The organism is Paludisphaera mucosa (genome assembly GCF_029589435.1).
Taxonomy (GTDB): domain Bacteria; phylum Planctomycetota; class Planctomycetia; order Isosphaerales; family Isosphaeraceae; genus Paludisphaera; species Paludisphaera mucosa.
Genome location: NZ_JARRAG010000002.1, coordinates 5,114,989 through 5,171,253, shown reverse-complemented (window position 1 = coordinate 5,171,253; position 56,265 = coordinate 5,114,989). Strand labels below are relative to the sequence as shown.

Below are 56,265 nucleotides of genomic sequence, written 5' to 3'. Positions count from 1 at the left end.
AACGAGGCCGGGTCCTCGATCTCGACCGTGTCGACGAGCGGCTCGGGCCCGACCGGGACCCGGCCCCGGACCTGCAGCCGGCGCGGGCCGACGAACGAGGCGCGGATGCGGGGCTCGCCGTCGGCCGCGGTCTCGACCTGGGCGTCGACCGCGACGTACTGGGTCGCCGGCGAGATCGCCACCGTCGCCGGGTCGCCGGCCGCCTTGCCGGGCGTCGCCACGACGTCGATCAGGTTGTCGTTGATCATGATCGGCGAGATCTTCTCGGGCCCGCTCCCCGAGCTGGGCGCCCGCTCGAACAGGCGGGCGTCGACGATCACCTCGCCGGCGATCTTCTTGATCCCGGCCGCCTGGATCTCGCGCGCCAGGTGCTCCAGGCCGGCCAGCGGGTCGCACTTCACCAGGACCTCGGCCGCCTTGCCCCCCGACGTGTAGATGTGGTCCTCGTCCGCGAACAGGAGCTTGCCGTCGGGGCCCGTCCGCCCGCCCATCGCGGGGTCGCCCTGGGCGATCAGGATCAGGTCGCCGCCCAGCGTCCCCTGGTCGTCGACGTTCCCCCGCCGCACCACGGGCGTCTGGAACCGGTAGTCGGCCCCCAGCTCGACCATCGCCGCCGCCGTGGAGAAGAGCTTCGCCACCGACGCCGTCCCGAACAGCTCGTCCGGGTTCTTGTCGTAGACCGTCTCGCCCGTCTTGGCGTCGACGACCAGGATCCCCCAGTGGGCGTTCCGGTAGCCGGGCGTCTCCAGCACCGCCTTGACCCGGTCGTGCAGCGTGGTCGCCGCGGCCGCGGGCCCCGGCGCGGGCGGGCCCGACGCGGCCGGCGGCTTGGGGGCCGGCTCCCGCAGCGGCTTGGGAGCCTCCTGCGCCCGCGACGGGGCGGCGATCAGCCCGACCGTCGCAACCCCCAGCGCGACGAGGGCCCCGAACCGCCCCGAACCCGCCCGCGAAACCCGCCCCTGCGGAGTGATCCCGGCCTGCTGCATCGCTGGTCCCCCGTCCGTAACCTCGAAGTCGCCCCCCTCGACGGCCGGACCAGTATAGCGAAACCGACTCCTCTCGGCATCCGCCCCGCCTAGGATCCGGCGCGCGCGAGGTGCATCGAGGCCAAACGGCGGGATCGATCAGGGCTCCAGCCCGTGACGACTCAGCCTTCGTACGTCGGGAGAAGGAGCGCGAAAGCTACGGGCGGGACAGCCGAATTCGCGGATGATCCGACGAGGTCGACGTCGCAAGGTCGTCGAGCGAGATGGGGGGATTCCGCGGGCCGATCGAGATCGGACGCGCACGGTGCGAGTCGAGATGGAGAGAGGCCGTTCTCAGCGGACGAGCTGGAGCTGCGTGGCCGAGATGAAGCCGTTGAGCATGCGACGGCCGAAGGCCCGGACCGGGCTGCCGTGGCAGGAGTTCTCGCTCAGGTCTTCGAGCCAGCCGTCGTCGGGGACGAGGGAAGACTGGGCCTCGACGAACACCAGCTCGCGGGGACGGCCCTTGGGGGCCACCTGGAGGACCACGCGCGTCGAATCGTCGTCGACGCCGCAGGGCTCCACCCAGGAGTCGATGATCGCGCCACTGACTTCGAAGTCGGATTCCATTCGAAGCTCCTCATCCCGGGTCGGCCCGACCGATCCCTCGCCGGCGGCGGGACGCTCGATGCGTTTCCGCCCTCGCTTGACTACATCCATCATAGCAGCCTCGCGTCGCTGGTCAACAGAGACTTGGGGTGATCTTCGAAGATTCTCCCGTGCGGACATCGGCCGCCTCCCGTCGCTCGCGACCTCGCGTGATGCGTATATCACCACGCCGCGCTGATTCGGACTCACGCTGACCGGCGGCGTCCGGAGAAATCCGGACCTATTCCTGTACTTGATTTGCTTGGACGAAGGAATACGTCGGCGAAACCCGCAAGCATGGCGCCAAGGACGTTCAATGAGGTGTATTTTCTGATTTTTCCCCGATTTGCGTCGGAGTGCCAGCCCACCTCGCCTATCGGCGCGACCGCCTCCGCAACGGAACTCCGTCCCATCGGATTGCGACCTTGCTATCCAATATGTGTAACATCGCAGGAGGCTCAGAGCAATTCTCTTCTCTGGCGTCTTCTAGAATACTCGTCGAGAAAGTCGCTTGGCGGCGACTTTGCGTCATCCCGAGACGACGGCCGAGAGGGCTACCTGGCTTTCTTGAGCTAAATATCCCCAGGCTTCGACGTACTCGGGCCCGATCGCGAACCGCGCCGGGGGCGGGGAATATTTCGCTTGGCGGGCGACGCCGGGCGCGTCAGGATCGCGGGAAGGTCGTGGCCGACGGATGTGCGAAAGGCTTCCCACTCGCGAGGCGGCCTGGGCAACTTTTTCAACGCCGGCGGCGAATTTTGAATTCGACGGCCGATTCGCAGACGACGACGGTCGAAGACCGAGGAGGGTCGCGTGGGGTTTCGCGTCGATGTGGAAAAGCGGGACGGTCGGGACGTCTACACCATGCGGGACGACGTATCCGGGGCCTCGGCCTCGGTCTTGCCCTCGTACGGCTTCAACCTGTTCGACCTCCGGCTGCCGGTCGCGGGCGAGGTCCGGCCGGTGATCGTGTCGGATCCGACCTTCGCCGAGGCCCCCAGCCGCGCCGGGGGGAACGGCACGCCGATCCTCTTCCCGTTCCCGAACCGGATCCGCGGGGGCGCCTTCCAGTTCGAGGACAAGCGGTACGTCATCCCCACGAACAACGGGGGCAACGCCATCCACGGCTTCGCGATCGACGTCCCCTGGGACGTCGTCGAGCACAAGGCGACGCCCAACGGCGCGGTGGTGGAAGGCCGGTTCCAGCTCTCGGTCCACGCGCCCGGGCACATCGACCACTGGCCGACCGACGCCGTCCTCTACGTGCGTTACACGCTGGCGGGCCGCACGCTGACGATGACGTCGACCGTCTCCAACCCGACGGCCGTCGACCTGCCCTACGGCTTCGGCATCCACCCCTATTTCCGGCTGCCGTTCGCGCCCGGCGGCGACCTGGCGAAGACCAAGATCATCCTCCCGGCCTCGAAGTACTGGCCCTTGAAAGACTTCCTGCCGACGGGCGCGGTCTCCGAGATCTCCGACCGCCTCGACTTCCGCAAGGGGAAGGCGATCGAGGGGCTGATGCTCGACGACGTTTTGACGGCCCTCGAGCACGTCGACGGCGCGGGGACCTGCCGGCTGCTGGACCTGGAGAAGAACGGCGAGTTCCAGCTCGGCTTCGACGACGCCTTCCGCGAGCTGGTGGTCTACACGCCGCCGGGCAAGCACGACGTGATCGCGATCGAGCCCTACACCCAGGCGACCGACGCGATCAACCTCCAGCCCCGGGGTTTCGACGCCGGCCTGCGCGTGCTCGGCCACGGCGAGGAGCAGGTGCTCACGCTGACCATGCGCACCGTCGGCTGAGCCGTCGCCGACGCGGAGGGCAGATCGACTTGGCCGGGGGCCGGGCCGCCGGTTATCCTGGGACGACCCGGCCAGCGCACCAACCACCGACCGCCCCCGACCCATGAGGATCTGCACATGGAGGCGAACCCCGACTCCGGCCCCGCCGACGTCGACGCCATGCGGCTCGACGTCCTGCGGCGCGCCGTCGAGGTCTATTTGAAGGTCGCCTACCCCTCGGGAGACTACCCCGAAAGCGTCCGCCGGCGCACCACCTGGGCCGAGGGCCTCGCCCCCCACGAGTTGCTCGCCAAACCGCCCTTCGAACGCGCGGGCAAGACCCCCGGGGCGCAGTCGCCGATCTTCGCGCTGCGGCTGGGGAACCTCCGCTACCCTCACATGAAGCTGCAGTTCCAGCCCTGGAACAACGCCGAGGGCCTCATGCTCTCGGTCAACACCCACGACCAGGTCGCCGGCCTCGACCTCGCCGCCGCCGACGTCGACGCCTTCAAGCACCTGCAGGCGGAGAACCAGCACCTCAAGGAAGCCATCGAACAGGCCTGGGAAGCCGACGGCCTCCCCACCTTCCTCAACTTCCTCCGCACCTACATCGAGAGCCGAACCGAGGCCGAAGAGCCGGCGGAATAGTCCGAAGCCCGATCCTCGAGGTCGTCAGCGTCCCGCCCTGGCGGGTTCCAGCGTGACGTTCGGGCCGGCGACGCCGGTGCGGCTCACGGGGGTGACGACGATCTCGTCGGCGTCGTTCGGGGCGTCCAAAGGTCGGGAGGAGGTCTGGATCCGGGTCGTCCAGGCGTCGCCTTTGCGGGATTGCACGGCCCACCAGGCGGTCGGCTCGCCGGGGGTCGGACGGATCGGGAGGCCGGGGGCGGCGGGGGCCCTGTCGCCGAGCCAGGGGGACGCGGGGACCAGGGCTGGCTCGCGGAAGAGGCCCTCGGCGAGCGTCGCGGCGATCCCCCGGCGGTCCTGGAGCACGGGTTTCATGCTGAACAGGACGACGCCGTCGTCGCCGGGTGCCTCGCGGATGATCTTGATCTGGTTGAGGATCTCTTCGGGCTCGTAGCCCTGACCCGGCTGGCGGCCGACCCGGCTGACGCTCAGGCCGGGCCAGACGTGGCGGCCCTTGGCGTTGATCGCGATCCAGTAGTCCAGTAACGGCCGGAAGGGCTGGCCGGGGGCGTCGATCTTCCAGTAGAGCTGGGGCGTCCAGTAGTCGACCCAGCCCGAGGCCAGCCAGGTCTCGGTGTCGGCGTAGAGCTTGGCGTACTGGTCGAAGCCGACGACGCCGGCCGGCTTGCCCGGGCGGGGGATGCCGAACGGGCTGATCCCGAAGAGGACGTGGGGCTTGGCCCGCTTGATCTCCTCGTAGAGGCCGCGGATCAGCCGGCTCATGTTGTCGCGTCGCCAGTCGGCGCGGGCGGCGGGGTCGCCGCCGGGATGCTCGCGGCCCCAGCTCGCGTCGTCGGGGAAGTCGATCTCGGCCTTGGTCGCCGGGTCGGCGACGGGATAGGGGTAGAAGTAGTCGTCGAGGTGGATGCCGTCGACGTCGTAGCGACGGACGACGTCCAGCACCACTTCGAGCGTCTGCGCCCGCGCCGAGGGCTCGCCGGGGTCCATCCACAAGAGGTCGCCGTACGCCCGCACCCGCTCGGGATGGGCCTTCGAGACGTGCGACGCGGCGGCCTCGTACTTCGCGTTCGCCTGCTTCGCGCGGAAGGGGTTGAACCAGGCGTGGAGCTGGAGCCCGCGGGCGTGGGCCTCGTCGACCCAGAACGTCAGGGGGTCGTAGTAGGGCTCGGGGGCCTGTCCCTGCACGCCGCTCAGGTAGTACGACCAGGGCTCGAGCTTCGAGTCGTAGAGCGCGTCGGCCGCGGGGCGGACCTGGAAGATCACCGCGTTGAAGTGCGACGCCGCCAGGCGGTCGAGGATCGCCCGGGCCTCCTCCTGCTGCACGCCCGACGGCAGGCCCGGCTTGCTCGGCCAGTCGATGTTGGCCACCGTCGCCACCCACGCCGCGCGGAACTCGCGGGGGATGGGCGGCGGGGCCGGCCGGGCCGCGGCGGCCTGCGGGGGAGACGCGGAGAGGGCGCAACAGGCCAGCAAGGCGGCGATCGACACCGGACTACGCTCCTTTCCAGGCGGGGCGGACGGACGATCCGCCGATTGTAACGCCCCCCGCCCGTCGGCACGAGATCGCGACGGTCGCGACTTGACACGGATACACGATCTTGTGTAATAATGAATCGCGGAGGTGAAGCGATGGCGAAGCGATCGATCGAGGTCCTGAACGACGCGTGCTCGACCCGGCCGGCGCTGGAGGAACGGCCGCTGCTGTCGTTCGTCGAGGCCGTGAAGGTGATGGCGCTGTTCAAGATGCTGTCGAACGACACGCGCATCCGGATGCTGCACCACCTGGTGCGCAGCGGCGAGTCGACGGTGACGGACCTGGCCCGGACGCTGGCGATGAAGCCGCAGGCGGTCTCGAACCAGCTGCAGCGGCTCTCCGACACGGGGGTCGTGGCGTCGCGGCGGGACGGCAACAACGTGTTCTACCGCGTGGCGAACGGATGCGTCGCGCCCCTGCTGGATCGGGCCCTGTGCCTGATGGAGGACGAGCGATGAGCAAGTCGATCGAGGCGGTGGTGCGGGAGAAGTACGGGGCGATCGGCGCGGGCGGGCTGTCGAGCGACCACGACGGGGTCCGGGGCGTGGCCGAGGCCTTCGGCTACACGGCCGAGGAGCTGGCGTCGATCCCGGCCGAGGCGAACATGGGCCTGTCGTGCGGCAACCCGACGGCCACGGCCAACCTGCGGCCGGGCGAGGTCGTCGTCGACCTGGGCTCCGGCGGCGGGCTCGACGTCTTCCTCGCCGCCAAGAAGGTCGGGCCGACGGGCCGGGCGATCGGGATCGACATGACGCCCGAGATGCTGGAGCGGGCCCGCGCCGGGGCCGCGCGGATGGGCCTGGCGAACGTCGAGTTCCACCAGGCGACGATCGACGCGCTGCCGCTGCCGGACGCCTCGGTCGACTGCGTGATCTCCAACTGCGTCATCAACCTGGCGACCGACAAGCCGGCCGTCTTCCGCGAGATCTTCCGCGTGCTGAAGCCCGGCGGCCGGGTCGCGGTCTCGGACATCGCGCTCAAGCGGCCGCTGCCGCCCGAGATCGCCGACGACGTGATGGCGTACGTCGGCTGCATCGCCGGGGCCGTGTCGATCGAGGAGTACGTCGCCGGCCTGCGGGCGGCCGGCTTCCGCGACGTCGCGGTGATCGACGCCGGCAAGGACCTCAACGCCTACGCCCAGGTCGAAGGCCAGGCGGGCTGCTGCGCCCCGCCGACCCCGACGACGGGGCTCGACGTGGTCGAAGCCTCGTGCTGTACGCCTGCGGCCGCCGGCAACGACGTCCACGGCGGCTTCGTCGAGTTGGTGGGGAAGTACGACCTCAACGCGTTCGCGGCGAGCGTGAAGGTCTATGCCGTCAAGCCTTGAAGACTCCCAAGGAATCTCTCCGACCATGCACCTCATCCTCGCCTTGCTCGTCCTCTCGGCCCAGCCGGACGCCCCCGACGTCGGCTCGCTCGTGCGATCGCTCTGGCTCGTGCAGCGTCACGGCTCCCCCGAGGGGACGAGCCCCGCGAACGATCAGCGCGTGAAGGCGGCCCTCTCGAAGGCACTCGCCAAGGACGGAATCATCACCCTCTCGGAGCTTGGAAACTTCATGGACCGTGAAACGTTCGACCAGCTCGCGGGGGCCGACGCGAAGCTCGATCCGGCCGAGATCGCGCGGGCCGTGGACGCGGCGACGCCCGAGAGCCGGACGAGGCTCGCGGCGAAGCTCAGGGAGCACGCCGACTACCTCAGCACCACCCTCGACATGATGGCGGAGCCGCACCGCGAGGCCGGCGAGCGGCTCGCCCGCTGGATCGCGGCGAACTACGAGCCCGGCAAGCCGCTCCACGTCACGGTGATCTGCACCGGGAATTCCCGGCGGAGCATCCTGGGGTCGTCCATGGGCAACCTGGCGGCCGCCTACTACGGGCTGCCCGAGGTCCGCTTCCACAGCGGCGGCACGGCCCCCACGGCGTTCAACCCGCGGACCGTCGCGGCCTTGCGGGCGGTCGGCTTCTCGGTCGAGCCCACGGGCGCCGAGGCCGAGCGGGGCGAGCCGAAGACGGAGAATCCCATCTACCGCGTCTCGTGGGGCGAGGGCTTCGAGGCCGAGGAATTCTCGAAGCGCTACGACGTCGCGGGCAACCCGCAGGGCGGCTTCGCCGCGCTGATGGTGTGCAGCGAGGCCGACGCCGGCTGCCCGTTCGTCAAAGGCGCGGCCCTGAGGCTCTCGACGCCCTACCTGGACCCGAAGATCTACGACGACGGGGCGTACGAGGCGGCCAAGTACGCCGAGCGACGCGACGACGTCGCGCGGCTCATGCTGGCCGCGTTGATGCAGGCCCGCAGCGAACTGGCCGCGAAGCCATCGAGGGGCCGATGAACGCCGCCGTGGAAACGCGTCGGCCCGGGTCGGGAGGGCGCCTGTCGTTCCTCGACCGATACCTGACGCTCTGGATCTTCCTCGCGATGATCTCGGGCGTCGCGCTCGGGAACTTCGCCCCATCGGTCTCCGAGGGCGTTATGCGGCTCTCAGTGGGGACGACGTCGATCCCGATCGCGGTCGGGCTCATCCTCATGATGTACCCGCCGCTCGCCAAGGTCCGCTACGAGCGACTGCCCGAGGTCTTCCGCAATACGCGGGTGCTGGGGCTCTCGCTCCTGCAGAACTGGGTGATCGGGCCGTTGCTCATGTTCGGCCTGGCTTCGGCTTTCCTCTCGGACAAGCCCGAATACGCCATCGGCCTGATCATGATCGGCCTGGCCCGCTGCATCGCGATGGTCATCGTCTGGAACGACCTGGCCAGGGGCGACTCCGACTACGCGGCGGGCCTGGTGGCGTTCAATTCGGTCTTCCAGGTGCTCTTCTATCCGATCTACGCCTGGCTCTTCGTGAAGGTCCTGCCGCCGCTCGTGGGCGTCCAGTTCGGCGACGTGGACCTCTCACGGATCACCGTCGGGGCGATCGCCCAGAGCGTCTTGCTCTACCTGGGCGTGCCGTTCCTGGCCGGGATGCTCACCCGGCTCGTGCTCGTCAAGGCCAGGGGGCGGGACTGGTACGATACGAAGTTCATCCCGGCCGTCAGCCCCATGACGCTCGTCGCGCTGCTCTTCACCATCGTGGTCATGTTCTCCCTTCAAGGGGCGAACATCGTGAAGGCGCCGCTCGACGTCCTCCGCATCGCGATGCCGCTGCTCATCTACTTCGTCGCCATGTTCCTTCTTTCGTTCTGGATGGGACGGAAGCTCGGGGCGGATTACGCGAAGACGGCGACGCTAGCCTTCACGGCGGCTTCGAACAACTTCGAACTCGCCATCGCCGTGAGCGTCGCGGTCTTCGGCATCGACTCGGGGGCCGCGTTCGCCGCGGTGATCGGTCCGCTCGTCGAAGTGCCGGTGCTCATAGCCCTGGTCAACGTCGCGTCATCCTTCCAGCGGAACTTCTTCGCCTCGCCCGGGCTGCAGCCCCCGAGGGGCATCTGAAAGCGAGCCGACCGTGTCCTTTGCAGGTTCCCGGGCCTCCCTCACGGGGCCGCCGGCCCACGCGTTCGTCACACTGAATTTCGAATACGAGCCTTCCACTCGGGCGGCGGGCGGCGAGCCGCTCCATTCCATGGAGGTCCGAGCCCAGCTGCCGATCCCCTCGGTGGGCGAGGTGATCGTGGTCCCCGACGATCGGGGAGGCTCGTCGGGATACGAAGTCCTGGCGAAGCGCCTCTCCTATCGGAGCGACTCGCGGTGCGTCGTGACCCTCAGGGTCTCCGCCTCGGACGCGTGACGCGAGGTCAGGACGCCGGCCCGGGCGCGGGCCTCTCGACGTGCTCGCGCGAGAACCGCGCGGCGCGGGGGTCCAGCTCGTGGCCGAGGCGCTCGGTCAGCAGGCCGTAAAGCTCGGGGCGGCGGCCGCGGATCCAGCGGCGGCCGGTGCAGAGGGGGAGGAGGTCGAGGTCCAGGTCGGCGACGACCAGGCGGTCCTCGGCCTTCCAGGTCTCGGCGAGGATGCGGCCGTAGGGGTCGAGGATCATGGCGTTGCCGGTCCGCACCTCGCCGGCGTCCTCGCCCACGCCGTTGCTGAAGAGGATGAAGTAGCCGTTGTCGTGGGCCCGCGCCGGCAGCCAGCGGAGCAGCCATTCCCGCCCCTTGGGGCCGCGGAACTCGCGCTCGATCGCCTCCGGGTCGGCCTCGCGACGCTCCCACAGGGCGGGGTCGATCAGGCCCATCGCGTGCGGGCTGCGCGAGTCGCAGCCGCCGGTCTGGTGGGGGGCGAGCAGGACGTCGGCCCCCAGCAGCGCCGTGGCCCGGGCGTTCTCGACGATGTTGTTGTCGTAGCAGATGAGGACGCCCACCCGAACGCCCCAGGGGGTGTCGAACACGGTGTAGCGGTCGCCGGCGGCGATGTGCTCGCTCTCGAAGGCGTGGATCTTGCGGTGGCGGTGGACCGCGCCGTCGGGCAGGGCCACGACGTACGTGTTGAACAGCCGGCCGTCGTCGCCGCGCTCGATCAGGCCGGCCCCGATCGCCATCCCGGACGCCTCCGCCAGCGCGCGGATCCGGAGCGACGAGGGGCCGTCGGGGACCGGTTCCGCGAGCGCCTCCAGGCCCGGCCGGTCGAGCCGGGTGGCGTGCCAGTAGCCCGTCAGGCACATCTCCGGGAAGGCGAGGACCTTCACCCCCCGGCCGCGGGCCTCGGCGACGAAGCGCTCGACGACCGAGAGGTTGTACGCCTTGTCGCTCGGGCGGTGCCGGAACTGGACGACGCCGCAGGTCAGGACGGCCATGGACGGGCCCGCCGGGGTTGCAGGAAGTCGGTCGACGCGACGCCGTCGTCGGGGTCGCGGGGCGGGGTCACAGCTCGACGTCGATCGGCCGCTCGCCGCTCTCGATGAAGGTCCGCTTGACGTTGGGCCTGAGGCGCATCCCGTCCCCCGCCCTGACGGCGGCCTTGACGGCGGCCGACTTCGCGACGGCCTTGTCGAGGGACTTGCCCTCGGCGGCCGGCGCGTCGGTCGGGGCGGCGATCTCGCGGCTCCGGATCGAGATCTTATTCTCGCCGTAGAGGGTCGTCACCGTATAGGCCCCGTCGGGGCCGATGGCCGCCGAACGGATCGGGGCGAACTTGCGCTTGACGTTCGAGGGGTCGAACAGGATCTCGCCCCCGCCCGCCGGCCGGCCGTGGATCTTCACCGTCCCCCGGACCGTGACCTCCGCCGTCGAACCGGAGACCGCCGGCGCGCTCGTCTCGCAGCCGGCCGAGAGCAGGCAGGCGGCCAGCGAGGCCGTCGCCGCGAGGGCTTTGCAGGTTCTGCGTGACATCGACACGGACGTCTCCGAGGCTGAGGCGGGGTCGGGCGGGATCGGGCGACGGGCCGCTCGACTCAGAGCGCGTCGGCCGAGACGATCTCGCCGCCGGCCATCGAGGCCAGGCCCCACCAGACGGGGAGGCTGACCGAGTTCTTGACGCTGCGGACGGAGCCGTCGGCCATGCCGACGTTGACCAGGCCGGGGTGGCGGCTGCTGGCGGTCGCGGCGAAGCCGCTGTTGCCGAAGGCACAGCTCCAGGTGTTGGGCGGCATCACGTGGCAGTACGAGCCGACGTTGGGCGCGCCGGCGTACCACTGGTAGCCGTGGCTCCAGAGCTGGAGGTTCGAGGCCGCCGTCGGGGCGTGCTGGTAGCAGACGTTGTAGTCGGCCTGGGGGTTGGGCGGGAAGGCCGGCCTCGTCCCCGTGGCGTCGCCGTTGGCCGAGGTGGGCCGGGCGTTGTCCCACAGGGCGTAATCGTCGTCGCCGACGCCGAGGACTTGCTCGCCGAACGCGGCCGTGTTGCTGGCGCCGTCGGTGATCATGGTCAGCTTGACGTGGGGGACGCTGGGCGACATGTAGTAGCTGGCGTACGACCGCCCCACCCCCGTCAGCGCCTGGGGCGCGTTGGCGTTGTTGGTGTTGTAGTAGTAGAACTCGTCGGCGGTCGCCCCGGCGCACATCATGTAGTTGGAATGGCCGTCGGCGTTGGTCAGCCGGTCGGCGTCGGAGGGGCAGAGGAAGGCCGACACCTGGATGCGGAAGGCCGTCGTGTTGTCGGGGTTGCCGGCCCACATGGCCATGCCGTTGTTGGCGAAGTTGATCGCGTCGAAGAGCGGCTGCTGCTCCAGCTGCGGCAGCAGCATGACGTGCGACGACCAGCCGTTGTAGGGCCCGGGGCCCTGGGCCCAGGGGAAGGCCTCGGCCTGCGCCGTCGCGTAGTTGTGCAGCGCCAGGCCGACCTGCTTGAGGTTGTTGACGCACTGGGCCCGGCGGGCCGCCTCGCGCGCCGCCTGGACGGCCGGGAGCAGCAGCGAGATCAGGACGGCGATGATCGCGATCACCACCAGCAGCTCGATCAGCGTGAAGCCGCGACGGCGCGCGACGGGCCGGGGGAGGGACGACTCCGGATGCATGGGCGATTCCATCGGGATGAGGACGAAGAAGATCCTCTCGCCAGGCCGGGGGCCGCCGCACCCGCGAGCAGGCGCGGGCCGTCGCGACGGTCCGATGGGCTGCGAAAGGAGGCGGCTCGCCGCCGGGATGCCGGGGCGACGGCCGCGAAGCCCTTAGGAGTTCGGCGGCATTCTAGGGGCGGGGGGCCCGGATTTCAACCGCCGCCGGGGCCGATTTCCACCACGTCGGCACCTATGTGAATGGATCCGGGTCGTCCCCAAGTCGCGGGCGCGGGGACGCTGCTCAGGGCCGGCGGCGGGGGAGGCGGAAGGCGAAGACCGAGCCGCCGCGGCCGTCGGTGGGGCAGTAGGCCTCGACGCGGCCGCCGTGCAGCTCGACGAACGTCTTGACGAGGCAGAGGCCCAGGCCGATGCCGCGCTTGCCGAACTGGTAGTCGCCGGACGAGTGGTGGAGGGTGTCGAAGCCGGTGAAGAAGGGCTCGAACAGGAACTTGCGGTCGGCCGGGTCGACGCCGGCGCCCTGGTCGCGGACGGCCACGCGGACGAAGCGGGCGTCCTCGGCGTCGTCGCCGATCTCCACGGCGATGCTCATGCCGTCGGGCGTGAACTTGACGGCGTTCGCCAGCAGGTTGATCAGGACGTCGTGGATCTTGTCCGGGTCGCAGGACACCGGCGCGATCCCGGGCTGGACGGCGAACTCGACCCGCTGGCCGCGCTTCTCCAGGTAGGGGGCCAAAACGTCGACGGCGGCCCGGACCAGGGGCTCCAAATCGACCGTGGCGAGGGCGAGGGACTGGGCGAAGTTCTTGTTGTCGATCAGCTTGAGCATCCGCTCGACGGTGCGGGCGAGGCGGCCGGCGGCGGCGTGGATCCGGTCCACCCAGTCGACCTCGGCGGGGGTCGCGGTCGGCCCCTGCGACATCCTCCAGAGGTCGGCCAGACCCTTGACGACGGTCACGGGGGTGTTCAGCTCGTGGCTGGCGACCTCCAGGAAGGCCCCCTTGAGCCGATCGGCCTCGCGGAGCCGGGCGTTGGCCGCCTGCAGCTCGGCCACCAGCCGGGCCTTCTCGGCGATCAGCTCGTGGCGCTCGACGGCCTGGCGGATCAGGGCCTGCAGGTCGGCCGGCTCCCAGGGCTTGGCGATGTAGCGGAAGACGTGGCCCTGGTTGATGGCGTCGACCACCGTGCGGATGTCGGCGAAGGCGGTGAACAGGAGGCGGGTCGTCTCGGGCCGGACCGTGGCCGCCTCGCGCAGCAGCTCGACGCCGGTCATGCCCGGCATGCGCTGGTCGGTCAGGATCGACGCGACCTCGGGGGCGGTGCGGAGGTATTCGAGGGCCTCGACGCCGCCGCCGCGCGTGACGACCTGGTACTCGATCCGGAGCAGGTCGTGGACCGACCGCAGGACCTCGGGCTCGTCGTCGACGACGAGGACGACGGGGCGCCGCCGGGCGCGGGCGGCCTCGGCCGTCCCGGTCGCCGAAAGCAGGGCCGTCCTCGGTTCGTCGCGGCGTTCTTGGGTCGTGACCACGGACGCAGCTCTCCGATCATCCAGGCGACGCGGGCCGAGCCGGGCGGGGCCGGGCCGAGCCCGAGTCGTCAGGAGCCCGACGCGGGCTCGGGGCGGGGGTAACGCTTGAACAGCGTCACCTCGTTGCCTTCGCGATTGTACCGCATCTCGTCGACCATGCCCTGGCAGATCAGCATCCCGAACCCGCCGGCGCGCAGGCCCAGCTTGTCGCGCACGTCGAGGTGCGAGAACGGGTCGTCGGGGGCCGCGGCATGCGGCAGGGCCTCGCGGTCGAAGCCGGAGCCCTGGTCGCGGATGATGATCTCCAGCCGGTCGCGGTGGACCCGGTAGGTGATCTCCACCAGCCGGTCGCTGCGGTGCTGGTTGCCCCACTCGATCGCGTTCTGGGCCATCTCCATCACCGCCTGGCGGATCTGCATCACCTGGTCGTTCGACAGCGGCGTCGTCCGGCAGACGTTCATCAGGAAGTCGTTGAGGTCCTTCAGCAGCGTGATCTCGCTGTCGAGCTCGACGTGGATCTCGCCCTGCAGCGCCTGCCGCAGCATGCTCTCGCGCCAGCCGCGGGCGGCCTCGATCGCGTCGAACAGCTCGTCGACCCCGTAGGGCTTGGTGAGGTAGGCGTTGGCGCCGACGCGGAAGCCGTGCATCCGGTGCTGGCGGTCGTCCAGCGCGGTCAGCATCACCACCGGGATGAGCATCGTCGCGCGATCGCTGCGGAGCCGGCGGCAGACGTCGAAGCCGTTGACGTCGGGGAGCATCAGGTCGAGCAGGACGACGTCGGGCTGGCGGCGCTGGGCCATGATCAGGCCGGTCTCGCCGTCCTCGGCGATCAGCGCGTTGAAGCCGCGCAGGCCCAGGATCCGCTCCACCAGGCGAGCCTGTTCGGGATGGTCTTCCACGATCAACGCCGTCGCCATCTTCGAGGTTCCCGTGGGCCGGCTCGCGGCGAGGCCGTCCCGTTCGATCGTCCCGGATGCCGAAAAGTCGCCTGTCGGGCTCATGACGCATGCCGCTCCACGAGGCCGCAACCGTGCCGTCCCCAAACGTCCCGACCGTCGCCGAGGCCCGACCTGGAAGCCGAGGCCGATCCCAGTTCGCGAGGAATCTCGCGGTCGATCTCGATCGCGGCGCCGCCGATGGGAACCGCGTGGGTTCGCGCCCGATCCGCCGACCTGCCTGGAACTTTCGTGAAAATCTCGATCCGCCCGAAGGAATGGTATGCGGCTCGGGCCGGAGTTTCCAGTCTTTCCTGCATCGCAAGGAGCGACGAGAGGCCGCCTGGGGTGGATTTGCGGGCGATTCGAGGGGGCGGCGGGGATGGGCGGCGAGGGAGGGGGGGCGGGGGGGCGATCGCCGATCGTGCGGCGGGCTGGGCCTTCGGGTGTCGGGGCGGAAGCTTGGCCGGCATCGTCTGCGGGGTCTCCCCGGCTCGTCGGATCGCGATCCGCACACGACCGTAGCGAGTCCTCGGCCCCGACGCAAGACGTTGACCCCGCGCCGGCCCCCGCCCCAGGTCGCCGAAACGGCGTGCGGGGCGACGGTCGGCGCGATGCGTGCGCCGGGCTCACTGGGCGGACACGGCCGCTTTCTTCTTGGCGACGATCTCGATCTTCGACGCCTTGTCGCCCTTGTGGGTGATCTTGGCGTTGATCCCCTTGGAGTTGGCGTTCTTCTCCTTGGCCTTGGTCAGCCGGCCCTCGAGCTTCTCCAGGTCGACCTTCGAGCCGGCCTCGTCCTTGGGCGTGACGAGCAGCGCCTCGTCGTCGACCACCAGGACGCTCTCCTTGTCGGTCGCCTTCTCGACGACCGTGATCTTCTTGGCCGCGGGATCGACCTTGGTGATGAAGCCGAAGATCTCGTCGGCGTACGCCGAGCCCATCACCACCGCCAACGTCATCGCCAGGGCGGCCCCGACACGCACCAAACCGCGATAGCTCGCCATGCGCAATCCCCTCCCGTGAAAGTCCTCCCGGGGATCGCCGCGGACCGCGTGCGACGCGACGCGGGCCGACACCGAAGGAAACCCCGAGAACTTCCCCATGGTAGGCTCGGCCGAGCGCCTAAACAAGGACGTCGACAGATCTTTTCCTACTAAACCTATCAACTATCCGAGAGCAGCCCATGGCCGGTCGTCGCGCGGGGCAAAGGGCCCGCGCGACGGCCATTCCGGTCAGGAGTGGGCGTGGCCGGGCTTGCCGACGTTCGCCTTCGCGGCGGAGTCGGTGGTGTCGATCCCGAGCGAGTGGTACGCCTCGCAATGGCCGGTCACGCCGCGGTAGATGAGGCCGCCGCCGAGCACGGCCAGGCCGAGGCCCGCCAGGCCGCCGCGGGTGGCCCCGAACAGGGTCAGCAGGCCGCCGCCCATGACCGAGACGACCCGCTCCACGTCGCCCACGTTGGCCGCCGCATGGCCGCCCAGCAGGGCTTGCAGGCCTCCCTCATGGCTCTTCATGGCGCACGACTCCTGCAGCGGGGCCTGCTCCTGGCCCTGGGGGTGGCTGTTGCCCTGGGGCTGGTTCTTGTTCTGGCTGATGGTGTTCTGGGCCATGGTTCGGCTCCTTTATGGGGTTCGCGTCGGGATCGCGACGTCCCGCGTCCATGTCGATCGGCGGCGAGGCCCGGGCGTCGACCGCGGGCCTTCGAGGAGACTGTGGGAGATGCAAATCCCCGGCCGTTCCCGGCGCCGTCCGGGTTTGGAACGCCGCTTGCAAAAGTCCTAAGGCGACAGGAGTGAGTACGGCGGGTCGCGGGAGACTCTCCGCAGGGAAACAGGTCCGCACGCAGGGGAGATGGGTTATGGACAACACGAGGCCCGATCCGGAGATCCGCAAGGTGGGGATGATGATCCGGGGCATCAAGGTCGCGATGCTCACGAGCGTCGCCCCGGACGGCGGCCTCCACAGCCGGCCCATGGCCACCCAGGAGGCCGACTTCGACGGCACGCTCTGGTTCTTCACCAGGGCCTCGTCCGGGAAGGTCGAGGAGATCCGCCACGACTCCGACGTGAACGTCTCCTATGCGTCGCCCGACGACCATCGCTACATCTCCCTCTCGGGCCGCGCCTCGATCGTGCGCGACGCCGAGAAGATCCGCGAGCTGTGGAACCCGTCTTACCGGATCTGGTTCGCCCAGGGCCTCGAAGACCCCGACCTGGCCCTCCTCCGCGTCGACGTCCGCATCGCCCAGTACTGGGACATGCTCGTCGGCGGCATGGTCGTCATGCCTTCCTTCGACACCGACGCCGTCGAGATGGCCGTCGAAGCCTAAAGGCCGGCGCCCGGCCGTTTCGTCGGATCGAGATCAACGCGTGACGACGCCCTGCGGACTCCGCGCATCCACCAGCCGGAAAGCCCCCCCGAGGGCCCCGGGCTTCCACCTCCAGAGGCCGAACGCCCCGTAACTGATGTAGAGCGCCTGCTCCGACCAGGCCAGGCGCACCGAGAACGAGGGTTGCGCCACGACGGACGTCGGGTCGGCAGGGTGCAGCGGCTGGAGGGATCCTTGGGCCGAACGCGGCCCGCCCACTCTTATCCACTGCCAGAGCCCCGCCGGCCCGAGGTCCAGGTAGAGCGACCCGTTCGCGCCGACGGCCATGGACTCGGGATTCGACGCGTCGAGGAAGACGAAGCCGCCGCCCTCGCGCCAGTTCCACACGCCGTACGGACCGAAGTCGACGTCGAGCGAGCCGTCCGGCTCGATCGCCAGCTGTTCCGGATTCGCCGCGGTCAGGTTCCGGAAGCCCGTCGCCCCCTTCCAGGCCCAGGTGCCGTACGACCCGTAGTCGACGTAGATCGAGTCGTAGGGGCCGGCCTCCATCGACTCGGGATCGGCCCCGCTCAGCAGGTGAAACCCCGAATCGGCCGCGACGCGCCACAGGCCGTACGCGCCATAGTCGACGAAGAGCGAGCCGTCGGAGCCGGCCGCCATGGACTCGGGATCGGCGTCGTTCAGCTTCCGGACCCCCTGCAGGTCGCCCCAGCTCCAGAGGCCGAAAGCGCCGAAGTCGATGTAGAGCGTCCCGTCGCGGCTGGCGACGAAGGCGTCGGGGTCGGCCTCGGTGATCCTGCTTGATCCTTCGGCCTCGCTGAACCGCCAGAGGCCGTCGCTCCCGAAGTCCGCGTAGACGGGCTCCAGGCCTTCCGTCGAGAAGATCCTCGTCGTGTAATGGATCGACTGCGGGACGCCCCAAACCAGGACGTCGTCGATCGTCACGTCCACCGCGACGTCGGCGTTCATGGCCAGGCCGGGAAGCTGGATCCCCGAGAAGACGAGGTAGTTTCCGAAAACTCCCCTGCTGTATTCCACGACCACGGCCTGCGGCTCGCCGTTGCTCGTCACCCGGACGACCGCCGAGGTGTAGTCGTATTTGTAGTGGATCCCCGAGTCATCGAACCGCTGTTCGTCGGCGTAGTCGATGAAAGACCATCGGTCGGGGACCAGGGCCGAGGGGAAGGCGCCCTCGGGCGGCCACGCCACGACCGTGCTCTCGACCGCCGACGTCCCAAGCCCGAACGACAGGGCGTTCGCCGCGCGATCCTGCGACAGCGACCCGGGGACGTCCCCGACGCCGATCATCGCCACGCGAGGGTTGAGGGACCACCAACGATGGCCCGTCGGGCCGTTGGTCGGGCCGGGGTCCAGGATGTAGCCGTCGACCGCGTAGTCGCCGGATGCGAGGTGGAGGTTCGACCTCGCCGCGCCGATCGCGCCGTCGGCCGAGTAGAACTTCCAGCTCGGGTCGGGGGTGTGGCTCAACCGCCCATTCGCGCTCATCATGAGCGCCGCCTGCTGGGAGTAGTACGACATCGTCGGGTCGATCGCGCCGATGGCGGGGGCTCCCGCCATCGTCCGATAGGCGTTGACGCGGGCGAGGATCGCCTTGCGATAGTCGTCGCCCAGGGCGCCGGCCACGCCGGCGTCGACGTTCCCGTCCCACTGCGGGACGGCCGCGCCGGTCGGCTCGAAGACGTCCCGATAGAAGCGGACGGCTTCCGCTCGCGACCAGTTGGGGCCGAGGCTGAGAAGCCGCCGCGGCTCCAGCCACACGCCGGCCAGGGTCGGGACGAAGGCGCGGGCGCGTCGGCCCGTCCCGGGCGAGGCGGCGTGGAACATGGAAGCGAGCATATTCAGGGCTCCTCGGCCGACTGGACCCCGGCGCCGACGTCGACACCTTCCATGCCCGCCCCGGATGCGGGTCGGCGTGGGATCACGCGGGGTTCCATCCATCAATCTCGACCGACGGCCCACGACTTGTCAATAATGAAAACAAAATGTTTGAACTGACACGAAACCACGTCAGGGGGGAGCCCGACGGGCCGCCGCCAGGCCGTAGATCGGCCGGCGGCGAGCCGCTATACTCACCGCCCTTGCAAGGTGGAATCGAACGCGCATCCCGTCGAGGACCCACCGCCCATGGCGAGAGCCTGGATCATCGCCTGCCTCGCGATCGCGGGCCTCTCCGCAGCCGCCCGCGCCGGGGATTTCGAAGAGAAGGTCGCGGCGCTGACCGCGCCGTTCGGGCGCGGGGCGCTCGTCGAGGTCGCCCTGCACGACCTGGAGACCGGCGCGACGCACCTGATCCGGGCCGACGAGCCGATCCACCCGGCCAGTACGATGAAGGTGCCGGTCATGCTGGAGATCTACCGCCGCGTCGAGGCCGGGACCCTGGGCCTGGACGAGCCGATCGAGGTCAATAACACGTTCGTCAGCATCGCCGACGGCAGCCCCTTCTCGCTCGACGCCGCCGACGACTCGGAGACGAAGCTCTACGGCCGCGTCGGCGAGACCGCCACGGTCCGCGAGCTGACCTTCCTGATGATCACCGAGAGCAGCAATCTCGCCACCAACATCCTGATCGACAAGGTCTCGGCGAAGGCCGTCACCGCGTTCATGAAGGAGCTGGGCGCCGGCGATCTGCAAGTCCTCCGCGGCGTCGAGGACGACCGGGCGTTCGAGGCGGGCCTGAACAACTCCGGCACGGCGCGGGGGATGATGACGATCCTCGGGCGGCTGGCGGAGGGGACCGCCGTGTCGAAGGCCGCGTCCGCCGCCATGCTCGACGTGCTCCGCGCCCAGAAGTTCAACGACGGGATCCCCGCCGGCCTGCCCAAGGGGGTCTCCGTCGCCCACAAGACGGGCTCGATCACCAACGTCTACCACGACGCCGCGGTCGTCGAGCCGGCCGGCCGCAGGCCGTTCGTCCTGGTCGTCATGACCCGGGGGATCGAGGCCGACCGCGCCGCGCCGAAGCTCGCGGCCGAGATCGCCCGCGTCGCGTACGAAACCGTCGCCGCCCGCTGACCGCCCCGCCCCCTTCAGGACCAAGTACCCATGAAGCGACTCGCGTTCCTCTGCCTCTGCATGTCGATCCCGGCCCTCGCGACCGCCGAGGAGCCCCCGGCCGAGGCCGCCCGCCAGCCGGGCGAGCTGGTCGTGGGCGTCGGCCCCGGCTGGCGGCCGTTGAAGGAGGCGGACTTCGCGCACGTCAACGACGAGGCCGACACCTGGACGTTCGCCGACGACAAGGCCGAGATCCGCTGCAAGGGGACGCCCGTCGGCGTGATCCGGACCAAGGACGCGGTCAAGAACTTCGAGCTGGTCGTCGAGTGGCGGCACCTGCGTTCGGGGGGCAACTCGGGCGTCTTCGTCTGGGCCCCGCCGAAGGCCCTGGCGGACCTGAAGCCCGGCCACCTGCCGCCGGGCGGGATCGAGGTGCAGATCCTCGACCACGGCTACGCCGAGCAGTACAAGCTGAGCACCGGCAAGACGGCCGACTGGTTCACCACCCACGGCGACGTCTTCCCCGTCGGCTCGTCGACGATGAAGCCCTTTCCCCCCCTCTCCCCCGACGGCTCGCGGAGCTTCCCGACCAAGCACCGGTCGTGGGGCCTGAACCAGTGGAACCACTACTACGTCCGCGGGGTCAACGGCGAGATCCGCCTCTGGGTCAACGGCGAGGAGGTCTCGGGCGGCGCCCAGTGCCAGCCCGCCGAGGGCCACCTCTGCCTGGAGGCCGAGGGCTCCCCCCTGGAGTTCCGCAACCTCCGGATCCGCGAGCTGCCCTGACCGGCCCGCGATTCACTCGCCCTCGTCCTGGTCGCCGCCGCCGAACGGCCCCGTCTCGGGGAGCGGGTCGGCGACGGTGGCCTGGATGGCGCGGAGGCGGGCCAAGTCCAGGTCGGACAGGCCGTTCCGGCGGACGCCGCTGAGGACGCGGCCGAACGTCGCGTCGCGAGCGGCCTCGGCCGCGGCCCGGTCGAGCGCCCGCCCGCCGAACCGTTCGAGGAAGCCGACGAGCGGGCCGGCGGCGACGGCGAGGAGGACCGGGGGCTCGTCGGGCGCGGCGGCGATCAGGTCGAGCAGGAAGCTCCACTGCTCGTCGGCGTCGGCCTGGATCGTCAACGACCGGACGGCCCAGACGGCCCCCCGCGAGTCGTCCTCGCCCCCCTCCATGACGCCGACGATCGATTCGAGGTACGCCCGGATCAGCTCGTGCCGGCGCTCGTCGGCCCAAGGCCGGGTGAGCATGAAGAACTCGTCGGGCTCCTTGCGGCCGAGCCGGCGGCGGGGCCGGGGGGTCCCGCTCTCGGCCTCGGCGACCGCGCGGACCTCTTCGAGCCGCATCGCCGCCTCGAAGGCCTCCGGGTGGTCGGGTCCGAGGCGGGCTCGCAGGATCGCGCCGGCGCGCGTCGCGGCGTCGACGGCCGGCCCGACGCGGCCGACGTCGGCGTAGTACTCGGCGAGCGTCGCCAGCGCCCGGGCGTGCTCGATCGAGTCGGCGCCGTGGCGCTTCTCGGCGTCGTCGACGTCCTCCAGGCCGGTCTCGACCATGACGTCGTAGCCGCCCGCCCGCCGCTCCAGCTCCTGCAGGTCGGCCTCGCGGCCGGCCTCGCGCAGGTGGTCCCCGCAGCCGTCCAGGTACCAGGGGAACGCGTCCTCGACCAGGGTCGACCCCGGCGCGAGCAGGGCCTCGACGATGCGGTCGTACTGGCGGGCCGACTCCCCGCGGTCGACGTCTTCGAGCCACATGGCCACCCGGGCGCGGGCGTCGAGCACGTCGGGGTGGTCGTCGGCGAACGCCTCCTCGAATCCGGCCAGGGCGGTGCGGTACATGGGGACGAGGACCGTCTCGTCGTAGCCCTCGCGCTCGTGGTTGAGGGCGAGGCGGACGGCGACCTCGGCCGTCTCCGGGTCGCCCAGGCCGGCGCGGCGCAGGCGGAGGGCGAAGGCGCGCGACAGCAGGGGCCCGGCCTCTTCGTAGAGACCGACCCAGTAGCGCTGGTAGCCCGCCGCCCCCAGGAAGTCGGCGAACTCCACGTCGTCGCGGCCGCTCGCGGCGCAGGCCGCCAGGGCGCGGTCGGCCAGGGCGCGGGACTCCCGGTACGCAGCGTCGCGCCGGCCCGAGGCCTCGTCGAGCTCGGGGGCCAGCCGGAAGAGGACGCCGGCCAGGTCCATCAGGTTCCGGAGCGTGTCGGCGTGGTCCGGCCCCAGCCGCGCCTCGCAGATCGCCAGGGCCCGGCGCGAGGCGTCGGCCGCCTCGGCGTGGCGCAGGCGGACGTAGGCGTTCCAGCTCGCGGCGGCCAGGACGCGGGCCGTCCGCGGGTCGTCGCCGCCGAAGGCCGACTCGGCGAGGCCGACCGCCTCCTCCAGCCGCGCCGAGGCCTCGGCCCAGGCGCGTCGGCCTCGCAGCTCCGCGGCCTCGGCCGTCAGGCGTGCGATCTCCGACTCGGCCCCCGTCGCGTCGTCCATGGCCGTCCCCCGCAAGCCCGCAGCCCGGTCGCCCCCGCCAGCATACCCTGCCCCGCGAATTCCGTGAAAGGGTCCCGGCCGGCCTGTGTATAGTCTTGCGGGAGGACCGAGCATGGACGAGTCGCCCGAGACGCGGCGGTCGCTGATCGTCAAGCTGAGGGACCCGGAGGACTCGCGGGCCTGGCACGAGTTCGTGACCCTGTACGAGCCCCTGGTGCTCCGGCTCGCCCGCCGCAAGGGGCTGCAGGACGCCGACGCGCGGGACGTCTGCCAGGAGGTCTTCCGCGCCGTCGCCGGCGCGGTCGACCGCTGGGATCCCGAGCGCGGCCGCTTCCGCGGCTGGCTCTCGCGGATCGCCCGCAACCTGCTCATCAACTTCCTGACCCGCGGCGGCGGCCAGCCGCGGGGGACCGGCGCGACGAGCATGATCGCGCTGCTGGAGGCCCGGCCGTCGGACGACCCCTCGGCCACCGCGCTCTTCGAACGCGAGCACCGGCGGCGGCTCTTCCGATGGGCCTGCGACCAGGCCCGCCGCGAGGCGACCCCGTCGACCTGGCGGGCCTTCGAGCAGACGGCCGTCGAGGGCCGCAGCCCCGCCGACGTCGCCGCCGAGCTGGGGACCACCGTCGGGGCCGTCTACATCGCCCGCAGCCGGACCCTCGCCAGGATCCGCCGCATGATCGAGGAGATCCGAGATGAACAAGACCCCGAACGCCTGTGACTCGGACCGGCTCCGGACCCTCGAATGGGACCGGCTCCCCGCCGCCGAGTTGGCCGGCCTGGAACGGCACCTCGACGCCTGCGCCGCCTGCCGCGACGAGCTGGACCGGATCGTCCGCGGCGACGACTGCCTGGCCGGCGTCCGCCGCGAGGCCGGCCGCGACGACGACCTCGACGAGGCCGACGCCGGCCCCGTCGGCCCCGAGGCGCTCGACTTCCTCGCCCCGTCGGACTGGCCCGACTCGCTGGGCCGGCTGGGGACGTACGAGATCAAGGGCGTGCTCGGCCGGGGCGGGATGGGCGTGGTGCTCAAGGCGCACGACCCGGCCCTGGGGCGGAACGTGGCGATCAAGGTCCTCTCGGCCGCGCTGGCGACGTGCGGGGCCTCGCGCAAGCGGTTCCTCCGCGAGGCCCGCGCGGCGGCCGCGGTGGTGCACGAGCACGTGGTCTCGGTCTTCGCCGTCGTCGAGTCGGCCGGGCTCCCCTTCCTGGTGATGGAGTACGTCCCCGGGCGCTCGCTGCAGGAGCGGATCGACCGCTTCGGCCCGCTCGGCCTGGCCGAGATCCTCCGCATCGGCCGCCAGACGGCCGCCGGGCTGGCCGCGGCGCACGCCCAGGGGATCGTCCACCGCGACGTCAAGCCGGCCAACATCCTCCTGGAGGACGGCGTCGAGCGCGTCCGCCTGACCGACTTCGGCCTGGCCCGCGCCGTGGCCGACGCCGCGGTCACGCGCAGTGGGGTGATCGCCGGGACGCCCCACTACATGGCCCCCGAGCAGGCGTCGGGCGGGGCCGTGGACCACCGGGCCGACCTCTTCAGCCTGGGGAGCACTCTCTACGCCGCCGCCGCCGGCCGCCCGCCGTTCCGCGCCGAGACCCCGCTGGGCGTCCTGCGGCGCGTCTGCGACGACCGCCACCGCCCCCTCCGCGAGATCAACCCCGAGATCCCCGCCTGGCTGGAGGCGATCGTCGACCGCCTGCTCGCCAAGGACCCGGCCGACCGCTTCGCCTCGGCCGTCGCGGTCGCCGACCTGCTCGAACGCTGTTTGGCCCATGTCCAGCAGCCCCTCGCCGCCCCCCTCCCGCCCGAGCTGGCCGGTTTGTTGACGACCCCCGCGACCCGCGCCCGCCGCCGGCTCCGCCGCGAGCTGCTCGCCCTGGGCGCGCTCGCCGCCGCCGCGACCGGCGTCTACACGCTGCGGCCGAGGCCCGTCCCCGTCGTCCCGTCGATGTCGCCGCTCGCCCTCCCCGACGAGGAAGCGCGGACGGCCGTGCCGCCGCCCCCCTCGCCCGCATGGGCCGAGATCGCCGCCCTGCCCGCCCGCCTCCGCGAGGCCAACGAGGCCGCCGACCGCCTCGAAGCCGAACACCTCGCCCCGAGCGAGTCCGAAGACCCCGACCCGACGTCCATCCTGATCGACGACCTGAACCGCGACCTGGAGGCGTTCGAACGCTCGATCGCCGCGCCTCGCTGAACCTCCTTCCTTCCGACCCTTTCCGGAGCCCTCGCCATGAAACGAAGCCTGCCCACCGCGGTCGTCGCGGCCCTCGGAGCCCTGGCCTTGCTGGCCCTCTTCTACGTCCGGCAGGTGGAAGCCGCGCGCGAGGGAGCCCGGGCGCAGAGGCTCCAGGCCGACCTGCAGGACCTCTTGCAGCAACAATCGAAGCAGGCGGTCGCGGGACCGCAACGGGTCCTCGCCAGCCTCCACATGTCGCCCGACCAGGAGCCTCCCGCGCCGCAGCCGACCCCCACGCCCGGCCCGACGCCCACGCCCGGCCCGACGCTCTCCCCCGTGCCGCAGCCGGACGACGCCCGTCCTACGCCCGCCCCCAAGCCCGGCATCGACGCGCCGCCGGCCGCGGACCCGACCAGCGACAGGCTTTCCACGCCCGCCCTGGAGCCCGACGCCGCACCCCCGTCCGTACCGAGGTCGACGCCCAGCCTGCCGGCGCCGGACGACCGCCCCCCGGTCCTCGAAACGGACGTCCCCGACGAGGCCCTCGCGCCGTTGACTCGAGAAGTCCGCCTGTTCGACCAGGAGGAGCTTCCCCGCGCCCGTCAGCCGCGCAGGACTTCCCCCGACCGCCGAGAGCCGACGCCGGCGAGGGATTCGGCCAGGCTCGCCCCGCCGCTGCGGGCCTCCGACCTCTCGCTCCCGGCGTCCGACCCGTTCACGACCTCGCGACGAGCGAGGTTGAGCCCCGACGGCGGCCCTGCCGCCGCCTCGGCCCCCGCCGACCCCTCGTTCGCCACCACCGGCGACGCCTCGAACGAGGAGGCGGTGATCGGCGCCAGGGTCCAGGAGTGGAGCAAGCGGCTGGCCGGATTCCGGTTGGAGCCGGCCTCGGCCTCGAGTCGCGACGAGGTCGCCGCCACGGAGGCCGAATTCGCCCAGCTCGTCGGCCGGCAGTTCGACCTGAGGCAGCAGCGCTACGTCGACGAGATCCAGGCGCTCGAGGCCAAGGTCGCGAAGCTCCGGGCGCTCGTCCAGAAACGCCTGGAGAACCGCAGCGACATCGTCCAGAAGCGGATCCAGCAACTCATGACCGAGGCCGAGGGCCTGGGCTGGTGAACCCGCCTCGACGCACGACCGCGACGGCCGGGGGATCCTCGCCCCCGGCCGTCGTCGTTGTATCGACTCCCGACGGCGTTTCGCCGCCGAGGTCGCGCCGGGTCTTGAGGCCGACGGCCTCACCCGCGCGCCGTAGGCGCCTGTTCCGCTGACGCAGCCCGCGCACGGACCGCCGACAGGACGACGGCCGCGATGATCGGCGGCGCGAGAAAGACTGCCAGCCGGGCCGGTTCGAACATGGGATGCACCGGGCTGTCCTCATGAGTCAGGGGCGCCAGAAACATCCCGCCCAGGATCGTCCAGCCGAAGACGGCCGATGCGGCCAGGATGGCGAACGTCCCCGGGAAGCGGTGCAACCCCGGCGGCCCGAGCGTCGCCCAGCCCGCACACGCCAGGACCAGGGCGCAGCCGACCATCGGATAGACCAGGCTGCTCCGGAGTTTCTGGATGTCGAGCCGACGGTCGAATTCGGGCGCCCCTTCCGCCATCCATCGGCAGGCCGTGAACCCCACCATCAACGCCACCGGCGCAATCGCCCCGACCGCGGCGCCCGCCGCCGCGGCGGCGAGCCCTCGCGCGACGTGCCACGACGTTCTCGGCGAATCGGCCACGACGCACCTCCCCGTTCGACTGGTGAGACCGGCGGAACCCGTCCCGACTCCGCGTCGATGATACCCGGCGGCGATGACCTCCGTCGCGTGCGCCGTTAGACTGGATCGTCGGACGACGCAACGCCCCCCGCCGCCAACCCCGAGCGACTCATGCCCAGCGTGGCCATCGCGACGTGCGCGCAGTACCCCGACCTCTATGAAGACGACCGCCTGCTGGCCGATGCGCTCGCGCGTCGGGGCTGCGACGTGACGCCGGCCGTCTGGGACCAGCCGGGGATCGACTGGAACGGCTTCGATCGCGTCGTCATCCGCTCGACCTGGTGGTACTACGAGAAGCCCGACGCCTACCGGAGCTGGCTCGAGGGCTTCCTCGAAACGCCCGGCCGGCTCTGGAACCCCGCGGAAGCTGTGCTCGGCAACATCCACAAGGGCTATTTGCTCGGCCTGGAGAAGGCCGGGGTCCCCATCGTGCCGACCGAGCTGGCGCGCGCCGGCGACGTCGTCTCGCTCCCCGACCTTTTGGAGCGCCGGGGGTGGACCCGGGCGGTCATCAAGCCCGCGATCTCCGCGGGGGCCTCGGACACCTGGAAGGTCTCGGACGACCCCGCCGACGCCGGCCCCGCCTGCTACGACGTCGAGCGGTCCGGCGTCATGCTCCGCGACGCCCTGGCCCAGCGCGACATGCTGATCCAGCCCTACCTCGACGAGGTGAACGGCGCGGGCGAGTGGTCGCTGGTCTTCCTCGGCGGCGGGTTCAGCCACGCCCTGACGAAGACCCCCGCCGAGAGCGACTTCCGCGTCCAGTTCCGCTACGGCGGCACGATGCGCCCGGCGACGCCCCCCGCGCGGCTCGTCGATCAGGCCGAACGGGTGCTGGCGGCGATCCCCGCCCCCCTGCTCTTCGCCCGCGTCGACGGCGTCGAGCGCGAGGGCCGCTTCCTGCTCATGGAGCTCGAAATCAACGAGCCCTACCTCGGCCTCGCCCACGCCCCCGGCTCCGCCGACCACCTCGCCGAGGCCGTCCTCGCCACCCTGTAACGTCCTTTCCCCCTTCGCGGGGGGCCCGGCGAGCACGTCCTCAGGCCGCGTCCGGCGCGGGCTGCTCTCCCGTCTCGCCGCGCGCCTTGCGCCGCGCTTCCATCATCCGTCGGAGCTGCTCCTGAGCCTCGGTCGACGGATCGACCCCGGCCGTCCGAAAAGCGAGGACGGACCAGTCGCCGGCCACGGTCGAATGGAACGTCGCCGCGACCTCGATCGACCATTCCGCCGTCCCGATGCGGAACGTCCCCGAATCCGGCGCAGGAGGACGGCCGTCGAGCCGATCGGCCGCGGCGCGGAGCCGGCCCGCGAGCCGCCCACGCCAGGATTTCAAGCCCGCGAGGCGTTTCAACTCATCCGCGATCGCCGGGGCGAGATGCCGCGGCGGCGCCACCAGGTCGTGCAGCTCTCCGTTGATGACGTACCAGAGCCGGTAACGCAGCCCGCCGCTCGCGCCGTCCTCATAGGGGTCGTCGCACGGTTCGCCGTCCCCGCCCTCGTCGAGGTACGGCTGGAAATGGACCTCGCTCGCCCCGTCCTGCAGGCAGAGCAGGAGGACCATGAAGACGAGCTTGCCGGTCGGCGCCATGACGGACGCGCCTTCGACGCCCTCGTCCATGTCGACGAACCATCCACCGCCCACACGCCTGCCCAACCTCCTGCGATCTCTTCGCGTGAGAGCGTCGTCCGCCATGAGCCCTCCCCCACCCGGACGCTGCGAACGGGCACGCTCCGCTCGCGGGAGCGACCGCGCGAGGCCGGCCTCACCGCGACGACTCCTTTTCAGAGTTTTCCACAAGGGCCGGAGAATCAAGACCACGACTTGCAGGCCGACGACCAGACCCAGGAGCCACATCCGCTCGTGGAGGACGAAGCCCATCACGCCGGGAAAGATCGAGAGCGGCGTGACGGAGTGCATCCAAAGGTTGGCCACCTCCACCATAAGTCTCGCCCTATCCCGTGAGATGGATATCGATGCGAGCCGATCGCCGAATTCGACGTCGGGGATCGACCGACTACAGAGCCTTGCGGGCCGAGGGCGGATAAGGCCCGCTCCCCCGCCAGAAACCGCCGACGCGATAGCCCGAGGGCTGATCGCCCAGCATCATGAAGCGGTAGAAGAACGATTCGTCGCCGCGCGTCCCCTTGAGGAAGATCATCATGGCCGCCTGCCCGGGCATCGGCTCGTACTCGGTCGCGCGTACTTCCTTCGGCCGGCCCGCCGGGTGCATCTTGGCGACCGCGTCGCCCAGCCTCTCCTCCGAGATCGTCCTCTGGAACTCCGGCGCGATCCGGGCGTACGAGCCGGCGACGTCCGACCGGACGACCGCCAGGTCGGCGAACTGCTCCGCAGCCCTGGCGGCGTCCGCCGGCTGATGCCGATAGACTCGGACGCCCCATACGCTGACGCCCAGGAAGGCCGAAAGGCCCAGGGCCAGCCCGATCAGGAGCGCCTTGCGCCACAGTCGCATCACCACCTCCTCATCCAACCCGCCGCGGAATCGGCCGGCGAGGGACATCCTCGCGTCCGACAAACCGCCCGCTGGATGATAGTCGGAGGCCGCCGCCGAGGCGAGCGAAAGCGTCCGTGACGGCGTGGCATCCCCCAGGCCGCAAGGCCGCTGGGATGGGGCGAGGGGAACCAGCCCTCACAGCGACTTCAGAAACGCCAGCAGGTTCTTCCGCTCTTCGGGCGTCAGGTCGGCGCCGTATTCGTGGCCGGCGTTGGAGTTGCCGTCGGCGCGGGTGTCGAAGAGCGGCTGGGAGGGGTCGTCAAGGAAGCCGACGTCCTCGGGGTCGAATTCCCGGCCGCCGACGTGAAAGGTCTTGACGCGTTGGGCCGCGGGCTTCAGCAGTTCGGCGAGGCTGGGGACGGAGCCGTTGTGCAGGTAGGGGGCGGTCGCCCAGACGCCGTTGAGCGGCCGCGCCTTGTAGGCGATCCTGGCGGTCGCGTTCTTGATCACGACCTTGCCGGGCTGGTCGGCGGCCTGGGGCGAGTCGGCCGGCTCCGGCGCGAGGTCGCCTTGCAGCCGGGCGAGGGCCGCGTGGAGGCCGTCCTGGCTGCGGAGGTCCATCAGGTCGTCGCCGACTCCCAGGGCGTCGACGTCGCGATCCTTCGGCATCAGGTGGAAGCGGGCGCCGTCCACGATCAGGGCCTGCCCGTCCTTCACGAGCGAATCGAACCGGCCGAACAGCTTCCGGTCGCCCAGCTCGATCGTCGCCGTCATGCGGTAGCCAGGGTTGAGCGAATCGATCGCGTCCGACGGATTCCCGAGTTTCGCCGCCCTCGCCAGGGCGTCCGCAATCGAGCGCGGCTTGAGCGTGGGGTCGAGGATCACACGCTCCACGACGTGTTTCAGGATGACCCCGACGGACTCGGTCCGGCCGAAGCGGGCCAGCCCCAGCAGCGTCCGGCGGCGTCCCTCCAGGCGGCCGGTTTTGGCCATCCGGCCGAAATTCCGGATCATGTTGGGATCAGTCCCCTCGTCCGACATCCGGGCGACGACGCGGCGGGAGGGCGACTTGCGATCGATGCTCTCGTGGCACCCGGCGCAGTTCGCCGCATATACGGCCTCGCCCAGGCCGCGCGCGGTCGCGTCGATGTCGCCGAGGACGTCCCGTGGCCATTGCGGCGACCAGAGGCCCTTCAACGACTCCTCGATCTTGATGAGGTTCGCCCGGTCGACCGTGGACGCGTAGCGCCGGGGGATCAGGAGTTCGTGGGAGTTAATCTCCACGCCGCCGAAGACGCCGAGGACCTCGCCCGCGTTCCGTCCCTGCGCGCCGACGTCCGACGTCCCGAAGAGGACCGGCCCCAGGGGCGAGACCTTGTTCTCCGCCGCCCCGTTCCACTGGACCCGATCGTGCTGGGGGGCGTCCCACAGGCATGGATAGTTGACCGGCGCGTTCGCGGGCCGCACGTTCTCGGGGATGCCCAGGAACGTCGCGGAGACCTCGTTGAAGATGGCGCCGAAGGCGTCGACCCGGCCGGGGCCGAACCGGGCCCGGCCCGACGCGGACAGGTTGCGGTCGTTGTAGCCCTCGCGCTGCCCGGCGACCGACCGGACGCCGGCGCGCAGGGCGTCCTTCTCGTCGTGCGAGGCCCCCGGCGGCAGGAGCGTCGCCGCGAACCGCCCGAACTTCGCGTCGTCGTCGGCCGTCGCCCGGAGCGCCGCGGCCAGCTCTTTCAGGAAGATCTCGACGTCCGCCAGCGACGGCCCGCCGTCGATGAGATAGGGCGTCCCCTTGATCTTGATCTGATTCGTATGACACGCGGCGCAGGTCAGCCCCATCATCGGGGTGCCGTCCTCGTCGGGGCCGTCCTTGACGAACCCTATCGGCAGGCCGTCGGGATTCCCCGCGGCCGGCTTCCGCGGGATGTATCCCAGGGCCCGAATATGCTTCGGGTCGCGGAACGGCTCCGTCGACCCGGCCTGTTCCAGGTGCAGGAACCAATCGTAAGGGACCAGCCGCGACCCCTGCGGCACGTCGTAGAACCAGCTCGACTCCTCGTCCGTCCAGTTCTGTTCGAGGGACTTCACCACGGCGACGCCCGGCCCGAGGTCGACGTTCCGCGGGTTGTCCGCCGCGTCGAGGAGGCCCGGGAACGCCAGGGCGACGACCAACCCGACGACCCCGCCGCGACCCCAGACGCTCGCCATCCCGCAGACGTCCATGAGCTTGCTCCGATCGCTTGAAGCCCGGGGAAAGCGGTCGTCGAAACCTCGGGCGCGGAAGCCCCCGCCAGTCCCCCGCAACGCAAACCCGACGACCAGGCGCATCACGCCGACGCCGCCCGCGACCACGAAAATCGACCGACGGCCACCCTCGATTTGCACGACGACCAGAGATTCTACGGCTCACGGGCTCGTGATCATACAAATCAAAGTCATTGATTTTCATCCTGACGGGCGGGCAGGCCGAATTTCCCGGGAGCGTCGCGTCAGGCCGGGTCCTCAGGAGAGTCGCCGAACAACCTGGGCCGCGCCCCCATCATCAGGCGGAGTTGCTCCTGGGCCTCGGGCGCAGGATCGACCTCGGACGGGCCGAAGGCGAGGACGATCCCGTCGCCGGCTCTGGACGGATGGAAGGTCGCCGCGACTTCGAGCGACCAGGCGGCGGTCGCGATGTGGAACCTCCCCGAGGCCGGCCCGGGGGGACGGCCGTCGAGCCGATCGGCCGCGGCGCGGAGGCGGCCGGCGAGACGTGCGCGCCAGGCATGCAGGCCCGCAAGCCGCCTCAACTCGGCGGCGATCGCCGGCCCGACCTCGCGGGGCGGCGGCACGAGTTCGTGCGACGCGCCGTCGACGACGTACCACATCCGATACCCCGGTTCGTCGTCCCCGCTGATCGTCGGGTGGAAGTGGACCTCGGTCGCCCGATCCTTCAGGCAGAGCAATAGCACCATCATGACGAGCTTGGCGGGCGCGGGGAGCTTCAGGAATCCCGCCAGATCGGCCGCGTCCACGAACCACCCGCCGTCCGCCCGTCTCCCCAACCTTCCCCTTCCCGGGCGCAAGAACTCGTCGAGGAGCCGATCCATCTCGTCCTCGTCCGCCTCGTCGACGTCCGCCATGAGCCCTCCGGGTCGTCGATCGCGAGCCGTGCCGCATGGCCTACAAGAGCGGCCTCGCGACGGCCTCCGTCGAGGCCGCTCTCAGCGCGACAGCTCCTTCTCCAGCTTCCTCAGCACGAGCCAGAGGATCAGGACCCCGACTTCCAGGCCGACGACGAGGCCGACGATCCACAGCCGCTCGCGGAAGCCGTAGCTCAGCACGCCGGGCAGGTTGGGGAGTTGCGTGACGGAGTTGATCCAGAAGTTGGCCTTCTCCGCGTCGCCGGTCGGGTCGTGCTGGAAATAGTCGGCGGCCAGGAACCCCCAGCCGAAATACGCGACCAGCAAGGCCAGCATCGCCGCCACCCAGCCGACCGATTTGCTCTCCTCCGCCATGAATCCCGCCTCTTTCAGGGTGATGAAGCCGTCGGGTCTCGATCCGCAAAAATCGACGAGATTCCGCCCGACCCGCCGGATGATAATCGGAGCCCGACCCGGAGGCGATCGGGCACTCGAGAAAGATCGCTTCAGACGACGTGCCTCCACCGCAGGCCGCAAGGCGGCTCGGCAGGGCCGAAGAGGAAGTGGAGCACGCGGCGGCGGCCGGTCCCCGTGGCCTTGGAGGACGCGTGCAGGAGCAGGGGCCGCATGACCAGGACGCCGCCGCGATCGACGACGCAGGCGACCTCGGGCGTCGCTCGGCGGACGGCCGGGAGGGACTCGGCGTCGATCCGGCCCAGCCGGTGCGAGCCGGGCACGACGCGCAGGGGGCCGTCGTCGAGGCCGCAGGGATCAAGATGCACCCGCACGGCCAGCAGCTCGGCCAGCAACGAATCGGGCGGCTGCACGAACAGGCCCCCCTCCTTCTCGGACCAGCCGCGTAGGTCCGGATGTTCGACGCGTTCCGAGACGGCGATGCTCAGGTCCTGATGCATCGGAACGAGCCAGTTGCCTTTCCGCGACTTCTCGAAGTACGTGCACTGCACGCCCGCGAACGACGCCGGGATCAACCGCGCGAGGGCGGGCCGAAGCGCCTCGGCCAGCGACCGGCACCAGGGCTCCGCCAGCAGGTTCCGCGTCCCGGCCGACGACCGCCCGGCGGCGACGGCCGAGGCCGCGAGCGTCTCGCACGCGTCGGTGCCGAGCACCCGTTCGACGATTTCGAATCCCTGGGCTTCCAGCATCGATGGACCGTCTCCCCTCACCCGAATAGGAAGCCGGGAACTCGAAATCCGCGTCCGCCGACGTGGTTCCTCCCCGGGGGCGGTCCGCCATCACGCCGGTCGACCCCTGAGTCCCGCGGCTTCGTTGTTGGGCGGGAGAATATCCATTCGGGCATCGTGTCGTATGGTGGGAAGTAAGGGTTCCTGCGCCCGGATCTTTCTCAATACGATGCCATCATGATCGCCGGGCGACCACCACTCCGAAAACGCTCTTCTGGGCCAACGAAGCCAATCCTGGCAGGCTCGGGAAGTCATCGAGGCCGGGATCGAAGGCCCGTGCGAGGTCTTCAAGATCCGTCGGGACTCGGGATCGTCGGACGTGACGACCTCCGCCCCGCCGATCTCCGGAGCCGGACGACCGCGGCGATGAGGACGACGTGGGTCGCCACGAGGATGAATTCCATGACCAGGTTGGTCCCGAAGCCGAAACGGGCCGGGTCGGGGCCCCAGAGCAGGTCGTAGACGAGATGGATCGCCAGGGTGCAGGCGAGGGCGAGGAGGCCCATCACCATCAGCAGCGACGCGGCGTAGGCGAGGAACCGGCTGCGCCGCCAGTAGCGGGGGATCAGCACGAGGTGGTTGGCATACGCCGCGGCGGCGAAGGTCATGACGAGCAACGCCGAGGCGATGAGGTTGAGCTTCAGATTGGGATGATTGTGACGCGAGAGGCCGACCCAGAACCCCCACAGGGCGAGCCAGCCGAAAGCAGTCCCGGCAACGCGCCGGCCCCACGGGGTGGACGGTGAATGCGGCGCGATCGCGCGGGAGTTTTCGATCATCGTCCGACGAGCCCTCGACACATTCGCCGGTCACGTCCGCCGCCTGATCGACGGAATCAGCGTACCGGATCGCGAGACGGGGAGCATGACCGCCGCACCGCCCGGCGCCGAGTCGACGCAACTCCGGACGGGCGAGACATCGATTCGAAGATTTTTTTTCGCCAACGAAGCCAATGAAAAAACCGTGTTAACCTTATTAATCAAAGACTTTACGTCGATCGCTGCGATTTCGGCCCAGGACGGAGGAAGCCGATTCCAAGCCAATCCCCGAAGGCCTTGAGGACGAGGCCAGGGTTCAAAAACGTCGCGTCGCGGCGGGTTGCTTGCCCAGCACGGCGGAATTCGGACAGAATAGCGGGGCTGCGGTGGAGGATGCCGAGGGACGAGTGGCCCCTCGGGCGAGGGCGAACGCGGGAATCGGGGCGGGCTCGCATGAACGTGACGCGGATCATCGACTCGGCCGGCTACGTCATCTACGGTGCGCTGGCATTCCTGGCGGTGTGGGGGGTGTACAACGCCATCCTGCTGTACAGGACGCTCCGCAAGAAGACGATCAAGGATCCCACCGCGCTGATCTTGCAGGTGCAGGAGCTTTGCCAGGCGAAGAAGTTCGACGCCGCCATGAGCGTCTGCCAGAGCCCCACCTACTGGCACACCGCGCTGGCGCAGCTGATCGCGGTGGCGCTCAAGAACCGGGGCAAGGGGCTGGCGAAGACCAAGCAGCTCCTGGTGACCGAGTTCCACACCGAGGTCGTCGCGGACATGGAGAACCGGCTGGGGTCGATCTCGACGATCGTGCGGATGGGGCCGCTGCTGGGGCTGCTGGGGACGGTCGCGTCGATGATCGCGGCGTTCGGGCGCATCGGCAGCTCGGAGAAGGTCAACCCGAACGCGCTGGCGTCCGACATCAGCCTGGCGCTCTGGGCCACCGGGGCGGGGCTGCTGATCGCCAACCCGATGATGCTCATCGGCAACGATTTCCACGCCCGGCTCCGCCGCCTCCGCGACCGCACCGAGCGTCAGCTCCAGGAGGTCCTGGACGTCCTCGAGCCGATCGAGGCCACCAGGACGCCCGCCGAGCGGTCGCCGCGGCCGGCCTCGTCGCGCTGAGTCGTCGGATCGTCCGGGCGTCCGTCCGGTCGACGGACCAATCCCCACCTCAAGCCGAACGGGCCGGCCCATGCTGCTGCGACGGGATGCGACCGAGGAGCGCGACGAGCACATCGACATGACGCCGATGGTCGACGTGGTGTTCCAGCTCATGACGTTCATGCTCTTCTCGTCGCAGATGAGCGGCGGCGAGCTGGTCGACGTGCCCGCCGCGCGGCACGGGGTCGGCGTGGAGCAGTCGGCGGCGACGTTCCTCACCCTGCTGGAGCCGAAGTCGCCCGGGGCCGAGCCCCAGCTCCTTCTGGGCCACGGCAACGGCCCGCCCGCGACCCTCGACCAGGCCAAGCGGGCCGTCGACCAGGCCGCCCGGCAGGGGATCCGCAAGGTCATCCTGCAGGCCGACGGCGACGTCCCCCACGGCAAGGTCCTGGAGGTCGCCGCCGCGGTCTCCGAGGTCGAGGGGATCACCGTCCACGTCGGCGTCCAGGAGGCGGAGGGGATGCCGTGACGACGCCCGCGACGCATTCACATTCATCAATTCGATGCGCAAGCGCATTTTAATTCGTTCAGCCTGAACCCACGAAGGTCGCCGCGGCATGGCATCCTGGGACGTCTTCCATTCCGATCGCCTGGAGCTGGCCCGGGGCCTGTCCTCGGAGGAGGTCCGGGCCGGGGTCGCCTCGGGCGCGATCCGCGACGACGACCTGGCGCGGCCGTCGGGCACGACGGCCGCCTGGGTCCGCGTCGCCGAGGTCCCCGAGCTGATCGCCCCCCCGAACCCGTCGCCGGCCCCGGCCCCGGCCGCAGTCCCGAGCCCCCCGCCGCCGGCCGAGCCCGACGATTACGAAGTGCTGGCCGAGGATCCCGAGCCGCCCCCCGCCGCCGTCGAGGAGGACTTCGAGGAGGTCGATCTCTCGTTCCCCGTCCTCGACGACGAGCCCGCCCGGCCGGTCCCCGCCCCGCCCGCCTGGGCCTGGGACGACGACGACGAGGACGAGGACGAGGAGGCCGCCGAGGAGCTGGAGGTCGAGGAGGACGACGAGCCCGAGCCCGAAGACGAGCCGGACGAGCCCCCGGCCCCGGCCGTGCGGGAAGCGGCCGTCGCCTCGTGGGAGCCGACCGAGGACGACCTGGACTTCGACCGCGGGGGCTCCGGAGGCGCCTCCGGCAGCCGCGTGGCCCTGCCCACGGTCCGCTCGCGCGACTACGACGACCGGGGGGGCGGCGAGCTCGACGACGAGGACGACGAGGACGGCGGCGTCGTCTCGCTCACCCGCTCGGGCCCGCCCCGGGTCGAGGAGCTGGACCTGGCGGCGATGGTCGACGTGGCCTTCCAGCTCGTCCTCTTCTTCCTGGTCACGGCGACGACCATCCTCTACAAGACGCTGGAGATCCCCAAGCCGTCCGCCGAGGCCCCGCCCGAGGCCGTCGCGCAGGGCCGCAACCGGACGATCGAGGACCTGAAGGAGGACTACATCCTGGTCGAGATCGACCCCGAGGGGAACATCCAGATCGACCGCGAGCCCGTCGCCGCCCGGATGGCGGACCTGGCCGAACGCCTGCGGACGGCCCGCGAGAAGACGAGCCGCACGACCATGCTGCTCTCGGCCGACTTCGCCACCCCCCACCGCAGCGCCGTGCTCGCCTACGACGCCGCCAACGAGATCGGCCTGGGCATCGCCATCGCCAAGCCCCTCCCTCCCCAGGGCCCCCCCCCGGCCCTGCGGCCCGCGCCCGCCGCGGCGAAGAAGGCGGGGGCCTGAGAAGGAGGCGGCCCGCAGATGGGGCGGACGCCGCGCGTTTCGGTTAGACTCGATGGGGACGGGATCGAACTCGGACGGAGGGGAGTGGAAGACGATGAACGTGCTCGTTTCGGGGGGCGCCGGATACGTGGGGTCGCATGCGGCCCGGATGCTGTCGCGGGCCGGCCACGAGGTCTGGGCCTACGACAACCTGGTCTTCGGCCATCGCGGCGCGGTCGCGCCCGGGAGGCTGATCGAGGGCGACCTGCTGGACAAGGCCAAGGTCGTCGCGACGCTGCGCGAGCACCAGATCGACGCCGTGATGCATTTCGCCGCCTTCGCCTACGTCGGCGAGTCGGTCACGGACCCGGCGAAGTATTATCACAACAACATCGTCGGCACCCTCTCGCTCATGGATGCGATGCGCGAGGCCGGCGTCTGGCGGATCGTCTTCTCCAGCACCTGCGCCACCTACGGCGAGCCCGAGAGCGTCCCGATCCGCGAGACCCAGGCCCAGAATCCGATCAACCCGTATGGATACACCAAGCTGGTGATCGAGCGGGCGCTGTCGGACTTCGCCAAGGCCTACGGCTGGGGCTACGCGGCGCTTCGGTACTTCAACGCGGCCGGCGCCTCGACCGACGGCGACCTCGGCGAGGACCATGACCCGGAGACGCACCTGATCCCGCTGGTCCTCCAGGTGGCGCTCGGCCAACGCGAACACATCACCATCTTCGGCGACAAGCTCCCCACGCCCGACGGGACCTGCATCCGCGACTATATCCACGTCGACGACCTGGCCTCGGCCCACATCTCGGCGCTGGAGAAGCTCGGCCGCGGGACGGAGTTCCGCTGCAACCTGGGCACCGGCCAGGGGACGAGCGTCAAGGAGGTGATCGACGCCTGCCGCGCGATCACCGGCCGGCCGATCCCGGCCGTCGTCGCGCCTCCCCGCGCCGGCGACCCGCCGGCCCTCATCGCCGACGCCGGCCTCGCCCGCCGCGAGCTGGGTTGGGTGCCCCGCTACACGAGCATCACGCCGATCGTCGAGACCGCCTGGAAGTGGCACGAATCGCATCCCGACGGCTACGCCGACTGAACCCGAAGGCCCCGGCCGCGCGAACGCATCAACCCACGGGGATCCGCCCATGCCCACGCACCGCCGATCCCGAGGCCTGTCGCTGGCGGTCCTCGCCGCGCTCGCGACGACCGCGACGGCCGCCGGCCAGGACGCCGTCGCGAAGGCGCGCGAGCAGCGGACGCGGGGCGTCGCGCTCCATCGCGGGAAGGATTACGTGCAGGCCGTCGCGGCGTTCACCGAGGCGATCCGGCTCGACCCCCGAGACGCCCTGGCGTACTACGACCGCGCGATCGCCTGGGCCGAGATCCCCGACGTCGAAAAGGCCCTGGCCGACTATGGCCGGGCCCTGGAGATCGACCCCAACCTGGCCCCGGCCTACGTCGGCCGCGGCCGGATCCGCGCGGCGCGGGGCGAGACCGCCGCGGCGATCGCCGACTACACCCAGGCCGTCGCCGCCGACCCCAAGGACCCCCTGGCCTACTTCGCCCGCGCCCAGGCCGAGGCCTCCCGGCGGGGCTACGACCCGGCCCTCGCCGACTACGACCGGGCCATCCACCTCGACCCGTCGAAGGCGCTCTACCACCTCAGCCGCGGCGACGTCCGCCGCGCCCGGGGCGACCTGGCGGGGGCCCTCGACGACTTCACCCGCGCGCTCCGGCTCGACCCCAACCTGGTCGACGCCTACGACGCGCGAGGCGCTACCGCCTTCGAGCAGGGCCGGTTCCTCGACGCCGTCGAGGACTTCAGCCGCGCGGTCAAGATCGCCCCCGGCGACGCCCGGGCGCGCCTCGGCCGCGCCACCTGCCTGTTCGAGCTGCACGAGTACGACCTGGCCGCCGAGGACTACGGCCGGGCCCTGGACGTCGACCCCAGGCTCGCCGACGCCCGCTACGGCCGGGGCCGGGCCCTGGCCCAGCAAGGGAAGTACGACGAGGCCGCCGCCGACTACGACGAGGTGCTGAAGTTCGCCCCGGACCACCCCTCCGCACGCACCGGTCGGGGGATCGTCCGGCTCCTCCAGGGGCGGTTCGTGGCGGCCGCGGCCGACCTCGACGCCGCCCTCGCCAAGAATCCCGACGACGCCGTCGCGGCGACCCACCTCGCCCGGCTTCTCGCCGCCAGCCCCGACTCCAGGCTCCGCGACGGCGTCCGGGCCAAGGCCCTGGCCGAGCGAGCCCGCGCCTCGACCAGGGAGTCCGAGCCCCACGCCCTGGCCGCCCTCGCCGCCGCCGACGCCGAGCTCGGCCGCTTCGACGCCGCCGCCGCCTGGCAGGCCATGGCCCTGAACCTCTTCACCGACCCCGCGGACCGGAACAAGGCGCAGGCCCGGCTCGACCTATACAAGCAGGGCAAGCCCCTCCGCGACCCCGCCCCTTGATCCGATTCCTCCGGTCGCACCGGTTCGGCCGGGTCGAAATCCACGCCGATTGCCCTCCACGGACGGGGGACAAAAGTACAATATCGTGGAAGCGGCCGTCGGGCCGGCCCGGCTCCGCCACGCCCGGAATGAACGAAGGATCGTCGCGACATGAAGTTCGTCCACGCCGCCGACCTGCACGTCGACAGCCCCCTGCGCGGGCTGGAGCACTACGAGGGCGCCCCCGTCGAGCGCGTCCGGCTCGCCACCCGCGCCGCGCTGGCGAACCTGGTGCGGGTCTGCGTCGACGAGGAGGCGTCGTTCCTGATCGTCTCCGGCGACCTCTTCGACGGCGACTGGAACGACTTCAACACGGCCCTCTTCGCCGCCGCCCAGATGCGGATCCTGCGCAACCAGGGGATCCGCGTCTTCGTGATCCGGGGCAACCACGACTCGCGCGACGAGATGAGCTACCGGGTCCCCTGGCCCGACAACCTCCACATGCTCGACTGCCGCGCGCCCGAGACCATCGTCCTGGAAGACCTGGGCGTCGCGATCCACGGCATGAGCTTCCCCCGCCGCGAGCTGACCGAGAACCTCGTCCCGCGCTACCCGAAACCCATCAAAGGGCTGGTGAACGTCGGCCTGCTGCACACCAACGCCACCGGCTCGCTCGACCACGACTCGTACGCCCCCTGCTCGGTGAACGAGCTGGCCGCCAAGGGCTACGACTACTGGGGCCTGGGCCACATCCACAAGCGCGAGATCCTCCACGAGGGACCCTACGTCGTCTACCCGGGCAACACCCAGGGCCGGCACGTCCGCGAGACGGGCGACAAGGGCTGCATGGTCGCGACCGTCGCCGACGGCGAGGTCTCGGCGCTGCGGTTCCGCTCCACCGACGTCCTCCGATGGCGCCGCGAGACGCTGACGCTGCTCCCCGAGGACGGCGTCGACGAGCTGATCGACGCGGCCCGCGTGCGCCTCAAGGCCGTCGCCGACGAGGCCGACGGCCGCCTGGTCGCGGTCCGCCTGGAGGTCAAGGGCCGCTGCCGGGCGCATCGGATCCTGGGCGACGAGACCCGGCGGCTGGAGACCACGGCCCAGCTCCGCGCCCTCCCCGGCGAGTTCACCGACGACCTCTGGGTCGAGAAGATCAAGCTCGAGACCGACCACCCGCTCGACCGCGACCAGCTCCGCAAGGGCCGCGACGTCCTCGGCGACCTGCTCCGGTCCATCGACGCCGTCCGGGCCGACGAGAAGGCGCTGACGGAACTCGGCGGCCACGTCCGCAAGCTCGCCAACAAGGTGGCCCTGGAGCTGAAGGACGAGGGGGGCCTCGACTTCACCGCCCCCGACCAGCTCGCCCGCTGGCTCCGGCAGGCCGAGGACGAGTTGCTCAACCGCCTGACGACGGAGCCCCGCCCATGAGGATCCGATCGCTCCACGTCGGCGCGTACGGCCGCTTCCGGGACCTGGACCTGGCCCTCGACGGCGAGGGCGTCCAGATGATCCTGGGCCCCAACGAGGCCGGCAAGACGACCCTGCTGGAGTTCGTCCGCGAGCTGCTCTTCGGCTTCGCCGAGCGCACGCCCTACGCCTTCGGGCCCGCGGCCAACGGCAAGGTCGAGGGGGGCGCGACGCTCGCCCTCGACGACGGCTCGCTGGTCGCGATGCGTCGCCGCAAGGGCCGCAAGAACACGGTCTCGGGATCGATCGACGGCCGCGCCGGCGAGCTCGACGAGGAGGCGTTCGAGGCCCTGCTCGGCGGCGCCTCGCCCAACCTCTTCCGGTCCGTCTTCGCCTTCGGGCTGGAGGAGCTGGCGGCGGGCGAACGGTCGCTGGCCGACCAGAGCGTCAAGTCCGTCCTCTTCAGCGCGGGCGCCGCCGGGGCCGCCGACCCCAAGCGGGTGCTGGAGTCGCTCGACGCCGAGGCCCGCAAGCTCTACACCGACCAGTCCAAGACCCTGGTCGTGAACAGGCTGCTGACCGACCTGGCGGACCTGTCGAAGCAGGTCAAGGGCAAGAGCATCCGCTGCGAGTCGTACGAGCAGCGCCGCCAGGAGCTGGAGACCGCCGAGGCCGAGGCCGACGCCCTGGGCGCGACGCTCCTCGAGGCCGCCCGCGACCTCGCGCTGCGGGAGAAGCTGGCGAAGGCCCACCCCCCCTGGCGCGAGCTGGGGATGCTCCGCCGCGAGCGCGCCGGCCTGTCCGCCCCCGAGGGCTTCCCCGCCGACGGCCTCGCGCGGTTCGAGGCCGTCGAGGCCGAGGCCGCCCGCCTGGCCGAGGAGCGCGACAAGGACCTCGAAGGCGCCGCCCGGGCCGAGCGGGCGCTGGCCGACGTCCGCTTCGACCCCCGCCCCATCGAGCGGCGGGCGTTGATCGAGGAGCTGAACCGGGCCATCGAGGCCGTGAAGCAGGCCCGCCGCGACCTGCCCGAGGACCGCCGCCAGCGCGACGCCGCCCTCCGCGAGGCGGCCGACCGGGTCGCCGGCCTCGCCCCCGACTGGACGCTCGACGACCTCCGCGGCTTCCAGCTCACCGCCGAGCGGAAGGACCGCTTCGACCGCCTGGTCGACGAGCGCGACGCGCGGCTCAAGGCCCTCGACGACCTGGCCGCCCGCCGCGCCCGGATCGTCGAGGAGCGTGACGAGAAGGCCGCCGAGCTGGCCGAGCTGGGCGACCCGGTCGACGTCGCCCCCTGGTCCGCCCTGATGCAGGAGGCGGACGCCTACAAGAACGACGTCCAGGAATGCGACCGCCGTCGCGCCGAGCACCGCAAGCTCCAGCGCGAGGTCGACGACCTGCTCCCCCGACTGGCCCCGCCGCTGGCCTCGCCGACGATCCGCGCCGCCCAGCTCCCGGCCCCGCCGCGCGAGGCCGTCGCCCGCTTCAAGCAGGACCTCCAGAGGATCGACGGCCGGGTCGAGGCCGCGGAGGCGGCCCTGGCGCGGGACGAGGCCGGGCTCGACGCCCTGGGGCGCGAGGTCGCCGCGCTGGCCGGCCGCGACGCCGACCTCCCGAGCCGCGACGTCCTCGACGCGATGCGCGAGGGCCGCGACGCCGGCTGGGACCTGGTGCGCCGGCGGTTCGTCGACCGCGAGGACGTCGAGGCCGAAATCCGCGAGTGGCTTGCCGAGCACGCCGCGGACGCCCCGCCCGACCTGATCGCCGCCTTCCCCGAGACGATCCGTCGGGCCGACCTCTACGCCGACGACCTGTTCCGCCACTCGAGCGCCGTCGCCAAGCTGGAGCAGCTCCACGCCCTCCGCGACCGCGTCCGCCACGACCGCGAGGCGCTCGACGACCTGCGCGCCGACGCCGCCGCGGTGCTCAATTGCTGGCGCGGGCTCTGGGCCGATTGCGGCCTCGCCCCCCTCGCCCCCGAGGCGATGGAAGGCTGGCTCGACCGGCTCGAAGCCCTGCGGTCGCTCCAGGCCAGGCTCGCCGAGCATGAGCAGGAGGGCCGGCTCCTCCGCGGGCGGATCGACGATTTCGAGCGACGACTGGGCGAGCTGACCGGCCACATGGGCGTCCCGGCGGCCCGGCTGCTGGTCGTCGCCCGCGAGCGCGAGCGGGAGATCCGCGAGGCCGAGAAGGCCCGCGGCGACCTCCGCACGGCCGGCCGCCGCCTCCAGGAGAAGGCCGACCGGCTGGAGGCCGAAGCCCAGGCCCGCCGGGCCGACGAGCCCGCGTGGGACGCCCGCCGCGCCGCCCTGCTGCGGGAACTTCACCTGCCCGAGGCCTGGGACGTCGGCCTCCTGGGCCGCGTGCTCCAGGGGCTCGGCGAGACGGCCGCCGGCCTGAAGCTGGCCGACGCCTGCGACGTCCGCATCGCGGCCCACGAGACCCGGCTCGCCGCGTTCGAGCCCCGGGTGCGGGCGCTCGTCGAGGAGATCGCGCCCGAGCTGGCCGACGCGGCCCCCGAACAGGCCGCCGCCGAGCTGCACGCCCGGCTGACCGGGAGCGTCCAGGACCGAGAACGCCAGGCGAACCTGGAGAAGAACCGGGCCGACGCCCTCGCCGAGGCCGCCCGCCGCGAAGAGCGCCTGGGCCGGCTGCGGTGCGATCGCGAGGCCCTTCTGCTCGCCGCCGGCGCCGAGACCGCCGCCGCCTATCGCGCGGCCGCCGCGCAGGCCGCGCGGATCGCCGAGCTGGAACGGGCGATGCTCGACAAGTCCCGCGAGTTCGACCGCCTCCGCGAGGCCGAGCCGCTCGACGCCTTCGTCGCCCGGCTGGAGTCGGCCGACGCGCCCGGGTTGGAAGCCGAGCGGGCCGAGGCCGAGGCCCGTCGCGACCGCGTCCAGGCCGAGAAGTCGGCCGCCGACCGGAACGTCGGCTCGCGGCGTCAGGCCCTCTCGGAGTACGAGCGCGGCGGCGGCGACGCGGCCGAGATCCAGGAGAAGGTCTCCGCCCGCCGCGCCGAGCTGGCCGCGGTCGTCGATCGCTACGTCCCCCTGGTCCTCGCCCAGCACCTGCTCAGACAGGCGATCGCCCGGTTCGAGCAGGACGCCCGGCCCGAGATGCTGCGCGAGACCTCGCGGCTGTTCGAGACGATGACCGGCGGCCGGTACGTCCGCGTCGAGCGGCCGGACGACGACGAGTCGCCCTTGCAGGTCCGCCGGATCGACGACGAGGTTTTGGAGCCCCATCAGCTCTCCACCGGCACCCGCGAGCAGCTCTACCTGGCCGTCCGGCTGGCCTACGTCCTGCACTATTGCGGCCGCGCCGAGTCCCTGCCTATCGTGATGGACGACGTGCTCGCGAACTTCGACGACGACCGCTCCCGGCGAACCCTCCGGGCGCTGGGCGAGATCTCCAAGAAGGTGCAGGTCCTCTTCCTGACATGCCACCCGCACACGATCGAGCTCGGCCGCGAGGTCTTCCCCCTGCTTCGTCCCCTGGCGCTCGCCGCCGCCGGCAAGCCGGGCGAGCCCGATCCGCCCAAGCTGGAGGCCGAGCCCGAGGGATCGCCCCGGGGCGGCAAGGGTCGTCGTCAGCGCACGCTCCTGGACCTCTCCCCGTCCAACTGAACAGGAACGTCCCGCGATGACAACCCGCCGCGGCCTCGCCCGATCAGCCTCCTGGCTCGTCCTCTTCCTCGGCCTTTCCGTCCCGACGCTCGCGGCGGAATGGGAGCTTCGCGACAAGACGCTCGTCGTCTGGGCGGCCCCGGCGAACCTCGGGCAGCAGGGCGGCAGCGCCCTGACCGTCCAGCAGCCGGGCGGGGGCTTCGACGCCGTCGTCTTCGGCGAGCTGGCCCCCGGCCGCTGGATGGCCGGCAGCGAATTCTTCCGGCGCACCCAGACCGACCAGTCGGCCGCGGCCGCCGAGACGGGCGACGCGAAGACGCTCGTCCAGGTCGCCGTCGCGTACAAGGGCAGGCGCGTCTCGATCTATCGCGACGCCCGGCCCTACGCCGAGTACGACATGGCCTCGGAACCCGTCGCGTTCACGTCGTCGAGCGTGGCCCTGCTGGGCCTCCGGCACCTGGAGATGATGGGCGGGCCGACGTTCCGGGGCGAGATCGAGGACGCGCGGATCTACCCCCTCGCGCTCGACGCCGGGGCCCTGTCGAAGCTCAAGCCCGACCAGCCTTCAGACCCCGCCCCGCTCGCCTGGTGGACCTTCGACGACGGCAAGGTCGACGATCGCATGGGGGCGTTCCCCCCCGCCCGCCTGATGGGCGCGGCGACGGTCCGCGACGGCCGGCTGCACCTCGACGGCGGCTTCGCGATGATCGGCAAGGGCATCGGCGCGGCCAGGACTCGCGAGACCGAGGACTGGCCGACGTACCACGTCTCGGCCCTGCCCCGCGAGGGCCTGGCGCGGCCGTACGACGCCAACGGCTGCATCTACTGGAAGGGCAAGTATCACTTGATGTACATCTACCAGGACCCGAAGCTCCCGAAGGGGGGCCATTGCTGGGGCCACGCCGTCAGCACGGACCTGGTCGACTGGACGTTCCTCCCCCCGGCCCTCGTCCCCCAGCGCGAGGACAGGGACGTCGGCATCTTCAGCGGCAACGCCTTCCTCGACAAAAACGGCGTGCCGACGCTCTGCTGGTTCGGCGTCGAGGCCGGCGTCTGCGTCGCCACCGCCGCCGACGACGACCTGATCGTCTGGAAGAAGCACCCGAAGAACCCGATCATCCCCATGCCCAGGCCGGGCGAGCCGGGCCACGGCGTCTACACCGTCTGGGACCCGTACCTCTGGCTCGAAGGCGACGACTACATCTGCCTGCTGGGGGGGAACAAGCTCCCCAACGGCAAGGACACGCTCTACACGATGAAGTCGAAGGACCTCGTCTCGTGGGCCCCCGTCGGCCCGTTCTTCGATCACCCCGACCTCTCGTGGACGACCGAGGGCGAGGACTGCTCCTGCCCCGACTTCTTCAAGATCGGCGGCAAGCGGGCCCTGCTGTGCATCAGCCACAAGGTCGGCGGCCGGATCTACATCGGCCGGTATGAGAACGACCGCTTCTTCCCCGAGAAGCACGTCCGGATGAACTGGCCCGGCGGCCAGTTCTTCGCCCCGGAGAGCCTGCTCGACGACAAGGGGCGGCGGATCATCTGGGCCTGGGTCACCGATCCGCGGACGCTGCCGACGCAGCAGGCGACCGGCTCGGGCGTGCAGAGCCTGCCGCGCGTCATCGACCTGGACGTCGAGGGGAACCTGACCATCAAGCCCGTCCCGGAGCTGGAACGGCTGCGCCGGAACCCTCGACGCTCGGCCGACATGTCCGTCGGGAGCGAGGTCGCCGTCGCCACCTTCGACGGCGCCCCGATCCGGGGCGACGCGATGGAGCTGGCGCTGTCCGTCGAGCCGGGCTCCGCCGAGGAGGTCGCCGTCGCGGTCCGCTGCACGCCCGACGACTCCGAGAAGACCGTCATCCGCTACAGGCCCGGCGCGAAGACGCTGGCGATCGACTCGTCGAAGTCGACCCGCCGCGACGACGTGGTCTACACCAACGGCCCGCTCGACACCGGTGGCCTGCTGCGGGGCTCGGACTACAAGAATCCGCGGAACGTCTTCGAAGCCCCGCTGGAGCTGAAGCCCGGCGAGCCGCTCAGGCTGCGGATCTTCCTGGACGGCCCGATGCTGGAGGTCTTCGCCAACGACCGCCAGTGCCTGACGCAGCAGGTCTTCCCCGAGAGCAAAGAGGCCCGGATGGTGAAGGTCTCGGCCCAGGGCGGGCCCGTCATCTTCAACGGGATCGAGGCCTGGGACATGGCCCCGGCGAAGTTCGTCGACAAGAAGGGGGCGAACTGAGGTGACCCTGACGTATCAGCGCGAGACCTATCCCGACCTCGGGCCCGACGAGTTCGTCGACGTCCTGGTCCGCTCCACGCTCGCCGAACGACGGCCGATCAACCGGCCCGAGGCGATCCGGGGGATGCTGGAGAACGCCGACGTCATCCTGACCGCACGCGAGGACGGCCGGCTCGTCGGCGTCTCGCGGGCGCTGACGGATTTCCAGTTCTGCACGTACCTGTCGGACCTGGCGGTCGACGTCGCCTTCCAGGGCCGGGGGATCGGCCGCGAGCTGATCCGCCTGACCCACGAGGCGGCCGGCCGGCACACCACGCTGATCCTGCTCGCCGCCCCCAAGGCCCGGACCTACTATCCCCACGTCGGCCTGGACCCGCACGACTCCTGCTGGGTGATCCCGCCCGGCCCGCGACCCGAGGCCGCGGGATGAGCATCGGCCCCGAAACAGAACCCCTGCGCATCGTGCGGGCGGTCCCCGTGGCGCGGCAGTTCGTCGTCGTGGGGGGGATCCACAGCTTCGGGATCGCGGTCTTCGTCGGCTTCTTCGCGCTCGTCGCCCTGAAGCTCGGGGCCGACTTCGCGAACGGGGCGTCGGGCGACGTCAACCTGCCGTTCGCCCTGGCCTGGGCGGCCATGGCCTTCGGCGTCGCCTTCCTGACTCTCTGGACGCTGCACTACTGGAAGCTGGTCGTCCAGCGAGACCGGACGTCCTACGTCATCCTGCCCGACCGCGTCGAGGTCCGCCGCGTCGGCCGGGACCGGCCGACGAGCACGATCCCGCTCGACCGGACGGTCGCCGTGCAGTCGTGGACGGGCCCGTTCCTGCGCCCCCACGGCCTGGCGACCCTGACCCTCATCGTCGAGGAGCCGCCGGGCCCCTCCGGCCATTCCCGCCACGTCTTCCACCCCCTGACCAACGTCCCCGACCCCGAGGCCGTCGCCGACCTGATCCGGTCGCGGATCGCCGCCGGGGCGTCGGCCGGATCGAGCGCATAGGAGTCGCCGGGCCTCCCTCAGCCCGGCTCGCCCTCGGCGCGCTCCCACGGCTCGCCGACGTCGGTACGGCTGGCGTGCCAGCCGATGTCGAGGTCGGCCAGGTCCAGCAGGGTGGGGTCGAGCTGGACGATCTCGCCGAGGAGCACGACCTCGCCGTCGTCCTCGAAGACGTGCTCGCCGTCCAGGAACTGCCAGCCGTCCTCGTCGCGCGCGACCAGCAGGATCGGCGACGCGCCGCGGACGATCCGGTCGAGCGTGACGACCTCGGCGTACGGGGGGTCCTGGAACGGCCAGGGGGGGATGGCTTCGGGCGTGCTCATGGGGTTCTCCGGGACGGGGATGGGGCGTCGTCGACCGATCGCGGGCCGGACTTGAGGGAAACTCGCCTTGGCGGGATCCGCTCCGGCGGTATTCTAGGCAATCCGGGCCGCGAGAGGTCCGCTGGTTCCACTCAAGGAGGAGACCGGGATGAGGGCTCTGTACCGCACGGCGGCGTTGTTGACGGCGATCGTTCTGGCCTCGGGCTGCACGGGCCCCCGGCACTTCGACCGACGGGCGGGCGACGTCCGGATGCCGTCGGCGCCCGTCCTCGAGCCCAGCCCGCACGTCGCCGCCGACCCCGAGAAGGCCGGGACGGTGGGCTCGCCCGCGCCGGCCGCCAACGGCATCCCCAACACGCCGACGATGTCGCCGTTCTCGGAGTGACGGGGACGCCGCGACGCCCCCTCCGGGTCATTGCGGCTTGCGTTCGTCGATCCGCTTCCGAAGCTCCTGGATCTGCTTCTCCAACGCATCGAGCTGCTTGCGCAGGTCGGCCGTGGAGTCGTCGGCGGGGTGCGCCTCGGCCTCGGCGGCGGCCGCATCCTTAGGGGTTTCGGGGGCGGGGTCGGGCTCCTTCAGGGCCTTGAGGGCCGATTCCAGCACGGCGCGGGCTCCGGCGTTGAAGCCGAAGTCCTCGGTCTTGAGGCGGTTCTCCAAAACCGGCAAGGCCTTCTTGATCCGGTGCGTCTGGATCAGGCCCCAGGCCTGGTTGCGGACGTTGCGATCGACGTCCTCGGCCAGGGGGACGATCAGGTCTTGCAGCGCGGCGTCGTCCTTGGCGAGCTTCTCCAGGGCCTGGAGCGCCGCGTAGCGGAGCCGGGGGGGACGCCCCGGCGCGACGTAGGCGGCGGCCAGCTCGCGGGCCTTCGCCCCGGGCTTGTCGAGCACCAGGCCGAGCGCCGTCGCGGCCAGGACGTGCCGGCCGGTCGTCAGCCCCAGCGCCGCGTCGAGGATCTTCTCGGCGTCGGCGACCTTCCAGCCGACCAGCCCTCGGAGCGCCGCCCGCCGCGCGCCGTAGGGGGACTCGGGGTCGTTCCAGACCTTGCGGAGGAGCGCCTCGGAGGCGTCGTCGCGGGGGAGCTTGGCCAGGCCGCGGACGGCCGCCACGCGGACGCGGGCGTCGTCAGCCTCGGCGGCCGCCAGCAGCGCGGCGCGGTAGGCCTCGTCGCCCGAGCCGATCGCGTCGACCAGCTTCACCGCGGCCGAGGGGTTCTTCTCGCGCTTCCAGGCGTCGGCGAGCGTCGTCTTGACCTCGGGATGCGCCTTGGCCTGCCCGGCCAGCGCCTCGGCGGCGTCGAGCCGGGCCAGCACGCTCGGCCCGTGCTCCAGCAGGAACAGGTTCTCGGCCGTCGGCCGCTCGAACGTCAGCTCCTTGGGGATCCAGCCCTTGGGGTCGATCAGCACCGCCTTGGGCTCGGGTCCGGAGGGGAGGATGAACTCGTGCGAGGCCCCGTCGATGACGATAGGGACCATCCGCGAGCGGCCGGGGGCCTCGACGATCTCGGCCGTCGTCGGCAGCCGGAACATGGGCGTCTGCTCGTCGAGCTTCTGCACCTGCTCGACCTTGAGCCGGACCGTACCGTCCTCGGGCTCGAACCGCCACGACGCCTTCAGCTCGGGGTGGCCGGCCTTGTAGACCCACTGGTCGAAGAACCAGGCCAGGTCCTTGCCGCTGGCGACCTCGAACGCCTTGCGGAGGTCGTCGCTCTCGACGTTGCGGAACTTGTTGGTCGCCACGTACCGCTTGATCCCCTTCCACCACGCCTCGTCGCCCACGGTCCCCCGCAGCGCGTTCAGGACGCAGGCGCCCTTGGCGTAGCTCATCCCGTCGAACATCTGGATCGGGTTCTCATACCGGGGCTCGACGATCGGCCGACGGTAGCCGCGGTCCGACCCCAGGTAGCCCTGCAGCTCGTTGCGCATCTGGAGCCGGAACTCGTCCTCGCCCAGCTCGTGCTCGGCGTAGAGGGGGTCGAAGTACGAGGCGAAGCCCTCGTTGAGCCACAGGTGCGACCAGTCCTTGCAGGTCATCAGGTCGCCGAACCACTGGTGGGCCAGCTCGTGGGCGACCAGGCCGTCCTGGTTGCGCTCCAGGGCTTCGAGGCGGTCGAGCAGGGCCATGTCGGTCATCGAGGTGGCCGAGGTGTTCTCCATCCCGCCGTTGAACTCGGGGAGGCAGACCTGGGCGTACTTGGGGTACGGGTACGGCTGGCCCGTGACCTCGCCGAAGAATTCGATCATCCGGGGCGTCTTGCCCATGAACCGCCGGGCGGTCTCCTCGTCGACGTTCTTCAGGACGTAGTACTCGACGGGAAGGTCGCCGACCTTGTCGCGGAAGGCGTTGAACTCCGAGGCCGCGACGGTGATGAGGTAGCTGGCGTGGGGCTGCTCCATCTTCCAGTGGAACGTGCGGGCGCCGTCGCCGGCGTCCTTCGTCTCGACGAGCGCGCCGTTGGAGACGACCGAGTACGGCTTGGCGACGGTGATCACCATCTCGGTCGTCGCCGGGTCGTTGGGCGAGTCGTAGCAGGGGAGCCAGAAGCGCGTCTCCTCGGCCTCGCCCTGGGTCCACGCGGCGCGGGGGCGGTCGGGATGGGCGGCGTCGGGGGGGATGAAGTGCAGGCCCAGCTCGGGGGTCCCCGAGTAGGCGACGGTCACGACGAAGTCCTCGCCCGCGGGCTTCGCCGGGTCGAGCGTGATCGTCAGCTTCTCGTCCTTGTGCTCGAACGGCGTCTCGACGCCCGCCGCGCCCAGGGTCACGCGGGAGACCTTGAGCTTCGGCCCGCAGTCCAGCTCCAGCCGGGTCAGCGGCGCGTGCAGCGGCGCGACGGTGTGCGCGACCGTGCCGGCGACCGTCCCTTTCTCCAGGTCCAGGGTCAGGTCGGCCCGGATGTGCTTGACGTCGAACGACCGGATCCGCTCGGTCTTCCGCGGGGTCCCGGGCTTGGCGAACGGTTTGTGGGCCTCGCCGACCGGCGCCTGGCCGGACGCCGCGGCGCCGATCGCCGCCATGAGGAACGCGAAGAGGAATCGACGCGAAAGATTCAGCATAAGTCCATCCGAAGTAGAGTCGAAGACGGCCTCGCGGCCTCACCACCAGGCGGGCAGATACGGCTCGACGCGGCGCACCAGGAATCCCGAGATCCTCAGCACGCCCATCAAGACCCCGATGCGGTCGAACCACCCCGTCGGCCGCCGCCCCGCGCCGCTCAGGGCGAGGGCGGCCCACGCTCCGACCACGGCCGCGGCGGTCGCCCCGTTCCCCTCGACCACGACCTTCCACAGCTCGTGGCTGTACCACGTGCCGGGCCAGGGGAAGGCCAGCTTTCCCAGGACCTGCCAGGGCGCCCCCGGAGGGAAGGGAGCCCCCCGGACGTAAGGGATGGCCTTCGAGACGATCTCGTCGAGGAACAGCAGGAGCATGGCCGCGGCCGACGCGTAGGCGGCCGTGTACCCGTAACACCGCGCGGCCCGACGCAGGCCCCGGCGGCCGCCCGCCAGCGGGATCGCCGCCAGGATCAGGGTCCACACGGCGAGCGCCGAGAGGAGCATGTAGGCCCCCCGCTCCCACGGTCCCATCGGATGGAGGGGGGAATGCGGCTGCTTGAGCATCTCGTAGACGAGCGGCGGCACCGCGAGCGTCAGGGCCGCCATCGCCGCGAACAGGACGAGCTGGGACGGTCCGAAACGCCGCCGCGCGATCGAGCCGTCCGGGGGGCCGTCGTCTCCCAGGCCGATCGAGTCCCCGGGGGTCGCGGGCGGCTCGGGATGCATGGCCGGGGCTCCGAATCGTCGCGAAGGGATGGGACGGGCCTCGGCGGCGAAGTGACGTGGCGGACGCCCGCGCAGGGCCCGCGGCGCTCCACTTGCATTGCCGCCGGGGGCCATCCTGTTTTACTCTCGATGGAAAGGCCCGGTCAATCGGCTGTTCGCGGACGGGATGGGGATGACATGAACGTTTTCGGCTTGGTCCGCGTCGCCTGCGCGTCGATACGGACCTCGGTGGGCGACCCGGCGGCCAACGCCCGCGAGATCGTCGGCGTGCTCGGGCGGACGGCAGGGTGCGACGTCGTCCTCTTCCCCGAACTCTGCCTCACCGGCTACACCTGCGCCGACCTCTTCTATCAGCCGACCCTCCTGCACGCCGCGCTCGACGCGCTGGCGACGGTCGTCGAGGCCAACGCCGGCAAGGCCCGCGTGGTGGCGGTCGGGCTGCCGCTGGGGGTCGGGCCGCACCTCTACAATTGCGTCGCGGTCGTCGACGGCCGCGGCGTGCGGGGGGTGGTCCCCAAGCAGCACCTGCCCAACTACAAGGAGTTCTACGAGCGGCGGTGGTTCCGGCCGGCGCGGGGCGAGGAGCCGGCGGAGGTCGAGATCCTGGGCCGGCCGACGCCCTTCGGGGTCGACCTGCTCTTCCCCGCCGAAGGGGCCGGCGAGGCCGGTCGCGACGTCGTGCTGGGGGTCGAGATCTGCGAGGACCTCTGGCTGCCGATCCCCCCGAGCGCCTCGCAGGCGCTGGCGGGGGCGACGATCCTGCTCAACGCCTCGGCCAGCAACGAGACGATCGGCAAGAGCGCGTACCGGACCGACCTCGTCGTCGGCCAGTCGGCGCGGTGCATCGCGGCCTACGCCTACGCCGGCTCGGGCCCGACCGAATCGACGACCGACCTGGTCTTCGGCGGCCACTGCCTGATCGCCGAGAACGGCTGGCGGCTGGAGGAGTCGCGCCGCGTGGGCGACGGCCGTCCCGTCCTCCGCGAGTCGCACTGGATCGAGCAGGACGTGGACGTCGCCCGCCTCACCTTCGACCGCCGGTCGGCGGCCACCTTCGAATCGCCCGTCGGCCCGACCCGGTCGTTCCGCCGGATCCCGGTGGGCCTGGGCCTGACCGAGCCGAGCGACCTCAAGCGGTTCGTCGCCGCCGCCCCGTTCGTCCCGGTGGACGGCCCCGAGCTGAATCGCCGCTGCGCCGAGATCTTCGAGATCCAGGTCGCCGGCCTGGCCAAGCGGGTCGAGCGCCTGCCCGCCGGGTCGACGCTCCACCTGGGCGTCTCGGGGGGGCTCGACTCGACGCTCGCGCTGCTGGTCGCGGTCAAGACGCTCGACCTGCTCGGCCTCGACCGCAAGCTCCTGCGCGGGCTGACGATGCCCGGCTTCGGCACGACGAGCCGGACGAGGACCAACGCGATCGCCCTGATGGAGCACCTGGGGGTCTCGTCCGAGACCATCGACATCGCCGGCCTGGCCCTGCAGGCGTTCCAGGAACTGAAGCACAAACCGTTCGGCATCGACGTTCAAGGCATGGACGCGCCGACCTTCCGCGAAGCCCTGCTCGACGTCCCCGAGGAGGGTCGAAAGGACCTCGTCTTCGAGAACGTCCAGGCGCGGCTGCGGACGTTCCTGCTCATGTCGCGCGGGTTCGTGGTCGGCACCGGCGACCTGTCGGAGATGGCCCTCGGCTGGTCGACGTACAACGCCGACCACATGAGCATGTACAACCCGAACTGCTCGATCCCCAAGACGCTCGTCCGCTTCCTGGTGCTGTACGCGGCCAAGCACGAGTTCCCCGAGGGGCCGACGCGCGACACCCTGACCTCGATCGCCGAGACGACCATCTCGCCCGAGCTGCTGCCGGCCTCGAAGCGGGGCGAGATCCTGCAATCCACCGAGGACGCGCTCGGGCCTTACGAGCTGCACGACTTCTTCCTCTACCACGCGATCCGCCTCGGCTACCCGCCCGAGAAGATCCTCTTCCTGAGCCGGTTCGCCGCGTTCTCGAAGCCCTACCCGCCCGAGCTGGTCGCGAAGACGCTGCGGACGTTCCTGACCCGCTTCTTCGCCCAGCAGTACAAGCGCTCGTGCGTCCCCGACGGCCCCAAGGTCGGCACCGTCAGCCTCTCCCCCCGCGGCGACTGGCGGATGCCCAGCGACGCCGACCCCGCCGCCTGGCTCCGCTGGGCCGAGGGGGAGTGAGGTCGCGCCCCGGGTCGGCGTGCATTTCGGGCGATGCTCCGGCGGGGCGTCCCGAAAAATCGTCGCGAAGCCCCGTTCCGGCCCCTTCCCCCCGCCCCGCGGGGGTGGTCGCGACCGTACACGCATTGCATCCGCCCCACCCGCCCGTTTAACATTTGCGGAATGCAACTGATCGAAACCCGACATCGGGGAGCATGCGCTGATGGGTCGAACGACGCGCGGTGAGGGTCGGCCGTTCCTGGGCCGGATCGGGTTGGGGACGACGGCGGCCTTCGTCCTGCTGGCGGGCCCGGCGTTCGGCGAGGAGCCGAAAGCGGCGGCGCCGGCGAAGGTCAGCTACGACAAGCAGGTCCGGCCGATCTTCCAGGCCCGCTGCCAGGGCTGCCACCAGCCGGCGAAGGCCGGGGGCGGCTACGTGATGACGGCGTTCGACCGCCTGGTCAAGGGCGGCGACTCGGAAGGGGCCGCGATCGTCGCGGGCAAGCCCGCCGAGAGCGCGCTGCTGGGCCAGGTCACGCCCCACGACGGCAAGGCCGAGATGCCCCGGGGCGGTGCCCCGCTCGCCCCGGCCGAACTCGAGGTCATCCAGGCCTGGATCGCCCAGGGCGCGGCCGACGACACGCCGCCGGGCGCCCTCTCGAAGATCGACGCCGAGCACCCGCCCGAGTACACCCGCCCCCCCGTCGTCCCGGCCCTGGCCTTCTCGCCCGACGGCTCGCTGCTGGCCGTCGCCGGCTTCCACGAGATCGTCCTGTGGAAGGCCGACGGCTCGGAGCTGGTCGCGCGGCTGGTCGGCCTGTCGGACCGCGTCGATTCGCTGGCCTTCTCGCCCGACGGCGCGCGACTGGCCGCCACCGGCGGCGACCCCGGCCGCCGCGGCGAGGTGCAGGTCTGGGACGTCGCCAAGCGCAAGCTGACGCTGTCGGCCTCGGTCTCGTTCGACGTCGTCTTCGGCGCGAGCTGGTCGCCCGACGGGACCAAGATCGCCTTCGGCTGCACCGACAACTCGGCCCGCGCCATCGACGCCAAGACGGGCGAGCAGGTGCTGTTCATGGGCTCGCACAGCGACTGGGCGCTCGACACCGTCTTCTCGGCCGACGGCTCGCACCTGATCTCGGTCGGCCGCGACATGACGGCCAAGCTCACCGAGGTCGCCGAGCAGCGGTTCGTCGACAACGTGACGTCGATCACGCCGGGCGCGCTCAAGGGGGGCCTGGCCGCCGTGGCGCGGCACCCCAAGCGGGACGAGATCGTGGTCGGCGGGTCCGACGGCCAGCCCAAGGTCTACCGCATCTTCCGCCAGACGACGCGGGTCATCGGCGACGACTCGAACCTGATGCGCAAGCAGCCCGCCCTGCCCGGCCGCGTCATGGGCGTGGCCGTGAGCCCCGACGGCCTGCGGATCGCCGCCGCGAGCAGCCTCGACGGCTCGACGGGCGAGGTCGCGGTCTACTCCTACGAGTTCAGCGACGCCTACCCCGACGCGATCAAGGCCGTCCAGGCGAAGGTCGCGACCTCCCGCTCGGCCGCCGAGAACGCCGCGGTCGACGCCTACCATAAGGAAGGCGTCCGCGAGGTCTCGCGGTTCAAGGTCGGGACCGGCGGCGTCTACGCGGTCGACTTCCGGCCCGACCGCCGGGTGCTGGCGGCGGCCGGCGGCGACGGCCTCGTCCGGCTGATCGACCCCGAGACCGGCTCGCTCGTCAAGGAATTCGTCCCCGTCCCCATCGCCGGCTCGGCCGAGGGCAACCTCGCCGCGGCCGCCGCCCCGACCGCCCTCGCCCTGCCCGAGGAGCCGGCGACGACCGAGACGCTCCCCGCCGGCGCCGTCGTGGCGAGCCTGGAGGTCGAGCCCGCGACGATCACGCTGACGTCGCCCGCCGCCTACGCCCAGCTCGTCGCCACCGCGAAGCTGGCCTCGGGCGAGACCGTCGACGCGACCCGGATGATCGAGGTGAAGATCGAGGGCGACGCCGTCGAAGTGTCGCGCGGGGGCCTCGTGAAGCCCCGGGCCGACGGGGCCGCGAAGGTCGTCCTGAGCCTGGCCGGCAAGGCCGTCGAGGTCGCCGCCAAGGTCGAGGGCTTCGCCACGCCGATGCGTCCCGACTTCATCCGCGACGTCGACCCGGTCCTGGCCCGGATGGGCTGCAACCAGGGGACCTGCCACGGCTCGGCCCAGGGCAAGAACGGCTTCAAGCTCTCGCTGCGGGGCTACGACCCGCTGTTCGACGTCACCGCCTTCACCGACGACAACGCCGGCCGTCGCGTCAACCTGGCCTCGCCCGAGGACAGCCTGATGCTCGACAAGCCGACCGGGGTCGTCCCCCACGCCGGCGGCGTGCTGATGAAGCCCGGCGACGCCTACTACGAGATCGTCAAGTCGTGGATCGCCCAGGGGGCGAAGCTCGACCGGGCGGCGTCGAAGGTGGCCAGGATCGCCGTCTTCCCGGCCAACCCGATCGTCCAGCTCCCGGGCGCGACCCAGCAGATCCGGGTCGTCGCCACGTTCCACGACGGCGTCGTCCGCGACGTCACCCGCGAGGCCTTCCTGGAGAGCGGCAACACCGAGGTCGCCGCCACCAAGCCCCACGGCCTGGTCGCCGCGATCCGCCGCGGCGAGGCCCCCATCCTCGTCCGCTACGAGGGGAGCTACGCCTCGACGACCCTGACCGTC

50 protein-coding genes (2 of these 50 cut by a window edge) are annotated in these 56,265 nt (G+C 71.2%); 27 read left to right on the top strand and 23 right to left on the bottom strand.

Translation table 11 applies throughout. The annotated features are described in order from the left end of the window. Both dacB and PZE19_RS29910 read right to left on the bottom strand, forming a co-directional pair. Positions 1–986: the 5' portion of a D-alanyl-D-alanine carboxypeptidase/D-alanyl-D-alanine endopeptidase gene (gene dacB / locus PZE19_RS29915; protein WP_277864270.1), read on the bottom strand. It extends 769 nt beyond the left edge of the window; the window shows 986 of its 1,755 coding nt (coding positions 1–986); it begins with the start codon at positions 984–986; its stop codon lies beyond the left edge, outside the window. A 333-nt stretch (positions 987–1,319) separates the two neighbouring features. Continuing rightward, positions 1,320–1,595: a hypothetical protein gene (locus PZE19_RS29910; protein ID WP_277864269.1), complete on the bottom strand. Its 276-nt coding sequence runs from the start codon at positions 1,593–1,595 to the stop codon at positions 1,320–1,322. Between the two features lie 831 nt (positions 1,596–2,426). Here PZE19_RS29910 and PZE19_RS29905 point away from each other — a divergent pair. Together PZE19_RS29905 and PZE19_RS29900 are read left to right on the top strand one after the other, a co-directional pair. Then, on the top strand, positions 2,427–3,419 hold the full coding sequence (locus PZE19_RS29905) for an aldose 1-epimerase (RefSeq protein ID WP_277864268.1): 993 nt from the start codon (positions 2,427–2,429) through the stop codon (positions 3,417–3,419). Between the two features lie 117 nt (positions 3,420–3,536). Then, positions 3,537–4,046 carry a hypothetical protein gene (locus PZE19_RS29900; RefSeq protein WP_277864267.1) on the top strand — a complete coding sequence of 170 codons (510 nt, stop codon included), beginning with the start codon at positions 3,537–3,539 and terminating at the stop codon, positions 4,044–4,046. A 24-nt stretch (positions 4,047–4,070) separates the two neighbouring features. Here the strand turns inward: PZE19_RS29900 and PZE19_RS29895 are convergent, their stop codons facing one another. Further along, positions 4,071–5,534 (bottom strand): glycoside hydrolase family 10-like protein, encoded by a 1,464-nt coding sequence (locus tag PZE19_RS29895; RefSeq protein ID WP_277864266.1) that lies wholly within the window; start codon positions 5,532–5,534, stop codon positions 4,071–4,073. Between the two features lie 141 nt (positions 5,535–5,675). On the opposite strand from PZE19_RS29895, the gene PZE19_RS29890 reads away from it, so the two are divergent. The 5 genes from PZE19_RS29890 (at position 5,676) to PZE19_RS29870 (ending at position 9,305) form a co-directional block, all read left to right on the top strand. Then, positions 5,676–6,038, top strand: coding sequence for an ArsR/SmtB family transcription factor (locus tag PZE19_RS29890; protein WP_277864265.1), 363 nt, complete (start codon positions 5,676–5,678; stop codon positions 6,036–6,038). After that, positions 6,035–6,907 (top strand): arsenite methyltransferase, encoded by an 873-nt coding sequence (gene arsM / locus PZE19_RS29885; RefSeq protein WP_277864264.1) that lies wholly within the window; start codon positions 6,035–6,037, stop codon positions 6,905–6,907. The genes PZE19_RS29890 and arsM overlap by 4 nt, the downstream gene beginning before the upstream one ends. A 25-nt stretch (positions 6,908–6,932) precedes the next feature. Further along, the gene (locus PZE19_RS29880) at positions 6,933–7,910 is read left to right on the top strand and encodes a low molecular weight phosphatase family protein (RefSeq protein ID WP_277864263.1); all 978 of its coding nucleotides are present in this window, start codon (positions 6,933–6,935) and stop codon (positions 7,908–7,910) included. Then, positions 7,907–9,010, top strand: coding sequence for an ACR3 family arsenite efflux transporter (gene arsB / locus PZE19_RS29875; RefSeq protein ID WP_277864262.1), 1,104 nt, complete (start codon positions 7,907–7,909; stop codon positions 9,008–9,010). Before PZE19_RS29880 ends, arsB begins: the two co-directional genes overlap by 4 nt. Before the next feature lie 130 nt (positions 9,011–9,140). Continuing rightward, positions 9,141–9,305: a hypothetical protein gene (locus PZE19_RS29870; protein ID WP_277864261.1), complete on the top strand. Its 165-nt coding sequence runs from the start codon at positions 9,141–9,143 to the stop codon at positions 9,303–9,305. A gap of 7 nt (positions 9,306–9,312) precedes the next feature. Here the strand turns inward: PZE19_RS29870 and PZE19_RS29865 are convergent, their stop codons facing one another. From PZE19_RS29865 to PZE19_RS29835, 7 genes are all read right to left on the bottom strand, one after another. Next, entirely contained in the window at positions 9,313–10,305 is a 993-nt protein-coding gene (locus PZE19_RS29865) for a nitrilase family protein (protein ID WP_277864260.1), read from the bottom strand. A 67-nt stretch (positions 10,306–10,372) separates the two neighbouring features. Further along, positions 10,373–10,840: a hypothetical protein gene (locus tag PZE19_RS29860; RefSeq protein ID WP_277864259.1), complete on the bottom strand. Its 468-nt coding sequence runs from the start codon at positions 10,838–10,840 to the stop codon at positions 10,373–10,375. A 62-nt stretch (positions 10,841–10,902) separates the two neighbouring features. Then, the gene (locus PZE19_RS29855) at positions 10,903–11,961 is read right to left on the bottom strand and encodes a DUF1559 family PulG-like putative transporter (protein WP_277864258.1); all 1,059 of its coding nucleotides are present in this window, start codon (positions 11,959–11,961) and stop codon (positions 10,903–10,905) included. Between the two features lie 283 nt (positions 11,962–12,244). After that, positions 12,245–13,492: an ATP-binding protein gene (locus PZE19_RS29850; RefSeq protein ID WP_277864257.1), complete on the bottom strand. Its 1,248-nt coding sequence runs from the start codon at positions 13,490–13,492 to the stop codon at positions 12,245–12,247. 68 nt (positions 13,493–13,560) lie between these two features. Beyond that, on the bottom strand, positions 13,561–14,409 hold the full coding sequence (locus tag PZE19_RS29845; RefSeq protein WP_277864256.1) for a response regulator transcription factor: 849 nt from the start codon (positions 14,407–14,409) through the stop codon (positions 13,561–13,563). A 647-nt stretch (positions 14,410–15,056) separates the two neighbouring features. Continuing rightward, positions 15,057–15,434 carry a hypothetical protein gene (locus tag PZE19_RS29840; protein WP_277864255.1) on the bottom strand — a complete coding sequence of 126 codons (378 nt, stop codon included), beginning with the start codon at positions 15,432–15,434 and terminating at the stop codon, positions 15,057–15,059. Between the two features lie 228 nt (positions 15,435–15,662). Continuing rightward, complete coding sequence (locus tag PZE19_RS29835; protein ID WP_277864254.1) at positions 15,663–16,040, bottom strand: YgaP family membrane protein; 378 nt, start codon at positions 16,038–16,040, stop codon at positions 15,663–15,665. A gap of 248 nt (positions 16,041–16,288) precedes the next feature. Here PZE19_RS29835 and PZE19_RS29830 point away from each other — a divergent pair, with 248 nt between their 5' ends. After that, positions 16,289–16,759, top strand: a complete 471-nt coding sequence (locus PZE19_RS29830; protein ID WP_277864253.1) for a pyridoxamine 5'-phosphate oxidase family protein — start codon at positions 16,289–16,291, stop codon at positions 16,757–16,759. Between the two features lie 33 nt (positions 16,760–16,792). On the opposite strand, the gene PZE19_RS29825 is transcribed toward PZE19_RS29830, so the two are convergent. Continuing rightward, the gene (locus tag PZE19_RS29825) at positions 16,793–18,616 is read right to left on the bottom strand and encodes a CAP domain-containing protein (RefSeq protein ID WP_277864252.1); all 1,824 of its coding nucleotides are present in this window, start codon (positions 18,614–18,616) and stop codon (positions 16,793–16,795) included. 288 nt (positions 18,617–18,904) lie between these two features. Between PZE19_RS29825 and PZE19_RS29820 the strand changes: the two genes are divergently transcribed. Both PZE19_RS29820 and PZE19_RS29815 read left to right on the top strand, forming a co-directional pair. Beyond that, the gene (locus PZE19_RS29820) at positions 18,905–19,792 is read left to right on the top strand and encodes a serine hydrolase (protein ID WP_277864251.1); all 888 of its coding nucleotides are present in this window, start codon (positions 18,905–18,907) and stop codon (positions 19,790–19,792) included. Positions 19,793–19,822: 30 nt separating this feature from the next. Next, a complete protein-coding gene (locus PZE19_RS29815) occupies positions 19,823–20,557 on the top strand; it encodes a 3-keto-disaccharide hydrolase (RefSeq protein ID WP_277864250.1) in 735 nt (244 codons plus the stop codon). A 12-nt stretch (positions 20,558–20,569) separates the two neighbouring features. On the opposite strand, the gene PZE19_RS29810 is transcribed toward PZE19_RS29815, so the two are convergent. Next, entirely contained in the window at positions 20,570–22,240 is a 1,671-nt protein-coding gene (locus tag PZE19_RS29810; protein ID WP_277864249.1) for a DUF6869 domain-containing protein, read from the bottom strand. 112 nt (positions 22,241–22,352) lie between these two features. Between PZE19_RS29810 and PZE19_RS29805 the strand changes: the two genes are divergently transcribed. Genes PZE19_RS29805 through PZE19_RS29795 form a run of 3 tightly spaced genes read left to right on the top strand, consistent with a single transcriptional unit; the run spans position 22,353 to position 25,533 of the window. Continuing rightward, positions 22,353–22,961: a sigma-70 family RNA polymerase sigma factor gene (locus PZE19_RS29805; RefSeq protein ID WP_277864248.1), complete on the top strand. Its 609-nt coding sequence runs from the start codon at positions 22,353–22,355 to the stop codon at positions 22,959–22,961. Further along, positions 22,936–24,435: a serine/threonine-protein kinase gene (locus PZE19_RS29800; protein ID WP_277864247.1), complete on the top strand. Its 1,500-nt coding sequence runs from the start codon at positions 22,936–22,938 to the stop codon at positions 24,433–24,435. The genes PZE19_RS29805 and PZE19_RS29800 overlap by 26 nt, the downstream gene beginning before the upstream one ends. A 36-nt stretch (positions 24,436–24,471) precedes the next feature. Continuing rightward, a complete protein-coding gene (locus tag PZE19_RS29795) occupies positions 24,472–25,533 on the top strand; it encodes a hypothetical protein (protein ID WP_277864246.1) in 1,062 nt (353 codons plus the stop codon). Positions 25,534–25,652: 119 nt separating this feature from the next. Here the strand turns inward: PZE19_RS29795 and PZE19_RS29790 are convergent, their stop codons facing one another. Then, a complete protein-coding gene (locus tag PZE19_RS29790) occupies positions 25,653–26,144 on the bottom strand; it encodes a hypothetical protein (RefSeq protein WP_277864245.1) in 492 nt (163 codons plus the stop codon). Between the two features lie 150 nt (positions 26,145–26,294). On the opposite strand from PZE19_RS29790, the gene PZE19_RS29785 reads away from it, so the two are divergent. Continuing rightward, a complete protein-coding gene (locus PZE19_RS29785) occupies positions 26,295–27,182 on the top strand; it encodes an ATP-grasp domain-containing protein (protein ID WP_277864244.1) in 888 nt (295 codons plus the stop codon). 40 nt (positions 27,183–27,222) lie between these two features. Here PZE19_RS29785 and PZE19_RS29780 read toward each other — a convergent pair whose 3' ends face one another. The 7 genes from PZE19_RS29780 to PZE19_RS29750 form a co-directional block, all read right to left on the bottom strand. Next, positions 27,223–27,801 carry a hypothetical protein gene (locus PZE19_RS29780; RefSeq protein ID WP_277864243.1) on the bottom strand — a complete coding sequence of 193 codons (579 nt, stop codon included), beginning with the start codon at positions 27,799–27,801 and terminating at the stop codon, positions 27,223–27,225. Between the two features lie 397 nt (positions 27,802–28,198). Then, the gene (locus PZE19_RS29775; RefSeq protein ID WP_277864242.1) at positions 28,199–28,654 is read right to left on the bottom strand and encodes a hypothetical protein; all 456 of its coding nucleotides are present in this window, start codon (positions 28,652–28,654) and stop codon (positions 28,199–28,201) included. A gap of 177 nt (positions 28,655–28,831) precedes the next feature. Then, positions 28,832–30,859 carry a di-heme-cytochrome C peroxidase gene (locus PZE19_RS29770; RefSeq protein ID WP_277864241.1) on the bottom strand — a complete coding sequence of 676 codons (2,028 nt, stop codon included), beginning with the start codon at positions 30,857–30,859 and terminating at the stop codon, positions 28,832–28,834. Between the two features lie 266 nt (positions 30,860–31,125). Continuing rightward, positions 31,126–31,758: a hypothetical protein gene (locus PZE19_RS29765; protein ID WP_277864240.1), complete on the bottom strand. Its 633-nt coding sequence runs from the start codon at positions 31,756–31,758 to the stop codon at positions 31,126–31,128. Positions 31,759–31,839: 81 nt separating this feature from the next. Next, positions 31,840–32,133 carry a hypothetical protein gene (locus PZE19_RS29760; RefSeq protein ID WP_277864239.1) on the bottom strand — a complete coding sequence of 98 codons (294 nt, stop codon included), beginning with the start codon at positions 32,131–32,133 and terminating at the stop codon, positions 31,840–31,842. A 131-nt stretch (positions 32,134–32,264) separates the two neighbouring features. Then, a complete protein-coding gene (locus PZE19_RS29755) occupies positions 32,265–32,921 on the bottom strand; it encodes a phytanoyl-CoA dioxygenase family protein (RefSeq protein ID WP_277864238.1) in 657 nt (218 codons plus the stop codon). 326 nt (positions 32,922–33,247) lie between these two features. Beyond that, positions 33,248–33,739, bottom strand: a complete 492-nt coding sequence (locus PZE19_RS29750) for a hypothetical protein (RefSeq protein ID WP_277864237.1) — start codon at positions 33,737–33,739, stop codon at positions 33,248–33,250. Between the two features lie 432 nt (positions 33,740–34,171). Here PZE19_RS29750 and PZE19_RS29745 point away from each other — a divergent pair, with 432 nt between their 5' ends. The 10 genes from PZE19_RS29745 (at position 34,172) to PZE19_RS29700 (ending at position 47,297) form a co-directional block, all read left to right on the top strand. Next, complete coding sequence (locus PZE19_RS29745; RefSeq protein WP_277864236.1) at positions 34,172–34,849, top strand: MotA/TolQ/ExbB proton channel family protein; 678 nt, start codon at positions 34,172–34,174, stop codon at positions 34,847–34,849. A 70-nt stretch (positions 34,850–34,919) separates the two neighbouring features. Next, positions 34,920–35,357, top strand: coding sequence for an ExbD/TolR family protein (locus PZE19_RS29740; RefSeq protein WP_277864235.1), 438 nt, complete (start codon positions 34,920–34,922; stop codon positions 35,355–35,357). Between the two features lie 88 nt (positions 35,358–35,445). Continuing rightward, positions 35,446–36,612 (top strand): biopolymer transporter ExbD, encoded by a 1,167-nt coding sequence (locus PZE19_RS29735; protein WP_277864234.1) that lies wholly within the window; start codon positions 35,446–35,448, stop codon positions 36,610–36,612. Positions 36,613–36,706: 94 nt separating this feature from the next. After that, the gene (galE, locus tag PZE19_RS29730) at positions 36,707–37,690 is read left to right on the top strand and encodes a UDP-glucose 4-epimerase GalE (protein WP_277864233.1); all 984 of its coding nucleotides are present in this window, start codon (positions 36,707–36,709) and stop codon (positions 37,688–37,690) included. Between the two features lie 49 nt (positions 37,691–37,739). After that, positions 37,740–39,050: a tetratricopeptide repeat protein gene (locus PZE19_RS29725; RefSeq protein ID WP_277864232.1), complete on the top strand. Its 1,311-nt coding sequence runs from the start codon at positions 37,740–37,742 to the stop codon at positions 39,048–39,050. Between the two features lie 150 nt (positions 39,051–39,200). After that, positions 39,201–40,460, top strand: a complete 1,260-nt coding sequence (locus PZE19_RS29720) for a metallophosphoesterase family protein (RefSeq protein ID WP_277864231.1) — start codon at positions 39,201–39,203, stop codon at positions 40,458–40,460. Continuing rightward, positions 40,457–44,062 (top strand): AAA family ATPase, encoded by a 3,606-nt coding sequence (locus PZE19_RS29715; RefSeq protein ID WP_277864230.1) that lies wholly within the window; start codon positions 40,457–40,459, stop codon positions 44,060–44,062. Before PZE19_RS29720 ends, PZE19_RS29715 begins: the two co-directional genes overlap by 4 nt. A 16-nt stretch (positions 44,063–44,078) precedes the next feature. Beyond that, on the top strand, positions 44,079–46,301 hold the full coding sequence (locus PZE19_RS29710) for a glycoside hydrolase family 32 protein (protein ID WP_277864229.1): 2,223 nt from the start codon (positions 44,079–44,081) through the stop codon (positions 46,299–46,301). A 1-nt stretch (position 46,302) separates the two neighbouring features. Next, positions 46,303–46,731 carry a GNAT family N-acetyltransferase gene (locus PZE19_RS29705; RefSeq protein WP_277864228.1) on the top strand — a complete coding sequence of 143 codons (429 nt, stop codon included), beginning with the start codon at positions 46,303–46,305 and terminating at the stop codon, positions 46,729–46,731. Then, positions 46,728–47,297 carry a PH domain-containing protein gene (locus PZE19_RS29700; RefSeq protein WP_277864227.1) on the top strand — a complete coding sequence of 190 codons (570 nt, stop codon included), beginning with the start codon at positions 46,728–46,730 and terminating at the stop codon, positions 47,295–47,297. Before PZE19_RS29705 ends, PZE19_RS29700 begins: the two co-directional genes overlap by 4 nt. A 17-nt stretch (positions 47,298–47,314) precedes the next feature. Here PZE19_RS29700 and PZE19_RS29695 read toward each other — a convergent pair whose 3' ends face one another. After that, on the bottom strand, positions 47,315–47,617 hold the full coding sequence (locus tag PZE19_RS29695; RefSeq protein WP_277864226.1) for a hypothetical protein: 303 nt from the start codon (positions 47,615–47,617) through the stop codon (positions 47,315–47,317). A 148-nt stretch (positions 47,618–47,765) separates the two neighbouring features. Here PZE19_RS29695 and PZE19_RS29690 point away from each other — a divergent pair, with 148 nt between their 5' ends. Further along, entirely contained in the window at positions 47,766–48,002 is a 237-nt protein-coding gene (locus PZE19_RS29690) for a hypothetical protein (protein ID WP_277864225.1), read from the top strand. 27 nt (positions 48,003–48,029) lie between these two features. On the opposite strand, the gene PZE19_RS29685 is transcribed toward PZE19_RS29690, so the two are convergent. Then, positions 48,030–50,669: a M1 family aminopeptidase gene (locus PZE19_RS29685; RefSeq protein WP_277864224.1), complete on the bottom strand. Its 2,640-nt coding sequence runs from the start codon at positions 50,667–50,669 to the stop codon at positions 48,030–48,032. Positions 50,670–50,708: 39 nt separating this feature from the next. Continuing rightward, positions 50,709–51,392, bottom strand: coding sequence for a hypothetical protein (locus tag PZE19_RS29680; protein WP_277864223.1), 684 nt, complete (start codon positions 51,390–51,392; stop codon positions 50,709–50,711). 177 nt (positions 51,393–51,569) lie between these two features. Here PZE19_RS29680 and PZE19_RS29675 point away from each other — a divergent pair, with 177 nt between their 5' ends. Together PZE19_RS29675 and PZE19_RS29670 are read left to right on the top strand one after the other, a co-directional pair. Next, a complete protein-coding gene (locus PZE19_RS29675; RefSeq protein WP_277864222.1) occupies positions 51,570–53,591 on the top strand; it encodes an NAD(+) synthase in 2,022 nt (673 codons plus the stop codon). Positions 53,592–53,793: 202 nt separating this feature from the next. Continuing rightward, positions 53,794–56,265, top strand: partial view of a DUF1549 domain-containing protein gene (locus PZE19_RS29670; RefSeq protein WP_277864221.1) — the beginning only. Its footprint extends 2,667 nt past the window's final position; only the first 2,472 of its 5,139 coding nucleotides appear in the window; its start codon is at positions 53,794–53,796; its stop codon lies off the right edge, out of view.

Excerpts from the sequence above, each read along its gene's own strand:
- PZE19_RS29910 (WP_277864269.1), bottom strand. The coding sequence starts at position 1,595 with ATGGAATCCGACTTCGAAGTCAGTGGCGCGATCATCGACTCCTGGGTG.
- PZE19_RS29900 (WP_277864267.1), top strand. The coding sequence starts at position 3,537 with ATGGAGGCGAACCCCGACTCCGGCCCCGCCGACGTCGACGCCATGCGG.
- PZE19_RS29890 (WP_277864265.1), top strand. The coding sequence starts at position 5,676 with ATGGCGAAGCGATCGATCGAGGTCCTGAACGACGCGTGCTCGACCCGG.
- arsM (WP_277864264.1), top strand. The coding sequence starts at position 6,035 with ATGAGCAAGTCGATCGAGGCGGTGGTGCGGGAGAAGTACGGGGCGATC.
- PZE19_RS29880 (WP_277864263.1), top strand. The coding sequence starts at position 6,933 with ATGCACCTCATCCTCGCCTTGCTCGTCCTCTCGGCCCAGCCGGACGCC.
- arsB (WP_277864262.1), top strand. The coding sequence starts at position 7,907 with ATGAACGCCGCCGTGGAAACGCGTCGGCCCGGGTCGGGAGGGCGCCTG.
- PZE19_RS29870 (WP_277864261.1), top strand. The coding sequence starts at position 9,141 with ATGGAGGTCCGAGCCCAGCTGCCGATCCCCTCGGTGGGCGAGGTGATC.
- PZE19_RS29865 (WP_277864260.1), bottom strand. The coding sequence starts at position 10,305 with ATGGCCGTCCTGACCTGCGGCGTCGTCCAGTTCCGGCACCGCCCGAGC.
- PZE19_RS29860 (WP_277864259.1), bottom strand. The coding sequence starts at position 10,840 with ATGTCACGCAGAACCTGCAAAGCCCTCGCGGCGACGGCCTCGCTGGCC.
- PZE19_RS29855 (WP_277864258.1), bottom strand. The coding sequence starts at position 11,961 with ATGCATCCGGAGTCGTCCCTCCCCCGGCCCGTCGCGCGCCGTCGCGGC.
- PZE19_RS29845 (WP_277864256.1), bottom strand. The coding sequence starts at position 14,409 with ATGGCGACGGCGTTGATCGTGGAAGACCATCCCGAACAGGCTCGCCTG.
- PZE19_RS29840 (WP_277864255.1), bottom strand. The coding sequence starts at position 15,434 with ATGGCGAGCTATCGCGGTTTGGTGCGTGTCGGGGCCGCCCTGGCGATG.
- PZE19_RS29835 (WP_277864254.1), bottom strand. The coding sequence starts at position 16,040 with ATGGCCCAGAACACCATCAGCCAGAACAAGAACCAGCCCCAGGGCAAC.
- PZE19_RS29830 (WP_277864253.1), top strand. The coding sequence starts at position 16,289 with ATGGACAACACGAGGCCCGATCCGGAGATCCGCAAGGTGGGGATGATG.
- PZE19_RS29825 (WP_277864252.1), bottom strand. The coding sequence starts at position 18,616 with ATGCTCGCTTCCATGTTCCACGCCGCCTCGCCCGGGACGGGCCGACGC.
- PZE19_RS29820 (WP_277864251.1), top strand. The coding sequence starts at position 18,905 with ATGGCGAGAGCCTGGATCATCGCCTGCCTCGCGATCGCGGGCCTCTCC.
- PZE19_RS29815 (WP_277864250.1), top strand. The coding sequence starts at position 19,823 with ATGAAGCGACTCGCGTTCCTCTGCCTCTGCATGTCGATCCCGGCCCTC.
- PZE19_RS29810 (WP_277864249.1), bottom strand. The coding sequence starts at position 22,240 with ATGGACGACGCGACGGGGGCCGAGTCGGAGATCGCACGCCTGACGGCC.
- PZE19_RS29805 (WP_277864248.1), top strand. The coding sequence starts at position 22,353 with ATGGACGAGTCGCCCGAGACGCGGCGGTCGCTGATCGTCAAGCTGAGG.
- PZE19_RS29800 (WP_277864247.1), top strand. The coding sequence starts at position 22,936 with ATGAACAAGACCCCGAACGCCTGTGACTCGGACCGGCTCCGGACCCTC.
- PZE19_RS29795 (WP_277864246.1), top strand. The coding sequence starts at position 24,472 with ATGAAACGAAGCCTGCCCACCGCGGTCGTCGCGGCCCTCGGAGCCCTG.
- PZE19_RS29785 (WP_277864244.1), top strand. The coding sequence starts at position 26,295 with ATGCCCAGCGTGGCCATCGCGACGTGCGCGCAGTACCCCGACCTCTAT.
- PZE19_RS29780 (WP_277864243.1), bottom strand. The coding sequence starts at position 27,801 with ATGGACGAGGGCGTCGAAGGCGCGTCCGTCATGGCGCCGACCGGCAAG.
- PZE19_RS29775 (WP_277864242.1), bottom strand. The coding sequence starts at position 28,654 with ATGCGACTGTGGCGCAAGGCGCTCCTGATCGGGCTGGCCCTGGGCCTT.
- PZE19_RS29770 (WP_277864241.1), bottom strand. The coding sequence starts at position 30,859 with ATGGACGTCTGCGGGATGGCGAGCGTCTGGGGTCGCGGCGGGGTCGTC.
- PZE19_RS29765 (WP_277864240.1), bottom strand. The coding sequence starts at position 31,758 with ATGGCGGACGTCGACGAGGCGGACGAGGACGAGATGGATCGGCTCCTC.
- PZE19_RS29760 (WP_277864239.1), bottom strand. The coding sequence starts at position 32,133 with ATGGCGGAGGAGAGCAAATCGGTCGGCTGGGTGGCGGCGATGCTGGCC.
- PZE19_RS29755 (WP_277864238.1), bottom strand. The coding sequence starts at position 32,921 with ATGCTGGAAGCCCAGGGATTCGAAATCGTCGAACGGGTGCTCGGCACC.
- PZE19_RS29750 (WP_277864237.1), bottom strand. The coding sequence starts at position 33,739 with ATGATCGAAAACTCCCGCGCGATCGCGCCGCATTCACCGTCCACCCCG.
- PZE19_RS29745 (WP_277864236.1), top strand. The coding sequence starts at position 34,172 with ATGAACGTGACGCGGATCATCGACTCGGCCGGCTACGTCATCTACGGT.
- PZE19_RS29740 (WP_277864235.1), top strand. The coding sequence starts at position 34,920 with ATGCTGCTGCGACGGGATGCGACCGAGGAGCGCGACGAGCACATCGAC.
- PZE19_RS29735 (WP_277864234.1), top strand. The coding sequence starts at position 35,446 with ATGGCATCCTGGGACGTCTTCCATTCCGATCGCCTGGAGCTGGCCCGG.
- galE (WP_277864233.1), top strand. The coding sequence starts at position 36,707 with ATGAACGTGCTCGTTTCGGGGGGCGCCGGATACGTGGGGTCGCATGCG.
- PZE19_RS29725 (WP_277864232.1), top strand. The coding sequence starts at position 37,740 with ATGCCCACGCACCGCCGATCCCGAGGCCTGTCGCTGGCGGTCCTCGCC.
- PZE19_RS29720 (WP_277864231.1), top strand. The coding sequence starts at position 39,201 with ATGAAGTTCGTCCACGCCGCCGACCTGCACGTCGACAGCCCCCTGCGC.
- PZE19_RS29715 (WP_277864230.1), top strand. The coding sequence starts at position 40,457 with ATGAGGATCCGATCGCTCCACGTCGGCGCGTACGGCCGCTTCCGGGAC.
- PZE19_RS29710 (WP_277864229.1), top strand. The coding sequence starts at position 44,079 with ATGACAACCCGCCGCGGCCTCGCCCGATCAGCCTCCTGGCTCGTCCTC.
- PZE19_RS29700 (WP_277864227.1), top strand. The coding sequence starts at position 46,728 with ATGAGCATCGGCCCCGAAACAGAACCCCTGCGCATCGTGCGGGCGGTC.
- PZE19_RS29695 (WP_277864226.1), bottom strand. The coding sequence starts at position 47,617 with ATGAGCACGCCCGAAGCCATCCCCCCCTGGCCGTTCCAGGACCCCCCG.
- PZE19_RS29690 (WP_277864225.1), top strand. The coding sequence starts at position 47,766 with ATGAGGGCTCTGTACCGCACGGCGGCGTTGTTGACGGCGATCGTTCTG.
- PZE19_RS29685 (WP_277864224.1), bottom strand. The coding sequence starts at position 50,669 with ATGCTGAATCTTTCGCGTCGATTCCTCTTCGCGTTCCTCATGGCGGCG.
- PZE19_RS29680 (WP_277864223.1), bottom strand. The coding sequence starts at position 51,392 with ATGCATCCCGAGCCGCCCGCGACCCCCGGGGACTCGATCGGCCTGGGA.
- PZE19_RS29675 (WP_277864222.1), top strand. The coding sequence starts at position 51,570 with ATGAACGTTTTCGGCTTGGTCCGCGTCGCCTGCGCGTCGATACGGACC.